The sequence below is a fragment of the Amycolatopsis sp. GM8 genome, assembly GCF_021653975.1.
In the GTDB taxonomy this organism is placed as follows: Bacteria; Actinomycetota; Actinomycetes; order Mycobacteriales; family Pseudonocardiaceae; genus Amycolatopsis_E.
The window spans coordinates 111,676-167,863 of sequence record NZ_JAJKFK010000006.1; the positions used below are offsets into that span (position 1 = coordinate 111,676).

A 56,188-nucleotide genomic window follows, 5' to 3' on the forward strand; every position below is an offset into this window, starting at 1 on the left:
CCCGCAGGTGCTGCAAGCCGCCACGAGGGTGGGCCTGCAGAGCAAGGCGCTGGTGTTCACCTATTCCCAGCCGAACCTGGTCGCCAAGAGCAAGTCGATCTCGGACCTGCCGAAGAACCCGGCGCATATCGACTGGACGGGTGTGACGATCGGTGGCCGGTGAGGTTTTCGTCTCCGCCCGCCCGGTGTTCCTGACCCGGGCGCGCCGCACCGGTGGCCAGGTCCTGGTGACGCTGGCGCGCTCGGTCGCGATCTTCGTGCCGGTGTTCGTCGTGGGCACCTTCGTGACGTTCGCGCTGCGCGGCCTGAGCGGGCTCAGCCCCGCGCGGTTCCAGCTGGGCGAGGACGCGACACCGGAGGCGATCCACCAGCTCGAAAGTTCGTGGGGCCTGGACCGGCCGTTCCTGGCGCAGTACTGGAGCTGGTTCACCGGTGTGCTGCACGGAAACCTCGGCACCAGCTGGTCCAACGGCGCCGACGTCGCCACCCTGATCGGCCTCGGGCTCGGGGTGAGCCTGTCGGTGGCGCTGCTCGCGCTGGTCATCGGCGTGGTGGCGGGCTTCGCGCTCGGCACCCTGGCCGCGCTGCGCCGCACGACGTGGATCGACCGCGCGATCACCGGTTTCGTCACCGTCATCTCCACGATGCCGGCGTTCGTGGTCGGCATCGTGCTGGTGGAGATCTTCGCGGTCGGGCTCGGCTGGTTGCCCTCGGCGGGCTACGTGCCGGTGGCGGACGGGGCCGGCCCGTGGCTGGCCCACATCATCCTGCCGGCGCTGGCGCTGAGCGTCGACATCGTGGCCGATGTGGCGCGGCAGCTGCGTACCGGATTGGTCAGTGCGTACCGGGAGAACTACGTGATCGGCGCTCGAGTGCGCGGCCTGAGCCCTCGCCGGATCTTCTTCCGGCACGTGCTGCGCAACGGTCTCGGACCGGCATTGGCGACGCTCGGGTTCCGGTTCCCGATCCTGATAGGACAGTCAGTGGTCGCGGAGTGGATCTTCGGTCTGCAGGGCTTCGGCCGGTTCGCCAATGACGCCGCGCAGGCCGGCGACGTCCCGGAGGTGCAGGGCGTGCTCGTGGTGTCGGTCGTGATGGTGGTGGTCTTCAACCTGATCGTGAACATCGTCCTCGGCCGGGTCGCGCCGGCCTCGCGCAGGGGAGTGTGAGACGTGCTACGCGGGATCTTCGCGCTCGTTTCGGGGCGGGTGGCGGTCGTCATCCTCACGGTCATCGCGTTGCTGGCGATCTTCGGGCCGCTGCTCGCGCCGCACGATCCGCTGGCCACGAGCACCGACCTGCTGGCCGGGCCGTCGGCGGATCACTTGCTGGGTACGGACAATCTCGGCCGGGACGTGTTCAGCCGGTTGCTGGAGGGCTCCCGGATCAGCATCCTCGGTTCGCTCGAGGTCGCCGCGACGGCGCTGGTGGTGGGCGCGATCCCGGGCATCCTGTCGGTGTATCTGGGCCGGGCGTTCGAATGGCTGACGCTGCGGCTCGCCGACACGCTCGTCGCGCTGCCGTTCCTGCTGTTCGCGGTCGCGGTGACGGCGTTGCTGGGCAACGGGATCACGCAGGCGATGCTCGTGACGGGCGTGCTCGTGTCGCCGCTGTTCTACCGGGTGGGCCGGGCGGCGACGATGTCGGTCGCGCGATCGCAGTACGTGGAGGCGGCGCTGATCTCCGGTGCCTCGCTGGGCTGGATCGTCCGGCGGCACGTGTGGGCCAAGGTGCTGCCGCCCATCACAGTGACACTCGCCTACATCGTCGGGATCGGCTTCATCGTCGTGTCCAGCCTGAGTTTTCTCGGGATCGGGGTGCAGCCACCGGCCCCGACGTGGGGCGGCCTGCTCGCGTCCGATCTCGGTTTCCTCAGCTACCAGCCCTGGGCCCCGTTCGTGCCCGCGTTGCTGATCATGCTCACGGTGTGGGCGTGCAACCTGCTCGCCGACGCCATCCGTGACGTGTCGGGCGAGGCGGGACGGGCCCTGATCAACGCCCGGAAGGTCCGGGCCAACCAGGTCGCCACCGGAGGTGCCGCATGACCAGTCTCGCCGAAAGCCCCACGGTCACCAATGTCGCCGACCCGGTACTCGCCGTGCGCGATATCCATGTCTCCAATCAGGTGGACGGCCGCGAGATCGTGCGGGGGGTGAGTTTCGAGCTCACCCCGGGCAAGGTAGTCGGCATCGTGGGGGAGTCGGGCAGCGGCAAGACCATCACCTGCCGGGCCGCACTGGGCATCCTGCCCGAGCATTTCGCGATCTCCGGTGGCACCGTGCACATCCTCGGCCAGGACATCGCGACCCTCACACCGGCACGGTGGACCGCGCTGCGTGGCTCGTCGATCAGCGCCGTGTTCCAGGATCCCGCGTCCTATCTGAACCCTTCGATCCCAGTGGGACCGCAGATCGCGGAGGTCATCCGGGTGAAGAAGCGGCTCGGGCGCCGCGAGGCCCGCCGCCGCGCGCTCGACCTGCTCGCGGCGGTGCACCTGCGCGACCCCGCGCTGGTCTACACGCAGTACACGTTCGAGCTGTCCGGCGGGATGCTCCAGCGGATCCTGATCGCGGCCGCGATCGCCGCGGACCCGCGGGTGCTCATCGCGGACGAGGCGACGACCGCGCTCGACGTGACGGTGCAGGCGGAGATCCTCGACCTGCTCGCGGACCTGCGAGAGAGCACCGGCCTCGCGCTGGTGGTGGTGTCACACGACCTCGCCGTGGTCGCGCAGTTGTGCGACGAGGTGCTGGTCATGCGGGAGGGCGAGGTGGTCGAACAGGGCCCCACGAGCCAGGTCCTCTACCACGCCGAGCACCCCTATACGCGGCTGCTCATCGGCGAACACGAGCAGTACGGCCTGGACGCCTTCCTCGACCGGACGGAGCCGGGGCGATGATCCTCGAGATCAGTGACCTTGATGTCCACTATGGACGGCGAAGGCGGCGGCGCCGGGCGCTTTCCGGTGCGTCGCTGACGGTTTCGCCGGGCGAGATCGTCGGTCTCATCGGCGAGACCGGTTCTGGCAAGTCCACGCTGGCCCGTGCGGTGCTCGGGCTGGTGCGTGCCTCGTCGGGCCGGATCGTGGTCGACGGCGAGGACGTCACCGGGTACCGCGACCGGCAGTGGCGGGCCCTGCGCCGCCGCGGCGTGGTCCAGTACGTGTTCCAGGATCCCTTGCGCAGCCTCGATCCTGATCTGTCCATCATGGACTCACTCGTCGAACCACTGCTGGTGCGTGGGAGCTCCCGCGCCGACGCCGCCGGACGGGCCCGCGGCTACCTGTCGCGGGTCCGGCTCGACGAGGAACTGCTCGAACGCCTGCCCGGCGAACTGTCCGGCGGGCAACGCCAGCGGGTCGCCGTCGCTCGCGCGCTCGTCACCGAACCGAAACTGGTGATCCTCGACGAGCCGGTCAGTGCCCTGGACTCGGCCAACCGGGTGCAGATCCTCGAGATCGTCAAGGACCTGCGCGCGGCGGGCGTCGCCTTCGTGTTCATCTCGCACGACCTCGGCTCGGTGGCCGGGCTCGCGGATCGCATCGCGGTGCTCTACCAGGGCGAACTGGTCGAGGCCGGACCGGCGCGCGACGTCGTCACCAATCCCCGGCACACCTACACCCGCCTGCTCATCAGCTCCGCGCCGACGCTGCGCACGGCCTCCGCCGGCCGTGCGGAGCGCGCGGCGCTGCGTTCGCATCTGGCCGCCTGAAAGGAAAACGCCATGAGCCGCAAGATCCATCTCGCCCTGCACCCCTACGGTGTGGGCGGCCCGGGCCAGCACGGCCTGTGGAAGGACCCCAGTATCGCGAAGAACGCCAGCATCGACATCACCTACTACATCCAGCAGGCACAGGCGGCCGAACACGCACTGTTCGACGCACTGTTCATTGTGGACAGTCAGTTCATCAACGCCACCTACCCGGCGCACTATCTCAACCGGCTGGAACCGCTGACCCTGCTGTCCGCGGTGGCCACCCACACCCGGCACATCGGGCTGGTCGGGACGGCGAGCTCGACCTACAACTCGCCGTTCAACCTGGCCCGCCGGTTCGGCTCACTGGACCACATCAGCGGTGGCCGGGCCGGGTGGAACGTCGTCACCAGTTTCGACACCGGCACCAGCCGGAACTACGGCCTCGACGAGCACCTCGACTACACCACTCGGTACGGGCGCGCGCTCGAAGCGGTGGAGGTGATCCGCGGTCTGTGGGACTCCTATGAGGACGACGCGTTCCCGGCCGACGTGGCGAGCGGGGTGTTCCTCGACCCGGCGAAGCTGCACGCGCTCAACCACGCCGGCGAGCACTTCCGCGTCGACGGCCCGCTCAACCTCTCCCGTTCGCCGCAGGGCCAGCCGGTGATCTTCCAGGCCGGGGTCTCAGAGGAGGGCCGCAACCTGGCCGCGCAGGTCGCCGAGGGCATCTACGCGCCAGGGGCCACGCTGGAGGACGCCCGCGCCTACTACGCCGACATCAAGCAGCGGACCGCCGCGGCGGGCCGGGACCCCGAGCACATCAAGATCTTCATCCACGGCGGCCCGATCGTCCGCGGCACCGACGAGCAGGCCCAGCGGCGCGCTCGCGAGATCTTCGAGGAGGACAACGACTTCGACCGCAACGTCGCGCTGCTCGGCCGTGCCTTCGGGGCGCACGATTTCAGCCAGTACGACCTCGACGCGCCGTTCCCCGACGTGGCCCACCTCGCGGAGAAGGGCGGTCGCACGGGCGCCGCGAAGATCATCGCGCGGGCACGCACCGAGAACCTCACGCTCCGCCAGGTCGCCGAGAGTTTCGGCGAGCGCAGGCAAACGCCGTTCGTCGGTGCGCCCGGCACGGTCGCCGACACGATCGAGAAGTGGTTCGCCGCGGGTACTTTCGACGGCATCAACCTCGCGTTCCGCAACAACGAGGACCTGGAGCGCTTCGTCGACGGCGTGGTGCCGCTGCTGCAGCAGCGGGGCCTGTTCCGCACCGAGTACGCGGGCACGACACTGCGCGAGAACCTGGGCCTGCCGATCCCGGCCAACCGCCACACCCGCGCCCGCAACCTGGTGGACGCGTGATGAGGCTCGGGTTCCTCACCCACGTCCAGGGGCACGGCGACGACTGGGTCCGGACCTACCGCAACGCGCAGGACTTGTTCGTCGCCGCCGACGAGCTGGGCTTCGACATCGGGTGGGTGGCCCAGCACCACGTCCCGGACGGTGGCGGTGGGCTGTCCTCGCCGTGGCCTTTCCTCGCGCACGCCGCGGCCCGCACCAGCCGGATCAGGCTCGGCACCGCGATCACCATCCTGCCGCTGGAAGACCCGGTCCGGCTGGCCGAAGACGTCTCGGTGGTCGACACGCTCAGCGGTGGCCGGGTCGAGCTCGGCGTCGGCAGCGGCGCCAGCGAGCTCGAGTACGCCGCGTTCGGCCGGGACGTCAGCCGCAAACGCGAGCTGACCACCGAGCATCTCGCGGTGCTGCGCACGGCGCTGGCCAACGAGGAGGCCGGCACCGAGGGCTTCACCATCCAGCCCCCGGCTACGGGATTCACCGACCGGATCTGGCAGGGCGTGTTCAGCGGGCCCGGCGCCGAATACGCGGCGGCCGCCGGCTCGAACCTGTTGCTCAACCGCGCGACCTACGGTTACGACGCGCCGACCGACGAGGTGCAGCGCCCCTGGGCCGACACCTACCTGGCGGCGTGGCAGACACCGCGCGAGCCGCGGATCGGCCTGTCCCGGTTCGTCTTTCCCGCCGCGGACCGCCGCACCGCGCTGGCGCAGATCGGCGACGACGTCCAGCGCGCCGCGCACCGTTTCGGCGAGCGCGGCGCGTTCCCGCCGAACCTGGACCTCGACGGGGCGTTGCGGCGCTTCCACGCCTTCTACGGGCATCCCGACGAGATCATCGCCGAGCTGCGACGGGAACGCGTGCTGCCGGTCGCCACCGACCTGATCACCCAGTTCAACCCCGCCGTGCCGGACCACGACGCCGCGATCCGGGCGCTCGAGCTCATCGCGACCGAGATCGCCCCGGCCCTGGGCTGGCGGCCCGCAACCCAGTCCGCGACCCGGCCCGAGCCACAGCCCGAGCTACGAGGAGCGTGAGATGAGCCGGTACACCGACTTTCCCGGACCCGACGGGCTGCGCGTGCGCGGCACGGTGCTCGTCGTGCCCGGCCGCGGCGAGACCCACGCGACCTACGCCCGGCTCGGCAGGCGGCTGGCGACCGATGCCTACCGCGTCCGGGTCGTCGACGCGCCCCGCATCGACGCCACCGACCTCGCGGGCTCGCTGGAGCGGTTCGCGGGCGAATTGACCGCGGCGGTCTCGCACCCCCAGCTGCCACGCCCACTCGTGCTGGCCGGCGCCGACACCGGTGCCGTCACGATCGCGGCGCTGGGCGCGCGGCGGGACGCGGGCGCCGCCTGGTGGCCGGACGCCGTCGTGCTCGCGGGACTGCCCGGCTACGCGGCCGGTGCGGCGAAGAGCTGGGACGAGGAACTCGACGCCCGGACCTCCTGCCCGGTGCACCGCGGTGTGCTGACCGGCGACACGTCCGTCGAGCGCGGCTCACTCGCCGTGGCGGTGCCCGAGGCGTTGCTCGACGCCGCCTACGCGGGCGCGGCCGAGATCCCGCACCTCGTCCTCGCCGGCGACGCGGATCCGCTCGCCGACCGCGAGACGCTCACCCGGGCCGTGAAGGCCTTGCCCTCGGCCCGCCTCGCGATCGTGCACGGCGCGCACCACGACGTCCTCAACGACCTCCAGCACCGCTCGGTCGCCGCCGAAATCGTCACCTTCCTCGAGACGCTCAAGAACGGGCTCCTCCCGGTGGTCTCGATCGAGTCCAGTGCGTGGTGAGCGCCGCGGTTCACAACAGGCCGCGCTGCCGGGCCACCACGATCGCCTGCCGCCGTGAGCTCGCGCCCAGCTTCCGGTACACGTTCCGCAGATGCGTCTTGACGGTGTTGGCGGACACGTAGAGCGAGGCCGCGATCTCGTCGACCGTGGCCAGCGAAGGAAGTTCGCGCAGCAGCTGGGCTTCCCGGGTGGTCAGCTCCGGTTCCACCGGCTGGCTCGGCGGCAGCGCGGCCAGCACGTCCGCGACGAACTCGTCGAGCCTGCCGAACCGGCCCTGCCGCACGACCAGCAGCTCGCGCACCTCCGCGCCGGTGTCCCAGAACGGGCGGATCATCCGGCGTGGTCCCGCGACCGCCACCGCGGCCCGCAGCGCGGAGTCGGCGTGCGGTTCGTCCCCGGCGCGGTGCGCGAGCACGGCCGCGAGGAGGTACGCCTCGATCCGGGTGGTGACCGCGCGGCAGCCCAGTTCGCCGTCGATGATCTTCTGCAGGTGCGCGCGGACGGCCGTCACCCGGCCCTGGTGCCAGAGCATCCGGGCGCGCATCAGCTCGACGTCGCCGGACTCGCCGAGCCACATCGCGGCGCGGCGTTCCGCCTCGGCCGCCCAGCCGGGGCGGCCGAGACGCAGCGCCATCCGCTGCTCGATCGAGACCAGGTACGCGGCCAGCGCCGGCTGGACCGGTCCGTCCGTGCCGACCTCCGACCACAGCTGCCGCAGCCGCACGTGCGCCGCATAGGGATCGTCGCCGTGCTCGAAGTCGATGATCGCGCCCAGCGCCAGCGCGCCCAGCTCGACGACGCGGTCGTTGGTCGGCCCGAGCAGCTCCCGGGCCCGGCCGATATGGGCCTTGGCGGCTTTCTCGTCCAGCTCCTGATAGGCGACCCAGGCGCCGATCGTGTAGGCGTAACAGCGGGACGGCTGCGGCATGTGCTCGCGATGCCGCGCGAACTGGATCGCCTGCTCGGCGAGCCGTTTCGACCGGGGGAGATCGCCGCGGGCGGCCGCCACCCCGGCGAGATTGCTGAGGCAGTGCATCACCGCGACGTCGAAACCGTGCCGTTCGGACAGTCGCATCGCCTGCTCCAGATCGCGCACCGCCGCGTCGTACCGGGCGAGCCAGAGTGCGGCTGTGCCGCGGTTGATCAGCCCGAGCACGGTCAGGTCCACGGCGTGCATCCGGCCGAGCCGCTCGTCGAGCTCGGTCATGCCGGGGAACAGCTGGCCCGTCAGCCGTGCCCAGTGGGTGCGCACGATGAGCTGCAGATCCCGCAGCGCGGTGTCACCGGAGTCCGGTATGGGCCCGGACAGCCCCGCGAGGCGCAGCTCCGCGGAACCCCGGTCGCCCAAGGCCATTTCGCCGAGTGCGAGTACCAGGCCGATCTCCGGCCGGGCCGCCAGTTCCGGGGACAGCTGCGCGTGCAGCTCGGTCAGGAGCCCGGCCTCGCCACTGAGCACGAAGGACAGTCCGTGTGCGCGCACGATCTTCGCGATCAGCTCCGGGTCACCGCCGCGCACCGAATGCGTCGCGGCCGTGACGGTGTCGCCGACCTTCAGCGACCAGCGTGCGGCGGCCGCGTGCAGTGAGGCCAGCACGACGGGCTGCCGGCTGGACAGGATGGTGTACAGATAGGACCGCAGGAACGGATGCAGCTGATAGGTGACCCCGTCCCGGTTCCGGATCACGAGATCGCCGTCCCGCTCCAGGTTTTCCAGCACCACCAAGGCGTCCGGGCACCCGGTCAGCGTGGCCGCGGCGGGCGCGGTGAACTCCTCGCAGACACAGATCCGTTCGAGAATGGCGCGCTCCCGTGCGGACAGGTCCGCCAGGACCTCACGCTCGAGGTAGTCCCGGACCGCGGGATCGGTCATCACGACCTTCTCGTCCAGGACGGTGCGATCCCCGGTGCGGGTCATCGCGAGCGCGACCAGCCGGACGGTGGACGGCCAGCCCGCGGTCAGTGCCAGCACGCGCGCGATGTCCGGCCCGTCGAGGCTGATTCCCGCGTCCGCAAGGACTTCCGCCACTTCGTCTTCCTGGAGGGCGAGGTCGGCGGCCCGGATCTCGCACAGCAGGCCGGCGACCCGCAACCGGTGCAGCCCCACGGCCGCCTCGCGCCGGCCGGACAGGACCAGTCGCAAGGGGACGGGCAGCCACTGGGTCAGCAGCTCCAGCACGTGCAGCGCCGCCGGCTCGTGCAGCCGGTGGATGTCGTCGACCATCAGGAACACCGGGCTGTCCTGCTGCTCCAGGAGGTCCGCCAGTGCGGAGACCAGCGCGACCTCGCCGGCACGCTGGCGCGGCGGTCCGGGCGGCTCCGGCCGGTCGTCGACGGCGTTGCGGATCGCCGCGAGGACGGTCCGGCAGAAGGTCGCGGGATCGTTGTCCGACTCGTCGACGCGGATCCAGCCCACCCGGGAGCCCAGCCGGTGGGTCCAGGCCGACAGCAGCGCGGTCTTGCCGTAGCCGGCGGGTGCGCACACCGAAGTCACCGCGGGAGCGGACGTCCGCACATCCGGCATCTTGCTCCCGAGGCGTTCGCGGCAACGCGTTCCGCGTGGAATCTCCGGGACCGTGAGTTTTGCGACCGGAACGGTCTGCGTAATGAGCATTCCCTCCCCCGATTGCACAGTGGACAAGGCTACGAGAACTTCCCGTATTTAAGTGCCATTGCTCTACCCAAACGACAGGTTGCCCCTCGAATGGATGACGGTTTCGCGGGTATTCACCCGCTTGGCGGAGTGTCTCGTACTGCTAGTGACCGCCCTTGCGACGCCAAACTGCCCACTTTTGGGTAATGATTCACAGGAATGGGCACTATTAGTGGTGTATTCACCCGCCGCGGGTGAAGCACTCCGGCTCGGCTGCAGTGAGCATCCACGAATTGCCGAGGCCCATTTCGGGCGCATTCGAAACTTTTCACCGAGGAAGCACCGAAATGACCGCAACTCGCAGCCGGTCCGCGCGCCTGCACATCGTCGGGGCCGGCGGGCTGGGCCGGGAGACGCTCGACGCGGCCTTCGCATGTGGACACCGCCCGAGTGGTCTGGTCCTCGTCGACGACCACGTATCCCTCACCGAACTGCACGGTGTTCCCGTGCGGCGGCCGGAAGAATCGGCGGACGGGTGGTACGTGGTGGCGGTCGCGGACCCGGCGGTGCGCAGGTCGCTGTCCGAACGGATGCTGGGCCGCGGTCTGATCCCGTCCGTCGTGGTGCACCCCACCGCGACCGTCGCCCACGACGTCTCCGTGGCCGGCGGCTGCATCGTGCTGGCCAACACCTATGTGGCGACGGGCAGCCATGTCGCGGCCCACACCCAGGTGCAGTACAACGCGACCGTCGGGCACGACAGCGTGCTGCACGACTACGTCACCGTGCTGCCGGGAGCGAACGTGGCGGGCCGTGTGGTGCTGCACGGCGACGTGACGGTCGGCAGCAACGCCTGTGTGCTGCCGGGGCTCGTGATCGGGGCGGGGACCTACATCGGCGCCGGCGCGGTGGTGACCGGGAACCTGCCCGCACGCCGTGTCGCGAAGGGGGTGCCCGCCCGGATGCACCCGCCCGCCGGCGGTAAGGTGTGACTCCCACGCGGCCCGGGACCCCGGCTCGCCGTCGAAAACAGGGTGAAAACGCCCCCTGGTAACCGATCTCGCATCAGGTCATTCTGTGGCCCGCGCGGTCTCAGCGAATTCCCCACCCTTCCGGCCAGGCCCCAGCCGACTCAGATTCTCTTTCGACCGGCCGGAGGTAACTGGTGATCTTGCACGATTTTCCCCGAGTGGCCAGAAAAAGGTGGGCCGCGATCTTGCTCGGGTTCCTGTGCGGCCTCGGCGGGGCCGCTGTTCTCGTCTGGCGAACGCCGCCCGAATACGCCGCGCAGATAACGATCTATGTGCCCGCGCCCGAACAACGTATTGATTCCTACGCCCGCCTGCTCACCAGTGACCGGATAGGACAGGACGTGGCCGGGCGGCTCGGCCTGTCCATTCCCGGCGCGGAGATCGCGCGGAAACTCGACGCGTCCGCGGACCAGCTGTTGCTGACCGTCACCGCGACCGACCGGTCCCCGGTGCAGGCCCAGCGCATCGCGGACGCGTCCGGCGCCGCGTTCACCCAGCTCGTCGAGGACCTGGCACAGCCGGCGCCGGGTGACCGGCTCGTGGCCACCGTCGTGGCACCGGCCGCCCTGCCCGCTTCGCCGGTCAGCCCCGACCTCTCGCTCGATTTCGCGCTCGGCGCCCTCGCCGGGCTCGTCGCCGGGTGCGGGCTGGCCCTGCTGCGCGAAATCCGGCCCAGGATGGTGAAAACGGTGGACGACCTGGAGTCGCTCACCCGCGTGCCGGCCCTGGGCGTACTGGGCGACGACCCGCAGGCGCCACGGCTCCCGCTGACGGTGCGGGAACGTCCACACTCGCCCCAGGCGAACGCTTTCCGGGCGCTGCGGGGAAATCTGCAGTTCGTCGACGTGGACTCCGCGCGGAAGGTGATCACCTTCACCAGTGCGCTGCCGGAGGCCGGCAAGACGACCCTGCTGTGCAATCTCGCGATCGTGCTGGCCGCGGCCGGGCACCAGGTCGTGGTGGTCGAAGCCGATCTCGTCAGGCCGCGCCTGGCCGGCTGTCTCGGGCTCGACAAGGTGCCCGGACTGACCTCGGTGCTGTCCGGCCGGGTCACCCTCGACCGGGCACTGCGCCCGTCCGCCGGTTCGCTGTTCGACGTCCTCGTCGCCGGCGCGGCCCCGCCCGATCCCCGCGGGTTGCTCGCTTCCGGGCGGATGCGCATCCTGCTGGGCGAACTCCGCTGCCGGTACGACATGGTGCTGATCGAGGCACCGCCGCTGCAGCCCGGCACCGGTGCCGCCGTGCTCGTGGCCGAGTGCGACGGCGCGCTGCTCGCCGTGCGGCACGCGAAAACCACGCGGCGCCAGATCAAAGCCGCGCTGGCCGAGCTGGGCACGACCGGTGCGCGGCTCTACGGCACGGTCCTGACCATGACGCCGGAGTCCGCCGAGGACACCGCCGGCGCGGACCCGCAGGCGACCATCCCGCTCGCGGCCGTCGCCCGCGTTCCGGCCGGGCAGGTGAACGGCCGCAAACGCGAACGCCCGGCCGGCGGGCTGCCGCGGAACGGGGCCGGGCACCGCCGCTGACCATGCTGCCGGGGGGGCTTCTCATGTCGGATCGGGAAACTACGGGGGCGTTCCGCATCCTGTTCGTCGGCACGACCAACGTGAGCCGGTCGCCCATCGCCGAACTGCTCGCCCGGCAGTTGCTCCGCACCGCGCTGGGCGCCGTGGTATCGCGGTTCGCCGTGTCGAGTGCGGGCACGGAGGCCGCACCCGGCACGCCCATGGACCACCGGGCGGTGCGAGTACTGGCGTCACGCGGGCTCGACGACGACGCCAGGGCGTTCCAGTCGACCCGCCTTTCCGGACGGCAGATCCGCGGCGCGGATCTCGTGCTGACGGCGACCCGCCGGCAGGGCGCCGCCGTGCTCGCGCTCGAACCGGGCGCGCGCGGGCGGACCTTCTGCATGCTGGAGCTCGTCCGGTTGCTGCCCATGATCGACGCGCTGCGCCTGCCCCGCGATCCGCTGATCCGGGCGAGAGCGGCCGCCGAGTCCGGGCGGGAGCTGCGTGCCGCCGGCGCCCACCGCACCCCCGAGTCCGACGACATTCCCGACCCGGCACGGCTTTCCGACTACGGCTACTCGGTTTCGGTGGCTCTCGTCGAATCCGCCGTCTATCGCTTCGTCAAGTTCCTCAAACCCGCCAGCAACCCGCCGGAGGTACCCGCGTGAGCACCTTCCCCGGTAGAGAAAAGGAAAATCGATGACCGTACTCGCCCTTGACGGTGGCCGGCCCGTGCGCACGGCCGCGTTGCCCGGCTGGCCGGTGTTCGGGCCGGCGGAGATCGCCGCGGCTTCCGACGTGCTCCGCTCGGGGCAGATCAGCTATTGGACGGGCCCCCACGGGCGGGCGTTCGAGCGCGAGTTCGCGGCCAGGGCCGGCACCCTCTACGCCGTCGCGGTCTCGAGCGGGACGGTGGCGCTCGAACTCGCGTTGCGCGGTCTCGGCATCGGGGCCGGCGACGAAGTGGTCGTCCCGGCGGTCACGGTGATGGCGACCGCCTCGGCGGTGGTCCGCTGTGGAGCGAAACCGGTGCTGGCCGATGTGGACGTGCGCAGCCGGTGTCTCAGCCGCGAGACGGTGGAGCCGGTGCTTTCCCGGCGGACCCGGGCCGTCGTGGTGGTCCACCTCGCCGGGCATCCGGCGGAACTCGCCCCGCTGATCCAGTTCGCGGGGGAGCACGACATCCGGCTGGTCGAGGACTGCGCCCAGGCCCACGGTGCCCGCTACTTCGGCCAGCCGGTCGGTGGTTTCGGCGACGTCGCCGCCTGGTCGTTCGGCCACAACAAGATCCTCACCACCGGCGGCGAGGGCGGTGCCGTGACGACGTCGGACCTGGCGTTGTGGCGTTCCTGCTGGGAGTTCAAGGACCAGGGGAAGAACGTCGCCGCCGTGCAACGGTCACAGCTCGGGCGGACGCAGTGGCTGCACGACGGCTTCGGCACCAACGCCAGGATGACGGAGCTGCAGGCGGCGATCGGCCGGATCCAGCTCGGCCGGCTCGACGAATGGGTCAAGCAGCGCCGCGTGAACGCCGCGCTGTTGCTCGACGTGCTGCGCACCCTGCCCGCGGTGCGGGCCGAGGATCCACCGGCCCATGTGGAGCATTCCTATCATCGTTTCTACGCGCACCTGCGGCCCGAACGGCTCGGCAGCGGTTGGGACCGGGACCGCGTGATCGACGCGATCAACGCCGAAGGGATTCCGTGCGGTCCCGGTGGCAACACGGAGATCTACCGCGAACGCGCGTTCGCCGATGTCGAGGGCACGCCGCCGTTCCTGCCCGCCGCGGCGGAACTCGGCCGGACCTCCTTCACGCTCCCGATCCATCCCGGACTGGGTGCCGACGAGATGCGGGACGTGACGACCGCGGTGGTCAAGGTGCTGAAGGCGGCGACGGCGTGAGCGAGTCCAGTTCACCCGTTGCAGGTGAACGCCGCGCCAGCGGTTCTCGCGCGAGCGCCGGTGACGATAGGCATTGCGCATGACCAATGACCATTGCCGGACCCCAAGACCCCGCGCGTCGGATCTCGCCGCCGCGCTGGTCGACCTGTGCGACATCCCCGGCGAGACACGCGACGAGGCGCGCTGTCTCGAACTCCTCGCCGGGCATTCGGCCGCACTGCTCGATGTCGACGCGGCGGGGGTGCTGCTGTCCGGCCCGGACGGTGAACTGTCCGAGGTGGCCGCGTCGTGCGAAACGGTGCGGCTGCTGCAGCTTCTCCAGCTGCGGTTCCACGACGGCCCGGCGGTGATCGGTTTCCGTACCCGCGGCCCGGTGCACGTGCCGGACCTGAACGAGGCGCGGCACTGGGAAACCTTCCGCACGACCGCTTTGCGGGCGGGGTTCTGCGCTGTGCACGTGATTCCGCTGTGCCGGCACACGGACGGGCTCGGCGCGCTGACCCTGTTCCGGAAACGGCCCGGCCCGCTCAGCCGTGAGGACACCACGGTCGCCACCGCACTGTCCACGGTGGTCACCGCGGCCATCCTGGACCGGCGCGCCCTGGGTGCGGCCGAGGTGCGGACCAGCCAGCTGCAGACCGCGCTGACCACGCGAATCGTCATAGAGCAGGCCAAAGGTGTGCTCGCCGAGCGGCACGAACTCAATCCCGAGCAGGCGTTCGAGCTGATGCGCGGGTTCGCCCGCCGGGGCCGCAGCCGGCTCACCGAGGTGGCGCGGGCGGTGATCGCCCATTCTCCCACGGTCGCGCCCCTGCTCGCCGTGGAACCGAAGTCCACCGCGAGGTGACCCGCGAGAATGGCCGAACGGCATGAGCTGATCCGCGCCCACCTGCCGCTGGTGCACGACTGGGTGCGCACGCTGGCCCCCGGGCTCCCCGCGTACGCGGACATCGAGGAGATCACGGCCGCGGGGGTGTACGCACTAGTGGTGTCGGCCGAGCTTTTCCGGGCGAGGCAAGGACGTTCGTTCTCCCGCTTCGCGCAGCCCCGGCTGGAGCGGGCCATCCGGACCGCCGCGGCGCAGGAGAGCAGGCGATTCATGACGGACGCCCGGCCGAAGGCCCCGGCACCGTACGAAGTGGACGTCGAACCGCTGACCTCACAGGACATCGCCGGCTGGCTGTCCGACACCGCGCCCGGCCCGGAGGAGATCGTGCTGAGCCGGGAACGGCTCCGGGTCGTCCGGATGGAGATCGACCGGCTGCCGGACCGGCTGCGGATGATTTTCACCAGCCGGTTCATGCAGCAGCGGCGGATCGCGGAGATCGCCGTGGAGCTGGGCCTCAGCGACTCCCGGGTGTTCCAGCTGTCGGTGCAGGCGGTGGAGCGGCTGCGGGATCGGTTGGAGGCAAGGGAAAGACTGTGATCGCGCGTGCGGGGTTCACGCGAAAGTGCGGTGTTTTCACGGTTCTCCGGTTTTCCGCGCGGTCAGGTTGACAGGAGATCCACACACGGTGAAGGCTTCCGTTGCCCGACGCCGCGAACGTTCTTCCGGCGCTGGTTCCGCTACCTCCTGGTCCCCGTGGTGACTGCCGGTTCCACCTTTCCCGGCCGACGGCTGACCTGTTTCCTTGTGTTTCCAGGAGGTTCTTCGTGTTATCCCATCCCGTCCGTTCGGCCGTCGCAGGCACGCTGGTGATAGCCGGCGTACTCGGCGGCACCGCGGGCATCGCGCAGGCCGACACGCTGCCTGCCACGCCGGGCAAGCCGGTCCTGTGCGCCACAGTGGACGCTCTGCAGGGCGCGCTCTACGACCTTTCGCACGCGACGGACCCCGCGCTGATCGACGTCGAACTGGGTGCGGTGATCGTGCTGCTGCAGGAGTATCCGCCGGTCCTGCCCAGCGCGCTGGAGCCGACCTACGACTGGCTGGTGTCGAGGTTCCAGATCCTGCGGAACATGATCGCCACAATGCCGCGGCCGGAGCTGATCCAGCTGCTGAACGATCTCACGGCGAACCTGGCCAACGCCCTCGAGAACGTGCCCTGCGCGCCGGAAAACGCGTCGCAGAGCTGAGTACCGGCGGGGCACTGGTGTGGCGGCACCAGTGCCCCGTCAGGCTTTCAGTCCAATCGCGACGGTCGTGCCGACGCCGAACACGCTGGAGAGCCGCAGGGTTCCGCCGTGCGCCTTCACGAGTTCCTCCGCGATCGCGAGACCCAGCCCCGCGCCGGGGTAGCCGCCGTTCACCACGTTCGTGCCGCGTTCGAACGGGCGTGCCACCCGGTCGAGTTCGCCGGGCGGGATCCCGATTCCCGAGTCGGCGATCTCGACGGTCCACCACCCGGCGGCGAAGCCGGTGGTCACCCGGATGCTCCTGCTTTCCCCGTACCGCACGGCGTTTTCGAGTACCTCACCGAGAATCTGGCGCAGCAGCGCGGAATCGACATGCGCCGTGGGCCCCGGCGTGGCGACCTGCCGGATGGCACCGCTCGCGGTCGCCGCGACCACTTCCGCCACCAGCGAGGGCACATCCACTTCGGTCCGCCGCACCCGCAGTTCGCCGCGGTCGAGGCGATTGAGCAGCAGCAGATGATCGGCCAGCCGGCGCAACCGCCCGGCGTTGCGGTTGATCACCTCCGCGGTCGAGCGCTGCTCCATGGCTCCCGCGCCCAGGCGGGTGTCGCCGAGCAGCCCGCCGAGGCTCAGCAGGGCGGTGACCGGAGCGCTGACCTCTTGTGCGACAGCGGCGAGCGCCTTGCCGTGGCGGGCATCCGGTTCCTCTGCGGCCGGTCGGTCATCGCGTACTTCGAACGTCCACAACGCACCGGTCTCGGTGCCGGATTCCACGAGGGGCCGGCGTTCGGCGACGAGCGTCCGGCCGGCACCCAGCGTGACGTCGGCCGTGCCCCGGCGCGCAGTCAGCACGGACTGGAACCGCCGGAAGGCGTCCTGCTGGTCCTGGCATCCGGCGGCGACCGTCCACAGTGCCCGATCCTCACCGGTGCCCGGCCAGCCGGGCGTACCCGTCAGCTGCGCGAACCGGCGGTTGGCCAGCACCACCGCGCCGTCGTGCCCGATGAGGAACGCGGCGTGGGGGAGACGCGGCAGCAGTTCCCGTACCGCGGCCCGGTCCGCCCCGGCCTGTGTCACGTCGTGACCGGCGACGATGATCCCGTCGATACCGGGAACCCCGGTCAGGTCGATGAAGAAGGCGTTGACGGTCAGCTCGTCCCCCGCCCGGCGGCTCAGCCGGAGGTGTGCCCGTGCACTGGTTTTGAGTCCACTGTGGACTTTCGCGAACGCCCGGAGCGCGGTGATCCGGTCGCGCGGGTCGACCATCGTCAGCGGGCCGGCGGCCCGGTCCGGGTCCTGGGGCGTCCCGAGTTCCCGCGCCGTGCGGCCGGTGCAGGGAAACCAGCTGTCCCGGGTCAGGCCGAGCAGCAGCAGCGGTGCCGCGGACACGCTGTCGCGCAGCGCCGGCATGGCCAGCGCGTGCGACAGGAAGACCAGCACCGACTCCAGCCGGTCGCGTTGCGCGCGCCCGCTCCAGCGCCGGTCTCCCATCCGTGCCAGCTCGACGAGCAGGGCCTCGCGCGCGCCCGCCCGGCCACGGACAGGTGGCAGCGGTAGCAGGAAAAACCCTTGCCGCGCCTGACTTTCCGGCCGGGGTACCGCGCGTACCGAACGCACCCCGCGGACAGCCCTGAGCAGATCGGCGAACCGCCCGCGATACTGCTCGCCGTCCGCGCCCGACGAGACCAGGTCGGCCGCGGTCAGCAGAAGCGCTGTCACCTGCCCGGTGCCACCGGAACTCGTCACTGCCCCTCCCGGAAACGATCATCGCTTCCGTGAGGTTAGGAAAACGCCGGCCCGGCGGGCAGTAGCGCCGGTGGCCCGCCTGGGCTAGTTCACCCGACCCGGCGATAGGGGGTGATCACCCGTTGGTGGCTGCTCGCAGGTCTGCACCAGGCACCGTTCACAGGGCATCCCGGACGGTACGGACAGCAACTCGATGTCCGCGCACCGCAATACTTTCCCGCACAGGGTCGTGATCAAGGAGGTTCGCCGGGGCGGCAGCAGGAACAGGTGGGCCGCCCGGGATGTCTCTCCGGCCGCGCCTGGTCGCAGCCGGCCGATCAGCAGGATTTCTTCGCCCGTTACCGGCATGGGTTTCACCACCGCCTGTCGGGGGGAGACCGGTGGCCGCGTTGGCCAGTCGCGGCCACCGGTGCGCCTGGGGCTGGCGCGTGCCCAGCATGTCGTGCTCTCCCAGAGGCGGCATCGCTCATCGCGGGTGACCGCACGTCCGCGCCGCGGCGACTACGGATTCACCCGTGCTGCTGTCGCCCAGTGGGCTGACAGGGCCTTTTTCCGGGTCCACCCGGCGTGAACCCGCGGTTAGGGTCCCTGCGTGGCAAGGAAAGTCGCGGCCGTGCTCGGCTGTCTCGCGCTCGTGGCGGTGTTCGGCGCCGGACCGGTGGCGGCTCAGCCCGCCGGCGGCGCGGTGATCGAGGTCGGGGTAGGCGGCGCCCGCGCCGAGGCGGGCAACGTCGGTGGGCTCGCCGGTGTCGTGCTCGGCGTGGTTCCCGACGATGGCGACGGCCGGCTCAGCGCCGCCGAGTTCGCGGCGACACCGGTGGCGAGCTGTGTCTCCGGTGGCGACGGCCAGTGCCTCATCACCGTGACCGAAGTCGGTGTGCGCTACTGGGTCAAGCAGGTCAGTGTCCCCGCCGGCTGGCAGATGAACACCCAGCTGCGCACCGGGCCGGCCAGTGGCGGCCCGGGATCGACCGCGCGCGACTACGCGTTCCTCACGCCCGAAGTCCAAGCAGGACAGACCTACACGAGCGGCAGCAACGACGACAACGGTTTCATGAACGGTGCCGACATCGTGAACGGACCGGAGAACGGGTCGACGGGTACCTGGCAACAATCCCGGGTCAACCCCGAGTTCCCGGCTCGCTGCGGCCTCCGGGTCGCGCTCATCATCGACTGGTCCACCTCGGTCCAGGGCCAGGAGGCCAACCTGCGGGGCGCGGCCGACGCGCTCGTCAACGGGCTCGCCGGCACCCCGTCCAGCGTCGCGGTGATCAACTTCAGCACCACCTCGCCGATCAGCGCGAAGCCGAATTCGCCCGATCTGACCCCGGTTTCCACGCCCGCCGGGGTGGACCAGGTGAAGGCGGCCTACCGGGGTTTCAACGCCAGCGGCAGCACCAACTGGGACCAGGCGCTGCGGGTCGCCTCGGGCTCGGCACCGGACTACGACCTCGCCGTCATGCTCACCGACGGCAACCCGACCTCCCGCGGCGTGCAGGGGCAGGCGAACGGCATCACGAACCGGTTCGCCGAGATGGAGGACGCGATCTTCTCGGCGAACGAGCTGAAGGGCCTGGGCACCCGGCTCATCGCGATGGGGGTGGGCACCGGGGTGAGCGACCCCGCCGCGGCGTTGAACCTGGCCGCGATCTCCGGTGACGTCAAGTACGACGGCACCAACGCGCGGACCGCCGACTACTACCAGAACACCGACTACACCGCGGCGGGCACCGCGCTCCGGCAACTCGCCTTGACCGGCTGCCAGGGCACGCTGAACGTGGTGAAGGCGATCGTGCTGCCCGGCCAGACCATCGCGCAGGCGCTGCCGGCGGGCCCCGGCTGGGAGCTCACCGCCGCGGGCCCCGGTTTCCCCGGCGAGTCACGCACGACCAGCACCGACCGGACCGGCGCGGTGCAGTTCGACCTCACCGGCGCCACCGAGCCCCAGCTGGACCTGGACATCGTCGAGACACAGCATCCGGGCTACACCCAGATCCCGGCCAACGACGCCGGGGATCCGGCCGCCTGCGTGACGAAATCGCCGACCGGGCAAGAGGTTCAGCTCACCGTGACCGCCTCGCCGGGTGACGCCGCCGGGTTCCATGTGCTGGGCGTGCCCGCCGCGGAAGCCACCACGTGCACGCTCTACAACCAGGCCCCGGCGGGCACGACCTCGATCACGGTCGGCAAGCAATGGAACATCGACGGGCGGATCGTCGAGGAGGGCGCGCAACCCGACGGCCTCGAAGCCCAGCTGGGGCTGACCGGGCCGTCCGGCGCCGCGATCACCGATCCGCACTGGGGCCAGGAATATCCCGAGTATCAGGTGGGCAGCCAGGCCACCATCTCCGAGAGCACCCAGATCGGCCTGCCGGGCTGCACCCAGAGCCAGGGGCCCACGGTGACCGGCGCCGACGGGGTCGCGGTCCCGCTCGAACGGGAGCACAACGTCACGCTCGACGCCGACCCGGCGCTCAACGTGTTCACCGTGACCAACTATCTCCACTGCCGATCGCAGCTGACCCTGGTGAAGGAGGTGTCGGGCGGACCGGCGAACCCGGACGACTGGACGCTCACCGCGACCAAACAGGACGGGTCCGCTGTGGACGGACCGTCCGGCCAGACCGGTGTCACGGCCGATGTCACCCCGGACCGGACCTATGTGCTGTCGGAGTCCGGTGGCGATCCGCGGTACGCCCCGGCCGACAGCCGCACCCGTGACGCCAGCGGGAACCTGCAGTACCCGGATTCGAGCGGATCCTGGACCTGCACCGAGTCGACCGGCGCGAACTACATCGACGGCATCGAAGGTGCCGTCCGGGTGCCGCTCGGTCAGCATGTGACCTGCGTGATGACCAACAGCGTCGCCACGCTGGACCTCGTGAAGGCGGTCGCCAACCACAACGGCGGCACCGCCACCCCCGCCGACTGGCAGCTCACGCTCACCCCCACCGGCGACAACGTTCCCGCCGGGCTCGGCCCGGTCACCGTGCAGGGCCCCGGAGCGCCGGTGCTGCTGCGGCCCGGCGTCGTCTACCGGCTGACCGAGTCCGGACCGCCCGGCTATCAGCTCGCGGAGTTCGGGTGTGACCCGTCGTCGGTCACGAGCGGCGCGGACGATGTGCTGCTCAGCGCCGACGACGGTCCGGACGCCGGCGTGACGTGCACGGCCACCAACGACGACACACCGGCCACGCTCACCCTGCGCAAGATCGTCGACCCCGGCGACTCGGGATCCACCGCGGGGCCGGACGACTTCGTGCTCACCGCCCAGGGGCGGGAAGGCGGCGTCTCCGGGCCCGGTGGGGTGCAGGACGTTCCCGTCGAGCCGGGTTCGTACGACCTGTCCGAAACGGGTCCCGCCGGCTTCGACGCGAGCGCCTGGCAGTGCGAAGGTGGTGCCCTGCAAGGCGATATCGTCACCGTTCCACCGAGGTCCGCAGTGATCTGTACCATTACGAACACGGCCCGGACGCCGCACCTGACCCTGGTCAAGCAGCTCGACCCCGCGGGCCCCGGTGCGACGCCGGGGGAGTGGACCCTGCACGCCGACGGCCCGCTGCCGATCGCGGGCCCGACCGGGTCGGCGGACGTCACCGGCATGCCGGTGCGCGTGGGCACCTATCACTTGTCCGAGACCGGCGGTCCGGCCCCGTACGCGGCTTCGCCCTGGCAGTGCGCGGAATCCGGCGGCACCCCGGTCGGCGATGGCGATGCGGTGACCGTCCACGAAGGACAGGACATCACGTGCACGGTGACGAACGCCTTTGCGCCACCGCCCCCGCCCGCGGAGCCGGGTTCGCCCGCGGGCGGACTGGCTTCCACCGGGGAGGACCTGCTGCCCTCGATCTGGCTCGCCGCGACCCTGCTCGGCGTCGGCACCCTGCTGATCGCCCTGACCCGGCGACGCCGAGGCTGAGACGTCAGCTGGTGACCGTGCCCGCCACGAGGTTGATCGTGGTGGCGAGGATCCCGGTGCCGAACACGTAGGACAGCAGCGTGTGCCGCAGCACCACGGAGCGGATCGCCGAGCTGGAGACGGCGGTGTCGGAGACCTGGTACGTCATGCCGAGGTTGTAGCTGAAATACAGGAAGTCCCGGTAGGACGGCGGTTCGTCGGAGTTGAAGTCGATCCCGCCCGCGGTCTCCAGGTAGTACAGGTACGCGTAGCGCGCGGCGTACATCAGATGCAGCGCCGCCCAGGCCATGAACACGCCGGCGAGCGCCACCGCGGACGCGACGGGGCCGCCGCCGGAGTTGCCGAGCAGCAGGAACAACACGATGCCGATCAGCCCGCACAGCGCCGCCCCGACGACGGCCAGTTCCTCGGCGAGCGGCCGGAAGTCCTCGCGCGCCGCGTTCCGGTGCGTCTCGTCGGCGCTCATCGGCCAGAGCACGGTCCAGCCCGAGGCCACGAAGATCGTCTCGGTCGCGGTGACGCCGGCGAGCACGCCGAAGGGCACGGTGGCGACAAACCCCACGACCGCGCCGATCACCGCGCCCACGACTACCGCGCCGGTGAGACGGGTGACCGCGGAGGGCCCCAGCCAGCTCCTCATCGGCGATCACCTTAGCGGCACGCTCAGGCCGGCGCGCCGGTGGTGAGCACGACCTTGCCGCGGGTGGCACGCGATTCCAGCCGCCGGTGCGCGCCCGCGGCGTCCTCCAGCGGGAAGACGGAGTCCACCGGGACGCGCAGTTCGCCGTGCGCCACCTTCGCGATCAGCTGTCCGAGATCACCGCGCGGGTCGTAGCCGTGCTCGATGAGGTTCGTGGACTGGTACCCGTGGATGCTCACGTTCTTCGGGTAGAAGTCGCGGGTGTCGATGGTGCTCGGCGCGAGGGCGACGTTGGCCAGCGCCATCACCCGCCCGCCGTGCGCTGCCGCTTTCAGGCTCAACGCGAAGACGTCGCCGCCGACGGTGTCCAGCACCACCTCGGCGCCGCGACCGTCCGTCAGGTCCGCGACCCGGGCGAGCAGCTCGTCACCGGTGAGGGCCCGTGAGTCGAGTACCTCGTGGGCGCCGAGTGCCGCGACCCATTCGGTCTTGACCGGCGTGCCGGCCGCGGCGATCACGCGCGCGCCCGCGGCGACGGCGATCTGCACGGCGGCGCTGCCGACCCCGCTGGCCGCCGCGTGGATCAGCACCGTCTCCCCGGGCTGGACGCGGCCCAGGTTGTGCAGGCAGTACCAGGCGCTGTGCCAGGCGACCGGGAGCGCGGCGGCCTGTGCCGGGTCGAGTCCATCGGGCAGTGCCACGACGCGCTCGGCCGAGACGGCGGCCTGCTCGGCGTAGAAGCCCGGGGCGCCGGCCGCGCCCATCGCCACGACCTTCTGCCCGACCCGGAACCCGCTCGCGCCCTCGCCCAGCGCGGTCACGGTGCCCGCGGCCTCCAGCCCGAGCACCACCGGCGGCCGGCCGGCGCGGTGGTACTCCCCGGCCCGGGTGAGCACGTCGGCCCGGTTCACCCCGGCCGCCTCGACCTCGATCAGCACCTGGCCCTGGCCCGGTGCCGGGTCGGGCACCTCGACGACGCCCAGAACCTCGGGGCCTCCGAACGATTCCACCACGACAGCACGCACGACGATCCTCCTCGACACCGGTTCAACTGGTGTCAGCATGAAACACCGGTTGAACCGGTGTCAACGGTAGAGTGGGTCCCGTGCCAGCCCGTGGAACCTCGATCGACCCGCCACCGGCGTTCGTTTTCGTCGGCGGGCGGCCATGTCTGGACCTGGTGGACACGGTTGCCAAGCGCGGCAGCCACGACATCGAGCGACTGCCCGACGGCGAACGCCTCGGTCGGTGGCTGGTCGAAGCCGGTCTCGCCACCTCGCCGCCGCAGGCCACGGGGGCCGACGTGCGACGCGCCCGCGAGCTGCGCGAGGCCGTCTATGGCCTGGTGCGCTGCGTCCTGGACCGCCGGCGCCCGAGCGAGCACGACGCGGCCGTGGTCAACCGGCTGGCCCACGACGCGGATCTCGTCCCACGGCTCCAGATCGGCGCCGGCGGTTTGACGGCCGCGTGGCACGGCCCGGCGCCGGTCGCGGCAGCCCTGTCCACGATCGCGCGCGACGCGATCGACCTGCTCAGCGGTCCACTTGCCGGGCGGGTGAAGGAATGCGCGAACCCCGAGTGCACGCTGGTGTTCCTCGACGACTCTCAGGCGCGCCGGCGCCGCTGGTGCGCCATGGAGCGCTGCGGCAACCTCGCCAAGATCGGCCGGTACCGGGGTCGCGCGGCCGGCGAAACGTCGTGAGTCACTCGACGAGCGTCTGGGTGCCGAGCACGACCGCGAGGGCGAGGCGTTCCGCGTCCTGGGTGCCGGGTTCCGCGGTGTAGACCATGATCCGCAGGTCGTCGCCGGCGACGATAAGGGCGTCGCAGTCCAGGGTGATGTGGCCCGCCGCTGGGTGGTCGATCGTCTTGTGGCGGGACGGGTCCGGGAGCGGGGGAGGGGCGTCGGAGTCCCAGAGTTCGGCGAAGCGGGGGCTCGAGTCCGTGAGTTCGGCGATGAGCTGCCGCAGTGCGCGGTCGGCGGGGTAGCGGGACGCGGTCAGGCGCAGATCGGCGACGAGCCGCGCCTCGTGGTCGGCCTGCTCCTGTCCGGTGTGGACGGTGCGGGTGCCGGGGCCGGCGAGGTTGCGCCAGATGGCGTTGCGCTCGATCCCGCGCCACGACGTGGTCTCGCCCATCAGCGCGTCATAGGGCGCGTTCGCGTGTACGAGCGTCCAGGTGGCGTCGTAGACGACGACCGGGGTGTGTGCCAGCCGGTCGAGCAGCCGCTGGACGCTCGGGGGGAGGCGCGACGGGACGACGTCGAGCCCGGGCGCGGCATGGCCGGCCAGCCGGTACAGCAGGTCACGCTCGGCGTCGGACAGCCGGAGCGCCCGCGCGAGCGCCTCCACCACCTGCGCCGACGGCGTGGTCGCCCGCCCCTGTTCGAGCCGGGTCAGGTAGTCGGCGGAAATACCGGCGAGCCCGGCCAGTTCCTCGCGGCGCAGCCCGCTGGCCCGGCGCCGGCGGCCGACCGGCACGCCCACGGTCTCGGGCGCGACCCGGTCCCGCCAGCGGTGCACCGTCCGGCCGAACTCCCACGACTCCACCCGGTCAGTGTGCGCGCCCGTGCCGCCGTTGTCCTGGCCCCGGCAGTCCTATGACAACGGGACGAATGGCCGGCGGTCCGTCATTGCCGGAGGCTGGCGACCATGACAACCACACTGATCACCGGTCCGACCGGGGGTCTCGGCCGCGCCGCCACCCTGGCCATGGCGGACCGCCCGGACGGCGAGCTACTGCTGGTGGGCCGTCCCGGAAAGGGACTGACCGACGTCGCCGCCGAGGCGCGCGCCCGCGGGGCGAAGGTGCACGAGATCGGGTGCGACCTGTCCCGGCTCGCCGACGTGCGTGCCGCGGCCACCGCCGTACGGGACCTGGTCGACGCCGGAACGGTCGGGCCGCTGCGAGCGCTGGTCGCCAATGCCGGTCGCATGTCGGCCGACACCCGCGAAGCGTCCGCCGACGGCTACGAGCTGACCTTCGCCGTCAGCTACCTCGCGCACGCCCAGCTCATCGGCGACCTGCTCGGCACGCTCATCGAGCCCGCCCGCATCGTGCTGGTCGGCTCGAACACCTACTACGCCAACTTCTGGCGGCGGCTGATGGGCGTGCCCGCCGCGGACTGGCGCGATCCCTTAGAGATCGCCCGGCCCGCGACCGGTGACAAGCCGCCGGGCTTCACCGCCGCCGGTGTCGCCTACTCCAATGCCAAGCTGGCGATCCTGTACTACGCCCACGAGTTGCAGCGGCACGTCGGTTCCGGGGTTGGCGTCACGGTGTTCGAACCCGGCTGGATGCCCGGCACCGGACTGAGCCGGGGCACACCGCCGGCGATGCAGGCGATCGGGCGTGGCTTGGCGCGTCTGCCCGGGGTGTCCACTCCGGTGCGTTCCGGCCCGGCGCTGGCCTCGGTCGCGCTCGACGACAAGTGGGCGCACCTGCGCGACGGCGCGTTCGTGCTGATCGACAAGGTGATCGAGGTACAGCCCTTCGCCCACGACCGCGACCGGGAACGCCGGTTGTGGGAGGCCACCGCCCAGCTCCTCGAAACGACCGAACGGCGCTGACGGCCCTTGCTACACCCCGAGTCTGGTGGCGAGCCGGGCCAGGTGGTAGTCGGCGTCGCCGTAGGCGAGGGCGGCGGCGGTGGCGTGGCGGAGATAGCGGTGCAGATCGTGTTCGGCCGTGAAGCCGATCGCGCCGTGCACCTGCTGGCCGAGCGCGCAGACACGCTGGTACGCCTCGCTGACGACCGCTTTCGCGGTGCTCACCTCGGCGCCGGCGTCGGAACCGGTGCCCAGCCGCCACGCCGCCTCGTAGGCGGCGAACCTGGCGCCCAGCACGTCGATCGCCATGTTCGCGCAGTGATGCTGCACCGCCTGGAAAGCGCCGATCGGGCTGTCGAACTGGCGGCGCTGCCCGGCGTACTCGACGGTCACGTCGAGCACGGCCTGGGCGCCGCCAACCATCTCCGCGCACGTGAGTACCGTCGCGTACGCCGTCATGGAGTCCACAGTGGATTCCCCGACGGGGAGAAACCGTTCCAGTGCAAGGGGAACATTGTCCAACGTCACCGTGTACACGGGCTCGTTGCCGACCGTGTCGAGCCGCTTGCCGGTGACGCCCGGCGCGGCGGCGTCGACGAGGGCGGCGGCCAGTCCGTCCGGCGTCGCGGCGACCACCAGCAGGTCGGCTACCTCCAGGGCGAACGGCACGAACAGCGCCGAACCATCCACTGTGTACCCATCGCCGGACGGCGTCGCGGTGAGATCGGATCCGGCGGCGCCCCAATGCCCGCCCGGTTCGGCGCGCGCGTAGCCGATCGCCCGGCCGCCCACCGCCGGCAGCCACGCCTGCTTCTGCTGCGCGGTACCGGATCCGGAGATGGTCAGCGCGCCGGCCACGGTCGGCACGAACGGGGTCGGCACGCCAGCACGGCCCAGCTCCTCGGCGATCAGGCACGCGTCGAGGAAGTCCGCGCCGACACCGCCGTAGGACTCGGGCACGGCCAGCCCGACCCAGCCCAGCTCGACGATCTCCTTCCACAGCCCGGTTCCGTCCACACCGGAGCGCCCGGCCAGGAACTCCCGCGCGGTGGACTGGACCAACTGCTGGTCCTCGGTCAGAGTGAGGTCCACTAGGCGCCCACCGGGATCTTGTCGGACCGGACCCACACGCCCGGTTTCTCCTCCCAGAACAGCTGCACCAGCACCCCGCCGGTCTGCTTCGGGTGCACGAAGGTGTGCTTCCAGGCCGCGCCGTCGGTGACACCCTCTTCGTCGTCGAACGGCTCGATATCGTGCGCGGCCAGCGCGGCGCGGGCCGCGTCCCAGTCGGCGACCTGGAACGTCACGTGGTGCACCGACGTCCCGTTCTTCGCCAGGAACCGGTCGATGAACGAGTCCTCACCACGCGGCATGATGATCTCCCAGCACACCGAGGATCCCGGGATGTTCAGCACCAGGTCGGCCATGTCGGGCAGCTCGTCGATGGGGGTCTTCCAGATCGGCAGGAACCCGGCCAGGTCGGCGTACCACTGGGCGAGGGCCTCGCGGTCGGGGTAGGCCTGGCAGATGTGGTCCATGGTCACGATCCCGACCGCCGGACCATCCACTTCGGACAGATCGTCGGTGGGTGAGGAGTTCTCGTCACCGGCGAGCGCCAGGCTGCCGGGTCCACGCAGCCGGAACCGCACACCGGGCCCGTGCTCGGGCGGGGTCAGCGACGCCTCGATCCAGCCATGCCCCGAGTCCACATAGGACAGGCCGCGCTTGTCCAGCTCGGCGCGTGCCGCGTCCAGGTCGGGCACCTCGGCGCCGACGTGGTGGAACCCCGGCCTGCCCTTCTGCTCATCCAATGTGGACTGCAGCGGCGAGTTGTGGCCGGACGGGGCGAGCACCACCCAGTCCTGGCCCCAGCTGCCGGGCACGGCGAGCCGGACGCCCTTGACACCCTGCTCCGGGTTGTCCCAGCGGCGGGTCGGGCGGAACCCGAAGACGGTGCGTAGCAACGAAACCTGGCCGTCCAGGTCGGGCGTCAGCTGTGCGACGTGGTCGATCCGGTAGATCCGCATCGGGTGGCTCCTCTCTCAGGACGGGTGGGGTTCGATCCAGTCGTAGCCGTTCTGCACGAGTTCCTTGACCAGGCGCAGGTTGTACCGGTTCATCGCGGCGATCCTCGTCGCCAGCTCCTCGACCTTGGCGTCGAACTCGTCCGCGGCGTAGACGTCGTTGACCAGGCCCATCCGCAGCGCGCGCTGGGCGTCCAGCCGGACCCCGGTGAACAGCATCTCCATCGCGAGCGCCTTGCCGATCCGCTGCGGCAGCCGCTTGACCCCGCCCCAGCCCGGCGCGGATCCACCGACCTCCGGCTGGTCCGGGTCTTCCTTGCCGTCCATGAACTTCGGCTGGTACGGCGGGCGCGCCGACAGCGTGATCTCCACCAGCCCCAGCTTCGCGTTCTCGTGCGCCACGATGAAGTCCGCGCCCAGCGCCAGCTCCAGCCCGCCGCCGACGGCGTAACCGTGCACCGCCGCGAAGACCGGGATGGACAGCCGCGCCATCATCGCGAACGTCTTCTCGCCGAGGCGCCCCTGTTCCACCCGTTCCTGTTTGGTCAGTTTTTCGGACCAGTCCACGTCCATCCCGGCGCAGAACGCCCGCTCTCCCGCACCTCTGAGCACAGCCACGCAGACGTTCTCGTCGTCGTCGATCTCGGCGAACACCCGGCGCAGCTCGTGCAGCGTGCCCGGGGTCAGCGCGTTCAGCTTCTCCGGGCGGTCGAGCGTCAGCCAGGCGACTCGATCTTTGATCCGTACGTCAAGCGTCTCGTCCATGCGCTCCTTCTCTTTCTCTATTTCCGGGGGAGTCCGAGCCCGCGGGTGGCGATCACGTTGCGCTGGATCTCCGTCGTCCCACCCAGGAACGTAGCCGCAACGGCGTCCGCGCGCAGATGTGCATATGTGGCGCGCAATGGTGAATCGTGGCGCTGCCACAACTGGGAGAACGGGCCGAACGCGGACGCGCCGGTCCGCGCGAGCCGCTGCAGCAGCTCGGCGCCGAACAGCTGGTTCACCGAGGCCTCGTAGCCCACAACACCGCCGTTCGCCTGCACGGAAACCGTGTACCGGGCGAGGTTGTACGCGATCCTGATCTCGGTGTACCGGCGCGCGATCTCGTGCCGCAGCGCGTCGCGGTCGGCGCGGACGAACCGCCGGCCCTCCTCGGACCGCAGGAAGGTCACCAGGTCAGCGAGCGCCTGCTCCATCTTCACGCACGCCCCGATGCCCGCGCGCTCGAACGACAGCGCGTCCATCGCCACGTACCAGCCCTTGTTCTCCTCGCCGACGCGGTTGGCCACCGGCACCCGCACCTCGTCGAGGAAGATCTCGGCGAACGGGGCCGCGCCGCGGATGTCGGTGATCGGGCGGACGGTCACCCCGGGGGTTTTCGCGTCCAGCAACAGGAACGTGATGCCCTTGTGCCTGGGCGCGTCGGGATCGGTGCGCACGAGCAGGAACAGCCAGTCGGCGTACTGGCCCAGAGAGGTCCAGACCTTCTGGCCGGTCACCACGTAGTCGTCACCGTCGCGCACCGCGCGGGTGCGCAGGCCCGCGAGGTCCGATCCGGCGCCGGGCTCGGAGAACCCCTGCGCCCACGTCGCCTCGCCGCGCGCGATCCTCGGCAGGTGCTCGGCCTTCTGTTCCGCGGTACCGTGCGCGAGCAATGTCGGGCCGAGCAGGAACGCGCCGATGCCGTTCACGGTGGGCACCCGCGCGCGCATCATCTCTTCCTGCAGGACGAACTCCAGCAGCGCGGGCAGCCTGGCGCCGCCGTACTCCACGGGCCAGTGCGGGGTGATCCATCCCTTGTCCGCCAACGCTTCCGCCCACTGACGCGCGCCGTCGCGGCGCGCCGGGTCCGCCGAAACCCGGTCCACCGGCCAGTTGTAGCCCCAGACGTCCTCCGGTTCCATCGAGTGCTCGTCGTCGTGGTCGGGGACGTAGCCGGCGGGGAAGCGGTCGCCGATGAACGCGCGCACCTCGGCCCGGAACGCCGCCTCCTCGGGCGAGTCCTCCCAGTTCACCGCCTCACGCCGTCCTTTCCGTGCGACTGTCCGCCTCGCGATCCCAGGTCGCCTCCGTCAGCCCGTGGTCGCCCTGCTCCTTCAACCGGTACTTGGCGACCTTGTCCGTCGGGGTCCTGGGCAGCGCGTCCACGTACTCGATGTATCTCGGCACCATGAACCGCGGCAACCGGTCCTCGCAGAACGCGACCAGTTCCTCGGGGTCCACTGTGGACCCCGGCCGCAGCACGACGGTCAGCTTGACGTCCTCTTCCTCCAATTCGGACGGTACGCCGGTGGCCGCGCACTCGACCACGTCCGGGTGCAGGTTCACCTCGCACTCGAGATCGAACGCGGAGATGTTCTCGCCGCGGCGGCGGATCGCGTCCTTCATCCGGTCGAGGAAGAAGTAGTAGCCGTCCTCGTCGCGGTAGCCTCGGTCCCCGGTGTGGTACCAGAGGTTCCGGAACGCCTCGGCGGTCGCGTCGGGCGCGCCGTAGTAGCCGGTGGTGATCACGAACGGCTGCTTGGGCCGGACGACCAGCTCACCGGGTTCGCCGGGGCCGAGCAGATGATCGTGGGCGTCCACCACGCCGACGTCGAACCGTCGCTCGTTGGGCGTGCCGCACGAGCCGAGCCGCCACTCGCCGTACGGGCTGCCGGTGACGATCCCGGCCTCGGTGCTGGTGTACGTCTCCGCCGAGCGCACCCCGAACCGCGCCAGCAATGGTTCGTCCAAAATGGACTTTCCCATGTAGAACGTCTCCAGTGGATGGTCCTTGTCCCGCGGCGTCTCCGGTTTGTTCAGCAGGATCGGGATCATCGAGAACACGCTCATGCACACCTTCGCGTCGAACGCGCGCACGTCGTCCCAGAACCGCGAGGCGTGGAACCGGTCGGTCACCGCGATCGCGCCGCCGCCAACCATCGCCGAGAACACGCCGTCCCACAGGCCGGCCGCGTGGAACAGCGGCAGCGGGCAGTAGATCGTCTTGCCCCACCGGTCCAGGTAGTCGAGCGAGTCGATGGCGCAGGTCAGCGCGAGCGCGTGGGAGCACATCGCGCCCTTCGACGGGCCGGTGGTGCCCGAGGTGTACATGATCGCCAGCAGATCGGAAAACGCCACGGCGCGGCTGACCGGCTCAGCGCCGTGCGCCAGCAGTTCGGAGAACGGCAGTACCGCCTTCCCGATCGGCCGCTCCAGTGCGCCCCGGACGATCACCCGGCCCAGCCCCGGGAGGCGGTGCGCCAGCGGCGTGAGCCGGTCGGCGTAAGCGGCGTCGATGATCATCGCCGAGGAGTCGGAGCTGGCCAGCACGTGTCCCAGCAGTTCGCCCTGGTGCGCGGTGTTCACCGGTACCGCCACGGCGCCGAGCCGGGCCAGCGCGAAGATCGTGAACAGGAAGTCGGGGCAGTTCGGCAGCATGACCGCGACGTGCTGGCCGCTGCCGACACCCTGCGCGGCGAGGCCGCCTGCCACCCGGTCGGTCATCGAGTCGACGTCGCCGTAGCTCAGCTCGCCCTCGTGGAACTTGAGGAACGTCTCGGTACGGTGCGTGATCGCCCGGTGCCGGAGCACGTCGCCGACGACCAGGTCATCCAGTTTCTCGCTGCGCATGCACACCCTCCGTATGGCTTCCCGAAGGCCTTCGAAGCGGGTCCCGCGTCACCCATACGACCATGAGCCACCCCTTTGTGGCTACCCCCCGGTCACCGGACGCACCCCGTCGCCGGGCAACATCGAGTGCCCGCCGCGCACGCCAGAACGCGCTTTCCGTTGATGTGATGCGACCCACGGCGGGGTGGCCTACTCAGCGGTAGCCAACGAGAGTCGGTGTGCTCCGCCGTTTGGGGGAGCTGCCCGACGCAGCGCGACGTTCCTGGATCGAGGTGCACGATGCGGCTGAGACGACCGCTTCCCGGTGTGGCATCCGAGAGAGCGGCGTCGTGAACCCGGCCGCGTACGGGCGCATCGCCCAGCTGCGGGCGAACGGTTTCGTGATCCGGCCGCTGCCCAATCCGTTCGGCGAGGTCGATGGCCTGCACGCCACCCGCACCGGGCTGGGGTGGGTCGACTCGGTCGTGATCCGTGGCCCCGAGTACGCGGTGGCGGTGCGGGTGGCGGACACGTTCAGCCTGGCGGATCCCTTCGCGGAGTCGGAAGTCGCGTGGTCCGAGAGCGGCGACGTGATCGAGGTGGTCGACAAGCTGCTCGCGCTGTGCCTCGCCGGCCTGAACGACCAGGCCGAGCTCTACAGCGCGCACCCGGCGTAATCCGGGAGCGGTCCCGGGGCGTGCCTGCGACCATCCGAGCCGGTGTGGGGTTCGGATGCGGAGGTGCCTCGACTTCCTCGGCGCCAGCGGGGCACTGATCAGCGGCCCGATCGTCGCCCTAGTCCGGGAGCTCGGCAACCGCCGTCGCCACCGCCGTCCGGTCCGGCGGTGAGAACGGAGATCGAACCGACGCGCAGCAGCCGAAGCCTGAAAGATCCTGTCCGGTCAATGGATTCGCTGACTTCGTTCAGCGCGCGCCTTTGCGTCCCACGAGGTGGAAGACGCGGCTGAGCCGGCGGTACGGGTCACGCCGGCCGGCTTCGAGTTCGACGGCGGCGATTCGCTCTGCATCGGTGGGGTCCAACTCGACTCCGCCGAACTCGAACCAGTCGGCGAACAGCCAAACTCCGTACCAGCGCGCGGGTTCCACCCCGTAGCCGCGCACGAGTTCGCTGAGTTCCTCCACGGTGTCGGCGCGGCCCCGCACGCCGAGCACCCCGATTTCGGTCCTGGCATCGAACGACGCCAGCGCGTCCTCCCACCGCCGTTCCATGGCGGGGCGCACCGCCGCCGCGTGGGCGTTGCCGGTCATGATCGACACCACCCCGCCGGGAGCGGCGCACCGGCACAGCTGCTCGACCAACGGCTCCGGCTGTTCGAGGTAGCCCAGCACGCCGTGGCACAACACGGCGTCGAAACGCCGGCCCTGCACCGCTTCCTCGGCGCGTTCGCCGTCGGCCGCCAAGAGCGTCACCCGTCGCCTGGCCTCGGCGGGCAGTTGTTCGAGTCGCTGCCGGGCCTTGTCCAGCATCGCCGGCGACGGGTCGAGAACCGTTACGTCGTAACCGATTTGGGCCAGTGGAAAGGATTGATGGCCCGCGCCGCCGCCGACGTCGAGCACCGATGCCGGCGCCGGCGGCAGCTGCTCCATCAGTTGGTGGTGCATCACATAAGTGCGCACGTACCCCTTCACCGACGCATAAGCCCCGTCGACGAACTGGTCTGCCAAACCTGCCCAGGTGTCCTCGCCCACGGCGTCACGGTATACCGCCGCGGTTACTGACTCTTCTTGATCAGCTCGTCGATGATGTCGGCCAGTAGATTGACCCCGCGGGTGGCCGCCATGTGGCCGGACATGCGGCGCGCGGCGTCCCGGTACCGGTGGTCGCCGAGCACGGCGCGGACGGCCCGGCGGATCTCGTCCGCCGACGGACTCTCGGCCTTGATCCGGCGCCCGACACCGGTCCAGGCGACCCGGGCGATGACCTCGGGTTTGTCCTCGGTGGTGCCGGCGGCCACGATCGGTACGCCATACCGCAGCGCGTACTGTACGCCGCCGTAGCCACCGTTCGTGAGGAACACATCGGTCTTGGGCAGGAGATCGTCGTAGGGCAGGAACGTGGCGGCCCGGGCGTTCGCGGGCAGCGGCGGCAGGGTGTCCACCGGGCGCCCGCCGGTCGAGACGGCGACCAGCACGTCATCGTCGGCGAGTGCCTCGAGCGCGGGCTCGATGAGCTGGCCGTAGTCATGGTTGGCGGCGGTGCCCTGGGTGACGTGGACGACGGGCCGCGAGCCGTCGAGGTCCTCCCACCACGGGGGAAGCGGCGCCTGCGAGCCCGACGCCGAGATCGGCCCGGCGAAGTGCAGCGTGCTGGGCGCGTCGGACCGCGGATATTCGAACTCCGGCACGGTGAACTGCACGATCGCGTCGGCATGCCGGGGCCAGTCCAATACCGCGAAGGGAATCGGGCGCCCGTGCAGGTCACGGAACATCTGATCGGCGAGCCGCTGCACCTGACCGAGCACGACTTTGTTGCTGAGCACGGCGAGCACGCCGTTGCGGAGCCGGCCGACCGGGCCGGGGATCGGCGTGAGCCCCATGCCGTACGGCGCGGTGTCGTGGCTGGAAATGGTCAGCGGCAGAACGCCGCACATGACGATCGGTGGCCGCGCGCCCAGTGGATGACCGAGCAGGAACGCGCCGCCCGCGAAGGCCGGGTCGGTCAGGACCACGTCGGCCGGTTCGGCGGCGTGCAGTGCCATGACGGCGTCGTGCTGGGACCGCCCGGGGCGGACGAAGATGTGCTCGATGTCGTGGGCGAGCGCCTTCGTGCCCTTCAAGGCGGTGCGCCCCGGCAGGACTTCGTCCCAGTTCAGCCGGTCGTCGAAATCGGCTTCGGCGGGCAAGGGCACGTGCTCGGCTCCGGCCGCCCCGACTTTCCCGGCGAACCGGGATCCGGTGAGGAACCGGACGCGGTCACCGCGGTCGGCGAAATGCCGGGCGACCGCGAGTAGTGGCGTGACGTGCCCGTGGATGGGCACGGTCGCGATGATGATGGACGCCATGAGGACGCCTCCCCCTACAGGCTGCGATGGATCCAGCGGATTTGAGCCCCCTGCGGCAGTATTCATCTGTATGTGATACAAGTCAATAGTGGCAGGAGACCCGAGTCGCACGTACCGTTCCGAACACCGGCAGCGCCAGGCGGCGGAGACGAGAACGCGGGTCGTCGAGGCTGCCCGGGACATGTTCAGCGAGTACGGGTACCAGGCGACCACGCTGGCGCAGATCGCGAAACGGGCCGGTGTCTCGGTCGAGACGGTGCAGAAGCACGGTCCGAAGGCGGCGCTGGTGTGGGCCGCGGTCGAGGTCGCGTCGTTCGGTGTCGAGGGCGCCGAGGTCGACTTCATGGCCACACCACAAGGCGCCGAGTTGTCGCAGGTACGCGATCCTGAGCGGTTCGCGACGTTCGCGGGCGAGGTGCTGCTGGGGATCAACCAGCTGGCGGCGGGTGTCTGGACCGCGGTCACCGAAGCCGCCCGCGCGGACCGCGAGTTGCGCGGCCACCTCGTGCAACGGCTCGCCTGGATCAGGCAGCAGTTCGAGACGGTGCTCCGCCTGGCCGCCGAACGAGGCTGGCTGCGCACGGACCTCCCGTTCGAAGACCTCGTCGAGGCGTTCGGCGTCATCGGCAGCGTCGAAGGCTATGTTCGGTTCGTGCATTACGAGGGCAAGTCGGCCGAGGAATACCAGGCCTTCATCGCACGCCTGGTCCGCCACACGATTCTCGCTCGCTGACATGGATCTTCATGATCTCGGTCCGGCGCCGCGCGACGAGACCGACGCGATCCGGATTCAGAATGAGCTCCGTCCGTTGGTGCGCCTCGAAGACGACGTCAGTGATCGGCCCGGAGTCGTCATGGGGGTCGATGTCGCCTACCGATCGGTGCCCCCGCGGAGCGTCGCCGCGGCGGTGGTACTCACCGCGCCGGATCTTTCGCTCGTGCAGCGTGCGACCGCCGAGGAGGTCCCGAAGTTTCCTTACGTCCCAGGGCTTTTCGCGTTCCGTGAGTTGCCGGCCCTGGTGACCGCACTGCGGCGGATCTCGGTCATCCCGGATCTCGTGCTCTGCGATGGGCATGGCATCGCCCACCCACGGTTCTTCGGCCTTGCCTGTCACCTCGGGCTGTTGACCGGCCTGCCGACGATCGGCGTCGCGAAGAACCCGATGGTCGGCAACTACGCGGAACCCGACCAGGCCCGGGGATCCCGGACGCCCATCCGCTTGGAGGACAAGGTCGTCGGCTACGCCCTGCGCACCCAAGCCGGCGTCAAACCCGTTTTCGTTTCACCGGGCCACAAAGTGACCCTGGAGACTGCCGTCGAACTCGTCCTGGAACTCGCGCCGCGCTACCGGCTGCCCGAACCCATCCGAGCGGCCGACCACGAGTCGCGCACCGCGTACCGGTGACTCACGCGCTGAGCCGGAGCAACTCCTTCCCCGCGCGGATCACGGTTTCCCTGACCTGCCGCGGGTCGTCGAGTTCCGCCGCCGACAGCGCGCCGTCGTGCAGGAGGACCAGGACGCGGCCGGCATAGCCGGGATCCGGGTGTCCCGTCCGGGCGGCGAGGTGCGTCACCGTTTCCTGGAACCAGGCGCGATGCTCGGCCACGGCAACCCGGATCGGGTCCGTGGGATCGGGGTACTCGGCGGAGGCGTTGATGAAGTGGCAGCCACGGAATCCCGCCGAGCAGGTGATCTGGCCGATCAACTCGAGCAGCGCGGCGGCGGCCTGCCGCGGGTTCGGCTGGTCCAGCCGGTCGGCGACGGCCGCGCGCAGGTCCGCGTCCGTGGCGCGCAGGTAGGCCTCGACCAGGTCTTCCTTGGCGGCGAAGTGCCGGTAGAAGGTCGCCCTGGTCGCGCCGGCCTCGGTGATCAGGCGATCCACCGACACGGTGTGGATGCCCTCGGCGTAGAACAGCCGGCGCGCTGACGCCAGCAGCCGGTCCCGCGGACTCGAATCGGTGCTCACCATGAGCCCAGCATAGAGACCGAACGTTCTATCTGCACCGTTGGCCTCATCACGGGCAAAAAAAGGGGCAAGGAGAATTCTCCCTGCCATGTTCAACGTATAACGCACCTGGGGACTTGCCGCAAGACCCGGGTCGTGCCGCACAATCTGCGGCCGAGTATCGAAACGCGATTTCGTGACGGGGGATTTCATGATCGACGTGATCATTGCCGGGGGCGGCCCGACCGGGGTGATGCTCGCCGGCGAGTTGCGGCTGCACGGCGTCCGGGTGGTGGTGCTGGAGCGGGACGCGGAGCCGACCCTCGTCGTGCGCGCGCTGGGACTGCACGCGCGCAGCATCGAGGTGATGGACCAGCGCGGCCTGCTGGACCGGTTCCTGGAGCTCGGCAAGCAGTACCCGCTCGCCGGTTTCTTCGCCGCCATCCCGAAACCGCAGCCGGAACGGCTCGACACCAGCCACGCCTACACACTCGGCATTCCGCAGCCCATCGTCAACCGCCTGCTGACCGAGCACGCCATCGAGCTCGGCGCGGAGATCCGGCGCGGCACCGAGCTGACCGGGCTGAGCCAGGACGACGACGGGGTGACCGTCGCGCTGGCCGACGGCACGGAGTTGCGGGCGCGCTACCTCGTCGGCTGCGACGGGGGCCGCAGCACCGTGCGCAAGCTGCTCGGCATCGGTTTCCCCGGCGAGCCCAGCAGGGTCGAGACGTTGCTCGGCGAGATGGAGGTGGGGGTGCCTGCGGAGACGGTCACCGCCGTGGTGGCGAAGGTCCGCGAGACCGAGAAGCGGTTCGGCCTCGGGTCGTTCGGGGGAGACGTGTACCGCGTGGTCGTACCCGCCGCGGGGGTGGCCGAGGACCGCGCGGTTCCGCCGACCCTCGAGGACTTCAAGCAGCAGTTGCGGGCGGTCGCCGGCACCGACTTCGGCGTGCACTCACCGCGGTGGCTGTCCCGCTTCGGCGACGCCACCCGGCTGGCCGACCACTACCGCGCCGGCCGGGTGCTGCTGGCCGGCGACGCGGTGCACGTCCACCCGCCGACCGGCGGGCAGGGGCTCAACCTCGGCATCCAGGACGCGTTCAACCTCGGCTGGAAACTGGCCGCCGAGATCGAGGGCTGGGCGCCGGAGGGGCTGCTGGACAGCTACGAGACCGAACGCCACCCGGTCGCCGCCGATGTTCTGAACAACACCCGCGCGCAGATGGAGATGCTGTCCACCGAGCCGGGTCCCCAGGCGGTCCGCCGGCTGGTGTCGGAGCTGATGGACTTCGAGGAGGTGAACCGGTACCTCATCGAGAAGATCATCGCGGTCGGTGTCCGCTACGACTTCGGCGAGGGACCGGACCTGCTCGGCCGGCGGCTGCGGGACGTGGCGCTGAAGGGCGGCCGCCTCTACGACCTGATGCACGACGGGCGCGGGCTGCTGCTCGACCAGACCGGCCGGCTTTCGGTGGCGGGCTGGGCGGACCGGGTCGACCACGTCGTCGAGGTCAGCGAGGAACTCGACGCGCCCGCGGCGCTGCTGCGGCCGGACGGCCACGTGGCGTGGGTCGGCGAGGATCAGCAGGAGCTGGAGAGCCGGCTGGCGCGGTGGTTCGGCGCCGGCTGAGTGCCCGGAAACCGGCGTTGACCTGCGGAAGTCCGGCTTCCGCAGGTCAACGCGGGGTCATGCGGCCTGCGCGCGCAGTTCCTTCAGCGAGTCCGCGGTGAGCCGGTACGGTTCCTCGTCGGGCTCGATGAGGACGACCGGGCAGCCGGCGTGGTGGGTGAGCGCGGAAGCGAAGCTCTCGTCGGCGAACTGCGCGGCCGGGCCGCGTGGTGACCGGCCGACGGCGACCGCCCGTGCGGAGACCTCCGTCGCGTGCTCGGCGAGCACGCGGCCCGCGGCGGCGAGGTCGCCGACACTGACGAGCACCTGCCCGGTGGCGTCGATACCGCGGCGGGCGAGCCGGTCGAGGTGGGCCAGCACGGCGGCCCGCGCCTGGTCGGCGTCTTCCACCTCGACGATCTGCTCCTCGACGACCACGGTTTCGCGCACGTGCACGATTTCCAGTGGCCGCCCGGCCTGCTGCGCCAGCGCCGCGGCGGTGTCCACAGTGGACGCCGCGGCGGCGCTGCCGGACACGCCGACGATGACGGGCCGTTGCCCGGGAGCGGCCACCGGCCCGACGGGCTCGAGGCGGACCGGCTCGCCCTCGGCTTCGCCGTGTTCGGCCGCGCTGATCAGTTTGTGGCCGGTCGCCAGGACGCCGATCGCGAGCACGAACGCCCCGGCGGCGACGTAGAACGGGACGCTCAGGTTGGTGGCGTCGGCGATCTTGCCCGCGGCGAGCGGTGCGAGCCCGCCACCGATGAACCGCACGAAACCGTACGACGACGAGGCGACCGAGCGTTCGACCGGCGCGACGAGCATGACCGCCTGCGTGGTCAGCGTGTTGTTGATCCCGAGGAACGCGCCGCTGGCGATGACCGCGACGATCACGGTGGCCGGGCTGTTCACGCCGATGGCGATGACGGCCATCACGATCCCGAGCCCGAGCAGGTTGACATAGAGGACCGGCGCCGTGCCGAACCGGTTTTGCAGCCGTGGCGCGAAGAACACGCTGAACGCGGCCACCAGCAGGCCCCAGCCGGTGAACACCAGGCCGAGCTGCTGGGCGCCGAGCTTCATCGGGTACGGGGCGTAGCCGAGCATGGTGAAGAAGCCCCAGTTGTACAGCAGCGCCATCACGCCCATCGTCGCCAAACCCCGGTGCCGCAAGGCTTTCAGCGGCGCGGCGAGCGAGGTCCGCTGCCGGGGTTTCGGCATCGACGGCACGAACACGACGGTGGCGACCAGTGCGATGGCCATCAGCACGGCGACCCCGAAGAACGGCCCGCGCCAGCTGATCGAGCCCAGTTCGCCGCCGACCAGCGGGCCGACCGCGATGCCGAGCCCGAGCGCGGTCTCGTACAGGATGATGGCGCCGCCGAAGCCGCCGCTGGCCGACCCGACGATGACGGCGAGGCTGGTCGCGATGAACAGCGCGTTGCCCAGACCCCAGCCCGCGCGGAACCCGACGATCCCGCCGATCGAGTCGGACATGCCGGCCAGCGCGGCGAACACCACGATCAGCGCGAGGCCGATGACGAGCGTGCGTTTGGCGCCGAAGCGGCCGGAGAACCAGCCGACGACCAGCATCGCCACCGCGGTCACGACCAGGTAGCTGGTGAACAGGAGGGAGACCTGGCTCGGCGTCGCGTGCAGGCTCGAGGACAGCGCGGGCAGGATCGGGTCGACCAGGCCGATGCCCATGAACGAGATGACACAGGCGAAGGCGACCGCCCAGACGGCGCGGGGCTGCTTGAACGGGCTGGCAGGTTTTGCGTGGATTGTGGACACTTCCGCGGACCCTCCGGGACTTCTGGGGATGGTTATTCGCCGGCGTTGACGAGCCGGGTCAGTGCGGGGAGCGCGGCGGCGAGCGCGGCCTGGTCGGCCGGATCGAGCTGGTCGATCATGTGCTGCAGCGCCTGCGCCCGTTCGAACCGGCGGCGCTCGAACAGTTCGAGTCCCTCGCCGGTCGCCTCGACCACGACGCCCCGCCGGTCGCCGGCGCTGGCGGTGCGGCGGACCAGGCTGTCCCGTTCCATCCGGGTGACCAGCTGCGTCATGCCCGGCTGCGAAACGCCTTCGGCCCGCGCGAGCTCCGTGAGCCGTTGCGGCCCTTCGCGGCTGAGCCGGCTGAGCATCGACGACGCCGCGGGGCTCAGGTCCCCGGACGCCGCCGACCGGCGCATGAACCGGACCAGCGGTTCGAGCACCAGCATGAGACTCCGGCCCGTGTCGGCCGGGTCCATAACCCGCTTATGCATAAGGTCATTATCGAACCTGGTGGGGAGGCGTGGCAACGTGAGCCGCCGCACTGGGGGTTTCTTGTGTGGCCGCTTGGATCTGCGTGCTCTAGCTGCGCTTCCGGGTGGCAGGCAGGTGTGGGATGTCGAGCTGGGTGGATCAGCTCTGGACTTGTGTGGCCGCTTGGGTCCGGCGGACGAAGCGTGCGCTCTGGCGGCGGCTGGTCAGGGTGACGAGGCGGGCGTGGCCGCCGTGCTCGGCGATGAGTCGTGTGACCTTCGGTCGCATGGTCCGCCGGTAGCCCCAGATGTAGCGGACGAACGACATGGTGATCCGGTCGAAGACGCCGTCGTTCGGGTGCTGTCCGCCGCGGGTCACCGGGAGGTCGAGCACCGCCGCGATCTGCTTTGCCAGGTGGGTCTTACCTGAGTCGCCGCAACCGATGACGGCGATTCGCTAGCAGCGGCCGCCGGGGATTGACGCATTCCGATATGGGCATATGATGGGCGCCATGGCACGAGCGGCGACGACCTCGGATGCGTTCAACGCGATCGCCGAGCCGCGGCGGCGGGAGATCCTGGTGCTGCTGCGGGGCGGCGACCGGCCGGTGACCGATCTGGCGCGGGACCTGGGGATGACACAGCCACAGGCGTCCAAGCACCTGCGCGTGCTCCGCGAGGTCGGGCTGGTGCGCGTCCGCGAGGCGGGCAAGCAGCGGCTGTACGGCCTGGACGCCGGCGGGTTGCGGCCGGTCCACGAGTGGGTGGGCGGCTTCGAGCGGTTCTGGAGCGAGAGCTTCGAGCGGCTGGACGAGTACATGCGAAACCTGAAACAGGACGAAGCAGGAGGAACCATCGGATGATGACGACGACCAGTGGCGGCCAGGCCGGCCACCCGATCGCGGACCGCGAGATCGTGATCTCCCGGGCCATCGGCGCCCCACGGGAGCTGGTGTTCGAGGCGTTCACGCAGGTCCGGCACCTGTCGCGGTGGTGGGGGCCGGAAGGGTTCACGACCACGACGCGGTCCTTCGAGTTCCAGGCCGGCGGGATCTGGGACTTCGTGATGCACGGGCCGGACGGGACGGACTACCAGGAGTGGATCACCTGGCGGGAGATCGTCCCGCCGGAGCGGATCGCGATGCTGCACGGCGAGTTCCGCGACGACCCGAACGCCTTCGAGTCGGTCCTGACGTTCGAGCCGGCCGGCGAGCAGACCCGGATCACGATGCGCACGGTGTTCCCCACCAAGGAACTCCGCGCGGAGGCCGTGGAGAAATACCACGCGATCGAGGGCGGCGAGCAGACGCTGCGGAACCTGGCGGCCTACGTCGCCGAACTCACCCCGAAGGGAGCGGAGGACTGATGGCCGGGAAGGTGTTCTTCAGCGTGACGATGTCGCTCGACGGCTTCATGGCGCCCGACCCCGAGCCCGTCGAGCTTGTCTTCTCGCCCGAAGGCCAGAGCGACCCGAGGGTCCAGCGCTGGCAGTCGAAGTGGTCGGAACTGCAGGCATGGGCGTTCCCACTGAGGTTTTTCCGGCAGAACCTCAAGTTCGGCGACGACGGCGAGGAAGGGCTCGACAACGACATCGCGCGCGCGACGTACGAGCGCACCGGCGTGAGCGTCATGGGCAAGCGGATGTTCGACGCCGGCGAGCCGTCCTGGCCGGAGGAAGCACCGTTCCACACCCCGGTGTTCGTCCTCACCCACACCCGGCGCGAGCCGTGGGAGCGGCCGGGCGGCACCACGTTCCACTTCGTCAACGACGGTATCGAGAGCGCCCTCGACCAGGCCCGCGAGGTCGCCGGCGACCGCGACGTGCGCATCGCCGGCGGGGCCGAGACGATCCAGGAGTACCTGGACAGCGGCCTGATCGACGAGTTCTCGGTCACGCTCGCGCCCGTGCTGTTCGGCACCGGCATCCGCCTGTTCGACCACGTGGACCCGGACCGTATCGCCCTCGAGCAGGTCCGTGCGGACGCCTCGTCCCGGGTGACCCACCTGACCTACACCGCCGGGAAGCGGTAGCCCGCTACATCGTCTGGGTCATGCCGCCGTCGATGACGATATCGGTGCCGGTCAGGTTGCCGGCCCGGTCGCTGGCCAGGAAGACCACCAGGTCGGCCACCTCCTCGGGCCGGGTGAACCGGCCGGTCACCGATTCCGCGGCCGCGCCCGCCGCGACCTTGCCCGGCTCGTTTCCGGACGCGCCGGCGACGGTCTCCGCGACGCCGCCCTTGCCGAGCCAGAGATCCGTCGCGACCGGGCCCGGGCTGACCGTGTTCACCCGGACACCACGGCCGCCGACCTCCTTCGACAGCGACTTGAAGAAGCTCAGGCAGGCCGCCTTCGCCGCGCTGTAGTCGATCACCAGCGGATCGGGCAGGGTCGCGTTCACCGAGCACACGGTCACGATCGTGCCGGTCCGTTCCAGCAGCGACGGCAACGCCGCCCGGGTGGTGCGGACCGCCGACATCAGGTCCAGGTTGAGCGTCCGGAGCCAGTCGTCGTCCGTCACGGACACGAACCCGCCGGGCCGCGGCCGGACCCCGCCGACGTTGTTGACCAGGATGTCGATCCCGCCGGCCCGGGACACCGCCTCGTCGACCAGCCGGGCGGGACCGTCCGCCGCGGCGAGGTCGACCGCGACGGCCTCGGCGGGCAGCGACTTCAGGTCCCCGTCGACATTGCGGGCCGCGGCGACCACCGTGACCCCTTCGTCGATCAGGGATCGCGTGATCGCCAGCCCGATCCCGCGACTGGCGCCGGTGACGAGCGCCGTTTTGCCCTGCAGCCGAAGGTCCATCACGAACTCCTGTCGTCGGAAAGCTCAGCGCCGGTGCAGGATCCCTGAAGCCAGTGCCGAGGCGGTCAGGTGTTTGTACCCGACACTGTCGAAGTGGACCAGCAGTTCGTGGTCATCGCGGCTCAGCAGTTGTCCCTCGCCCCACAACCGGTGGCGCACGGGAACCCCGCCGGTGATCGACGGGCGGTCCGGGGACTCGGCCTTCGCCTGCTGGTCGTTGTCGCAGTTGCCGCACGGCGGCGGGTAGGTCTCGCCGAAATAGGCGAGCAGTTCCGCCCGGCGGCATCGCGTGCTTTCCGCGTACTCACGGGCCGCGTCGATCCGGCTGGCGAGCACCGCCTGCCGCCGCTGGTCCAAGTCTTCCAGCTGCCCGGTCAGGTCGGCGGGCGGTGGCAGCCGGCGCCGCGGCTCGACGACGCGGTGGCGACCGGACCCGGTGAGATCGGCGAAACCCAGTTCGGCGAGCTCGTTGACCACGCGGTCGACCGACTGCGCGGGCACGGCGGCCGCCGACACCAGTTCGTCGACGGTGATCCGCCCGGACGCGTTCTGGATGGCGTCGACGATCATGTGCAGGGTCGCGTCGCCGAGGTGGGTGCGCACCGGTCGTCGACGGCCTGGTCCTCGCGTTTGCGGGGCTGCGTCTGCCGCATGGCGAGCGAGATGTTCGGCCGGTCGAAGTCGGAGACCACGACTTCGGGCGAGCGCATCCCCAGCCGGCGGGTGATGTCCGTCTGCACGGGCGGCGCGGCCGTGGCGGTCAGGGCGAGGACCGGCGGCCGGCCGAGTTCGGTGATCGCGTCGCCCAGCCGCAGGTACGCGGGCCGGAACTCCTGGCCCCACTCGCTGACGAGATGCGCCTCGTCGATGGCGAACAACCCGACGTCACCGGCGCCGGCGCGGATCGCGTCCCGCGTCTCGGAGTTCGTCAGCTGCTCGGGTCCGACGAACAGAAAGTCGAGTTCGCCACGGTCCAGCCGGGCGAGGGTGTCCCGGCCGGCGACGACCGCGCTGACGGCCTGGTTCTGCGACGGCCGCAGCGTGAAGTCGAACAACGTGCTCGCGACCGCGGCGGGCGTGAGCGGGGAGCCGGGCACACCGCCGACGCTACCCAGCCGGCGGCACCGTGGACAGCCCGAACATCCGGAGCGGTCAGAGATCGAGCACGAGATCGCTCGCCGGTCGCGAGCAGCAGATGAGCGCCTCGCCCGGTTCCGGCGATTCCAGCGGGTCCGGCCGGTACCGGACCGTGCCGGACAGGACCGGGGTCACGCAGGTGTGGCAGACGCCGGTGCGGCAGGACCAGCGCGTCGGGACGTCGCAAGCTTCGGCCAGTTCGAGCACGGCGGGGTAGTTGTCGTTCCATGCCACGGTGAGCCCGCTGCGGGTGAACGTCACCCGTGGACCGGTGCCGCCCGGGCCTGGCGGCTGGTGGGGCGGGGTGTGGATCGCGTCGGTGAGTCCCGGGTTGATCGCCGGGAGCGCGCCGAACAGTTCGGAGTGGATGTTCCCGGCGTCCAGGCCGAGCCCGACCAGCGCGTCGTGCATGTCCGCCATGAACGTGCTGGGGCCGCACAGGTACACGCATGCGTTGGCAGGCAAGGAAAGCGCGGCGAGGGTTTCGCGGTTGAGGCGGTGTCCGGTGCTCGTGTGGAAGATGTGCTCGTGTCCGTGGTCCAGGCCGGCGACCAGCTGGTGGGCTTCGGCCGCGAAGGCCTGTTCGGCGGCCGAGCGCGCGGTGTGCAACCACCAGACATCGCGCCCGCTCCCGGCGAGCGCGTGCAACATCGCCAGCACCGGGGTCGCGCCGACCCCGGCCGACAGCAGCAGCACCGGCCGACTGTCCTCTTCGGACAGTACAAAATCGCCTCGTGGCGCGGCGACATCGATGGTGTCGCCGACTTTCAGCCGGGTGTGCAGATAGGTGCTGACGACGCCGTCGCGTTTGACGCTGATCCGGTACTCGCGGTCCGACGGGGTGGCCGACAGCGAGTAGTTCCGTACCGGCGCCGGATCGCCGGCACCGGCGACGCGCAGGGTGAGGTACTGGCCGGGTCTGGGCCGGGGGAGCGGACCGTCCGGCGTGGTCAGGTGGATGGACGTGACGGAAGCGCTTTCCGGCATGATCCGGGACACCCGCAGCGGCCGGAATCCTGGCCAGCCAACGGGTTCCGTCCCCGCGACCGCCGGTGTCTCGTACTCCTCGGCGTCGAGCAGTTCGCGGAACGACGCCTGCCAGCCCGGGCTGAGCGCGGGGAGGTCGAGGGCCTTGCGCAGCAGCTCGGGATCGCGTTCGGGCAGGTACAGCAGCCCGTCGATGGCGGCGACGCTCATCCGGTGCCGGCCGACGCGGGTGCGCACGATCTCGTCCCCGGCCTCGACTTCGCCTTCGGTGACGACCCGCAGGTAGAAGCCCGGCCGGTGGTGCGCGACCAAAAGCGACGGCATCTCCGGCGTGCGGAGGCGCATCCCGACCCGGAAGCAGGTGACGCGCGGCTGGGTCACCTCGAACTCGGCCTCGCCGATGCGGTACCGGTCGCCGATGTGCACCTCGTCGTCGGGCAGGCTCTCGACGGTGAAGTTCTCGCCGAACTGGCCGTATTCGAGGTCGTCGCGGCCGAGTTCCCGTCGCCAGTGCTCGTAGGACTCACGCTGGTAGACGAGCACGGCGCGGATTTCCCCGCCGTGGCCGCCCAGATCGCCCTGCCCGTCGCCATCGATGTTCAGCCTGCGGGCCATTCTCGGCCCGTGCACGGGATATTTGAAGATTCCGGTGTGGACGGTCCGGCCTTGCCACGGCACGTCCTTGGGCATTCCGACGTTCAGGGACAGCAGGTGTGCCATCGGCTCAGTCCTCGCGTGCGGGCCGGGTGCGTTGATAGTGCCGGCGGGCCTTCAGCCGGTTGCCGCAGACCGCCATCGAGCACCAGCGGGCGCTGTTCGGTTTGCTGTGGTCGATCAGGAAGAGCCGGCACTCCGGGTTGGCGCACGGCCGCAGCCGCCCGGGGTGGGACACCCGCAGCGCGTCCCACGCGAGCACCGCCCTCGCCGCCGCGGACCGGCCCTTCGGCAGTTCGACGGTCCACGCTACGCCGTTTTCGCCGAAGGACGCACGGCTGAACACACCCTCGACGAACGGCGCGAGCGACGCCGGAGTCCCGTCGCCGCGGACGATGTCCTGCAGCGCGGCGCGCACGCCGAGGGCGGTGCGCCACTCCGCTTCGGACGACGGCTGGCCGTGCGCGGTGAGCCACCGCCGGCCCGCACCCGCGTCGGACAGGAGGTCCTGCCGCGTCCCGTCGACCACGGGGGTCGTGTTGAGCAGGTCGAGCAGCAGCGTCTCGTCGGCCTCGGTCACCGTCTAACCTCCAAAGTTCTACTTGACAGGTTATAGCATGCGATGCTCTGCTCTAACCACCAACTACTGATGTAAGGGGTTAGGTATGGTTCACTACCGCTACGCGACGGTGCGCGGACAGCGGCTCTTCTACCGCGAGGCCGGCCCGGCCGGCGCCGCGACGATCGTGCTCCTGCACGGCTTTCCGACCAGCTCGTTCATGTTCCGCGACCTGATTCCCGCGCTGGCCGATCGCTACCACGTGATCGCGCCGGACCACCTGGGCTTCGGGCTGTCGGACGCCCCGCCGGTGGACGAGTTCGCCTACACCTTCGACGCGCTCGCGGCGCTGACCGCGGGGCTGCTCGACCAGTTGGGCGTCTCGCGCTATGCGATCTACGTCCAGGACTACGGCGCCCCGATCGGCTGGCGGCTGGCCGTGGCGAACCCGGACGCGATCACCGCGATCGTCACCCAGAACGGCAACGGTTACGACGCCGGTTTCATCGACGGATTCTGGAAAACCGTGTGGGACTACCAGCGGGCCCAGACTCCCGAGACCGAGGCGGGCATCCGGACCGCGCTGACGATCGACGCCATCAAATGGCAGTACCTGACCGGCGTCCCCGACGACAGCCTGGTCAGCCCGGACACCTGGGAGCACGATTTCGCGCTCGTATCGCGGCCGGGCAACGACGAGATCCAGCTCGCGCTGTTCCGCGACTACGCGACGAATCCGCCATTGTACCCGGCGTTGCACGAATACCTGCGCCGCCACCAGCCGCCGGTGCTGGCCGTGTGGGGCCGGGGCGACGAGATCTTCGGCCCGGACGGCGCCCGCGCGTTCGCCGGGGACGTGCCGGACGCCGAGATCCACCTGCTCGACGGCGGGCATTTCCTACTGGAGAGCGCCGGTGACGAGGTCGCCGCGCTGATCCGGGAGTTCCTCGGCCGCAAGATCGCCTGACCGCCGAAACTGTCCACTGGATAGGCTTTGTGCTCCGGAAAGGAGCGCGATGAGCTACACGGCCCCCGGGCCCGAGGACCCGTTCTTCAGGATGCGGCGCAAGAAAGAGGACAACCTGGTCGCCCAGGCCAGGCAGGCCGCCGACGAGCTGGCCGCGAAGCAGGACGTCCCGGACACGGCGACCGTCAGCTCGTACCCGGCGCGATCCGAGGAGCACGTGGCCGCCGCCGGACCGCCGGTGCTGGACCGCCTGCGCGAGCACGAGGACGCGCGAACGGCGGCGCGCACGGCGGGGGACACCGAGCTGGCCGATCGGGCGCTCCGCCAGGTCGTCGGTGATCTCGACGAACTGCTGGACACCGCCGCGGACCACCTGCGCCAGAGCGGGAAAGGCCTGTCGCGGCAGCGGGTACGGACAGCCGCGCCCCAGCTCCTCGCGATGTCCGGGGTGGCCGCGCTGCCGCTCGGCGAGGTCGCCGGGTTCCTCGACCTGCCCCGGGAACAGGTCGAGGACGTGCTGGCAGCGCTCCGCCGGCACGGCGGGATCACCCCGGCCGACCGTCATCAGGCGCTCCAGCAGGTGGAGTGGCTGCGCGGGCAGTTGCGGCAGGTCGAGCTCACCCGCGACCAGTCTCTGCTGGACCGGCTCCTCGCGTTCGTCTCGAAGTTCACGGTGCTGGTGGTCGTGGCCGTCGCCTCGGCCGCGGCGGGCGCCGTCGCGGCGGGGGAGTCCGTGCTCAAGGAGATCATCAAGGCCGGCGTGGTCATGCTGGTCGCCGCCGCTCTGCAGGGGGCCGCCGATCGCGTGCGCGAGGGCCGTCCGGGCACCGATGCCCGCGAGGCGCATGCCGCGCTGCTCGCCGACCTGCCGCAGGCGCACGCGCTCTGGGAGCGGCCGAGCTACCAGGGTGAGCACACCGTGCTCCGGATCAGGCTGGGAATCCGCTGCTGCGCCGCGCGGATCGCCACGATCTCGTTGGAATGGCAGGACAAGCAGGCGTACTGGGCGCTGCTGGACGCGACGGTCGAGGCCCTCCGCGCCGATTCACCCGCGGAGCTGGCGCCGCTGCCCAGCCGGCTCAGCGCGCTGCGCCCACCCGCCTGACCACGGCGGGGGACAATGAGGACATGAGCGCCGACGAGGGTGTGCCAGTGTCCGCGAAGGAGTACGGGATCTTCCTCCCCATCGGCAGCGGCGGCTGGCTGCTGTCGACCACCGCGCCGCGTCCCGAAGCCAGTTACGCCGACAACAAGCGCGCCGCGCTGCACGCGGAGGCGATCGGGCTCGACTTCGTCATGTCGATGGCGAAATGGCGCGGTTTCGGCGGCACCACGGACCATTGGGGCGAGAGCCTCGAGTCGATGACCATGATGGCCGGGCTCGCCGAGGCCACCGAGCGGGTCAAGATCTGGGCCACCACGCACGCCAACATCCACCACCCCGGCGTCGTCGCGAAGATGTACACCACGCTGCAGCAGATCTCGGCCGGCCGCGCCGGGATCAACATCGTCAACGGCGCCTATGCCGACGAATTCCAGCAGTTCGGGCTGTGGGAGGAGATGTCCACCGAGGACCGTTACCGGATGACGGCCGACTGGACCGAAGCGCTCATCCGGTTGTGGACCGAGGACTCCGTCACGATGAAGAGCGACTTCTTCACGTTGCAGGACTGCGAATCCCGGCCACATCCGGAGACCAGGCCGACGATCATCAGCGCCGGCCGCTCGCCCGCGGGCCGCGAGTTCCAGGCCACCTACGCCGACGGCGCCTTCCTTTCGGCGAACACCCTCGACGAGATGAAAGCGCTTTCCCGGGACGTGCACGAACGGGCCGCCGCGCGCGGGCGAAGGGTGAAGACGTACTCGATGCTGACGGTCGTGCAAGCCGAAACCGACGCCGCCGCAAGGGAAAAGGTCGAGCGCTGGGGTGCGGGCGTCGACCGCGAGGCGCTCGCCGCGATGCGGCGGTCGTGGGGTGTCCCGGACGAACGGGCGCGGGTCTGGGCCGAAGGCGCGACCGGCGAGGAAGCGTTCCAGACGCCGTATGTCAGCGGTTCGGCCGAGACTGTCGTCGAACACATCGCGAGGATCACCCGCGGCGGCGAGCTGGACGGGCTGATGCTGATCTTCCCCGAGTACGACCAGGACATGCTGCTGTTCGGCGAGACCGTGCTGCCCGCGCTGCGCGCGCTCGACGAGGAGCCCGCGTGACGGACCTGCGCGCCCGGCAACTGGACCACCTCCGCGGGCGTCGCCCGGCGCTGCTCGTGGTCGACGTGCAACGCTCGTTCGCCGGCCCAGGTTTCGAGGACGCCATCTCGGTCATGGCCCGGCTCGTGGACACCGCGCGTGACCGGGACGTGCCCGTCGTCTGGATCGAGCTGGCGAGCGACCCGGCCAACCCGTGGCGGGCCAGCGCCTGGTTCCGCGGCGGCGATGCCGATGCCCCGTTCGGCCCGGACGAGCCGTGCGTGCTCGGCACCCCGGGCGCCGAGTGGTACCGGCTCGCGCCGGCGGCCGGGGAGCCGCGCGTGGCCAAGCGCGGCTACAGCGGGTTCCTCGGAACCGACCTGGAAAACCTTTTGCGGGCAAGGGAAATCGAGTGGGTCGCGGTCGCCGGGCTGACCACCGAATGCTGTGTGACCGCCACCGCGACGGACGCCTTCCAACTCGGCTGGCCGGTGCTGGTCCCGGCGGACGCCGTCGCCGCGCACGACCCGGCCGTGCACGAAAACGCGCTCGGCCAGCTGGCGCTCAACGTGGCGGTGCTGAGCAGCGCCGAGGAGCTCGCCGGCATCTGGCCGGTCCCTTAGGCTGCTGGCTGTCGTAACGAGGAAAGGCGGATGGTGGAGATCCTGGGCAGCGCGACCGGTCCGGTGGTGCACGGTGAGGGGCGGGGCAAGGAGCTGGGCTTCCCGACCGCGAACATCGACTTCGATCCGGCGGCCACGATCCCGGCGGACGGCGTCTACGCCGGGCACGTCCGGATCCTGTCCTCGCCCGACGGGCGCGAGTTCCCCGAGCCGCTGCCCGTGCTGGTGTCCGTCGGCTCGAACGTCACCTTCGGCGCCACGACCCGGACGATCGAGGCGTACGTCCTCGACTTCGAGGAGGACCTCTACGGCTGCGTCGCCGAGGTCACGGTCGAGTTGTTCATCCGCGCGCAGGTCAAGTTCTCGTCCGTCGGCGAGCTGATCGACCAGATGCGCCGCGACGAGAAGCGCGGCCGCGAGTTCTTCAAGTCGAGGTAGGCAGCACGCGCCGAGCGGTTCGCGGCAGTTGCCGGCGGCACGACCTTTGCGGGGTTTTCCGCGTCGCACCGCGGCGGTACCATCTGAAACGCTCACTCTGCCTACTGAAACGAGGTGTGAGTCTTGGCTGCCGACCGGATTCCCGATCCCGAGGAGGGCGACGGGCCTCTGACGGAGGACCGGGACTATTCCCTGCGCGCGGTGGACCGGGTCTGCGCGATCCTCGACCTGCTGCAGCAATCCGTGGACGGTATCAGTCTCAACACCGTCGTGGAGGCCACCGGCATGCCGAAATCCTCGGCGTACCGGTACCTGTGGACGCTCGAACAGCACCGTTACGTCGAGCGGGACGAGGAGACCGGTCTGTGCCGGCTGGGCCTGGGGTTCCTGGGGATGCAGTCCCGCCACCTCGAACTGCTGCGCGAGGTGGCGCGGCCGTGGCTGGAGAAGCTGCGCGACGAGTTCGGTGAGACCTCGAACCTCGGGGTGCTCGACAGCGACCGCATCATCTATGTCGACATCATCGAGAGCCGCCGCGGGGTCCGGCTGGCCGCGGCGCGCGGCGACCGGGATCCGCTGCACTCCACCGCGCTCGGCAAGGCCATCGCCGCGCACCTGCCGGAGGAGCGGGTCCGCGACATGCTGACGCGTTCGGGCCTGCCGCGCCGCACCGCCACCACGATCACCACGATCGACGAGTACCTCGTCGCGCTGGACACCGTGCGCACTCTCGGCTACGCGGTGGACAACCTGGAGAACGAGGCCGACGGCCGGTGTGTCGCCGTGCCGTTGCTCGGCACCAGCGTGCCGGCCGCGATCAGCCTGAGCGCGCCCGCCGCGCGGTTCCCGGTGAAGGACGTCGGCCGCGCCGCGAAGGCGCTGCTCGACGTGGCCGCCCGGATCGTCTCGCGGCCGAGGGCCGGCAACAACGACGACGCCGCCTGAACCACGGGTTACCGATCCGATGGCCGCCGTCGGATCGGTAACGAACCGTACGGTGAGAAACGCCGCCGGCGCGGCCGATTCCCGGCCCGCCGGGTCCGGTGCTGTCGTGAGCCACTCGTTCGGAGCCGCGCAAGTCATTGCCTGACAACGGAAATGAGTGGAACCCCGGCACGTGGGGAGGGCGGATCTCGTGCCGGGGTTCCGACGGCCGGCCGCGGTCGTCAATGGCCTAAGGGGCTCACACGCGACCGGCTGTCCTGACGGCGTGATGGCGACCGCCGACATGTCTCATCGTGGTATCTGGCGGCCTGCCACACAATGCTCCATCCGAGCTAATTCGAAACTGACGTTTCATTCACCGGCACGCCATGTGTGGTGGTGAATTTACCGGCTACATTCCGTGATTGTTGGCCGTCCGGTAACGGTAGCCGCGCCGTGATCTCCGCGTGCCCGAACCGTGCCCACCGCATGGCGGCGGGCCAGGCATCCGGCCTGTAACACCGGCACGAGACTCACCGATTCCCCGGCAGGTATGGCACGAATGAGGTAGGCACCGCTCAGTCGAACGGTCACTTACCGTAATCGTTTGTGGCGCGGAGAGGTCGCGCCGGTCCCCACTGCCAGCCGATGGACGGAGGTCGGATGGACGAGACATTTCCCGCTACCGATGCGGTTACCGGGTTCGAGCGCCACCGGACGCGGCCGGGTGCGGTCCGGATTCCGGCGCGGGCTTCGTCGACCCGATGGGAGCGGCGTTACCGCGCCTGGGTGATCGGCTGCGACACCTTCGCGACACTCTTGGTGATCGCGACGACCGCGTTCGTCATCCTCGACCTCACCGGCCGACCGTACTTCCTGCACGCCTCCGGTACCGCGGTGGCGATCCTCTGCTCGCTGCCGCTCAACCGCGCGTGGAGCCAGCACGTGTTCGGCGAGGGCGCGGAAGAGTACCGCCGGCTCGGCCGGGCGCTGATCATGGCGGCGGTCGTGGTGGCGCTCGCCGGGCTGCTGTTCGGCGCGCTCGACGTGCAGCCCTGGGTGTTCCTCGTGGTGCCGGCGGTCGGCCTGATCGCGCTGCCGCAGCGGTACGTGCTGCGCAAGGTCCTGCACCACGCGCGCAACAAGGCCGGCACCTGCATGCTGCCGGTGATGGCCGCCGGGGCGACGGACACGGTGCTCGCGCTGATCGAGCGCACCCGCGAGGACTCGCACGTCGGCTGGCGGGTCGAGGCGGTCTGCACCGACAGCGGGACCGGCGAGGTCGGCGGGATCGCGGTGGCCGGCCGGCTCGACGACGTCGCCGACCAGGTGCGCCGCGGCGGCTACCGGCTCGTCGCCGTCACCGCCGATCCACATTGGACACCCGCCCGGCTGCAGCAGCTCGCGTGGGACCTCGAAGGCACGGGCGCGGAGCTCGTCGTGGCGCCGGTGCTGATGGAGATCGCCGGGCCGCGGCTCAACGTGTCCGGTGTGCTGGGCATGCCGTTGCTGCGGGTGAGCGCGCCGGCGTTCTCCGGCGGGCGGCGGATCGTCAAGGAGGTCTTCGACCGCGCCATGGCGGGGCTCGGCGTGCTCGCGATCTCCCCGCTGCTGCTGCTGATCGCGGTGCTGATCAAGCTGAACGACCACGGTCCGGTGTTCTACCGCCAGCGCCGCGTCGGGCGGGACGGCGACACGTTCATGATGATCAAGTTCCGCACGATGGTCGTGAACGCCGACCAGATCCGCAACGAGCTGCTCGACTCGAACGACGGCGCCGGCCCGCTGTTCAAGATGCGCCGCGACCCGCGGGTCACGCGGGTCGGCGCGGTGCTGCGCCGGTACTCGCTCGACGAGCTGCCGCAGCTGTTCAACGTGCTCAGCGGCCGGATGTCGCTGGTCGGGCCGCGGCCGCCGCTGCCGAAGGAGACCGAGAGCTACCACCGCGCCGCCCGCCGACGGCTGCTGGTCAAGCCGGGGCTGACCGGGTTGTGGCAGGTCAGCGGGCGCAGTGATCTGAGCTGGGACCAGAGCGTCCGGCTGGACCTGCGTTACGTCGAGGACTGGTCGCTGGCGCTGGACATGGTGATCCTGTGGAAGACGGCCCGCGCCGTCCTGGGCGGGAAGGGCGCGTACTAAGTTCGCGACGTGGTTGATCTCCCTGACAGACCCGTGCGGCCCTCGCACCGCCCGCTGATCGTGTTCCTGGCCGTCGCCGTCGTGGTGATCGCCGGTGCCGTGGCGACCGTCGTGCTGTGGCCGCGCACCGAGCACGCGACCGGTCCCGCGCCGGTGATCTCCCTGACGGGGCACCAGGTCTGCGCCGACGACATCGTGATCCGCGTGGAAACCGACGAGACGATGCGCCAGATCGCCGAAGTGGTCCGCAACGACCATCGGGCGCAGCGGCTCTACTCCGAGACCAAACAGGAAGCGCTGGTGCGTTTCCGGGAGATCTTCAAGGACTCTCCCGACCTGGTGCGTAGTGCTCGCGTGGAGGCGCTGCCCGCGTCGATCACCGTCCTGCCCGTCGAGGGGGCCGACCTGCACGCCTGGGTCACGCAGCTGTCCGCCGCGTTCCCGGCGGCGACTTCGATCGAGGCCCTCGTCCGCGACGAGATCGCGGCCAAGCTCGGGCACAAGTACGGCGCCCCGTCGCCGTGCCCGCCGAGTGGGGAGTTCTGATGCTTTCCTTGCGGCTGCCGGAAGTCCGGCGGGTGGCGCTGCTCGGCGCGCACTGTGACGACCTCGCGATCGGGGCGGGCGGCAGCCTGCTCACGATGTGCGTGCAGCGGCCCGATCTCGAAGTGCACGCCCTCGTGCTCGGCGGCGGGGGCACCGCCCGCGAGGACGAAGAACGCGCCGCGCTCATCGAGTTCTGTGCCCCCGCCCGGCTCGAGTTGACCGTGCTCGACCTCCCGGACGGCCGGATGCCCGCGCACTGGCTCCGGGCGAAGGAAGCCGTCGCCGCGCTGCGCGGCCGGGTCGACCCGGACCTGGTGCTCGCCCCGCACCGCGACGACCGGCACCAGGACCACCGGCTGCTGGCGGAGATCGTGCCGCAGGTGTTCCGCGACCACCTCGTGCTGGGCTACGAGATCCTCAAGTGGGACGGCGACCTGAGCCAGCCCGGCGGGTACCAGCCACTGACCGAGGACACCGCGCGGCGCAAGGCCGAGTTGCTCGCCAAGCACTACCCGTCCCAGCACGGCAAGGACTGGTACGACGAGGAAACGTTCCTCGCCCTCGCCCGCCTCCGCGGCGTCGAGCAGCACACCCGCTACGCCGAGGCCTTCCACGTCGAAAAGCTCAGGCTCGACCTAGGCTGACCAGCAACTCCCGCCACGAGGGGGCTCGGGCGTCGCGGGCGCTGACGACGGTCACCGGCAGTGGCCAGGTGATCGCGAGGTCCGGATCGTCGTACCGCACGGCGAGATCCTCCGCCGGGTCGTGCGGCCGGTCGATCCGGTAGCACACGTCCGCGACGTCGGTCAGCGCCTGGAACCCGTGCAGCATCCCCGGCGGCACGTACAGGTGCGCGAACTCCGTGTCGTCGAGCCGGAACTCCAGCCGCGTCCCGAACGTCGGCGAGGCCGGCCGGATGTCGATCACCGTGTCCAGCACCGCGCCGTGGGCACAGCGCACGAGTTTCGCCTCGCCGTCGCCGGAACGCCCGTGCATCCCGCGCACCACACCCAGCCGCGAGCGGGACTGCGAATCCTGGGCGAGCGCGCCCAGTTCGATCCCGTGCTCGCGGGCGATCGCGGCATCGAACGTCCGCGTGAAGAACCCGCGGTCGTCGTGGTGCGGCTGCGGGGCGAACACGACGACGCCCTCGATCTCGGTCTCGGTCACCTGCACGGCTAAGTTGCTCCTGTCTCCGGTCACCTGATCTTCGGGAGTTCCCGTGCCATCTTGCCGGTCCTGTGGCGCGGCCGCGGGCGCGCTGGTCCTCGATCTCGGCGAGCAGGCGCCGTGCGACCTGTTCCCGCTCGTCACCGACCCCGGTCCAGATCCGGTGTTCCCGCTTCGCATGTGGCTGTGCGGAAGTTGCGGGCTCGCGCAGCTCGTCGAAGATCCCGGCACCGCCGAGGAACCGGCAGGCATCGAGCCGCGCGCGCTGACCGAGCAGGCCGCCGACGCCGTCCGCGCGCTCACCGAGGCGGGCATCGTGCGGCCGGGCGCGACGGTCGCCGAGTACGGCAGCCCGCACGGAGGTTCGTGGCTTCCGTTGCTGCGCGCCGAAGGGATGCGCGAAACGGGGGAGCGGGCCGATCTCGTGCTCGACTGCTTCGGGTTGATGCACGAACCCGATCAGCGAGCGGCGATGGCGGCGCGTGCCGAGCGCGTGGCCCCTGGCGGCGCGCTGCTGATGCAGTTCCACTCGCTCGCCTCGATCCTCGCCCAGGAACAGTGGAATGCGTTGCGGCACGGGCATTTCGCCTACTACTCGGCGCCCGCCGCGGTCGCCCTCGCCGCGCCGGCCGGGCTGCGCCCCGGCCGTAGCTGGACGTTCCCGCTCTACGGCGGCACGGTGCTGCTCGAACTGCGCCGCGACGCCACCCCCGACGCCGCCACGGACGAACTCCTGCGCCGCGAACATGCGGCGGGCGTGACCGACCCCGTCCGGGTCGCCGGGCTC

57 protein-coding genes (2 of these 57 running past the window's edge) are annotated in these 56,188 nt (G+C 70.6%); 35 read left to right on the forward strand and 22 right to left on the reverse strand.

The genetic code is table 11. The annotated features are described in order from the left end of the window. The 8 genes in view from LOZ83_RS26880 to LOZ83_RS26915 are tightly spaced (at most 12 nt apart) and all read left to right on the forward strand, a layout consistent with a single transcriptional unit that may run on beyond the window. Positions 1 to 163, forward strand: partial view of an ABC transporter substrate-binding protein gene (locus LOZ83_RS26880; RefSeq protein WP_236794475.1) — the 3' end only. 1,358 nt of this gene lie to the left of the window's left edge; the window shows 163 of its 1,521 coding nt (coding positions 1,359–1,521); the start codon falls outside the window, past its left edge; the stop codon is at positions 161 to 163. Further along, positions 153 to 1,169: an ABC transporter permease gene (locus LOZ83_RS26885; protein ID WP_236794476.1), complete on the forward strand. Its 1,017-nt coding sequence runs from the start codon at positions 153 to 155 to the stop codon at positions 1,167 to 1,169. The genes LOZ83_RS26880 and LOZ83_RS26885 overlap by 11 nt, the downstream gene beginning before the upstream one ends. Positions 1,170 to 1,172: 3 nt before the next feature. After that, positions 1,173 to 2,045, forward strand: a complete 873-nt coding sequence (locus LOZ83_RS26890) for an ABC transporter permease (protein ID WP_236794477.1) — start codon at positions 1,173 to 1,175, stop codon at positions 2,043 to 2,045. After that, positions 2,042 to 2,899, forward strand: coding sequence for an ABC transporter ATP-binding protein (locus LOZ83_RS26895; protein WP_236794478.1), 858 nt, complete (start codon positions 2,042 to 2,044; stop codon positions 2,897 to 2,899). Before LOZ83_RS26890 ends, LOZ83_RS26895 begins: the two co-directional genes overlap by 4 nt. Continuing rightward, positions 2,896 to 3,711 (forward strand): ABC transporter ATP-binding protein, encoded by an 816-nt coding sequence (locus tag LOZ83_RS26900; RefSeq protein WP_236794479.1) that lies wholly within the window; start codon positions 2,896 to 2,898, stop codon positions 3,709 to 3,711. Before LOZ83_RS26895 ends, LOZ83_RS26900 begins: the two co-directional genes overlap by 4 nt. A gap of 12 nt (positions 3,712 to 3,723) precedes the next feature. Next, a complete protein-coding gene (locus tag LOZ83_RS26905) occupies positions 3,724 to 5,064 on the forward strand; it encodes an LLM class flavin-dependent oxidoreductase (protein WP_236794480.1) in 1,341 nt (446 codons plus the stop codon). Beyond that, positions 5,064 to 6,095 carry an LLM class flavin-dependent oxidoreductase gene (locus LOZ83_RS26910; RefSeq protein ID WP_236794481.1) on the forward strand — a complete coding sequence of 344 codons (1,032 nt, stop codon included), beginning with the start codon at positions 5,064 to 5,066 and terminating at the stop codon, positions 6,093 to 6,095. The genes LOZ83_RS26905 and LOZ83_RS26910 overlap by 1 nt, the downstream gene beginning before the upstream one ends. A gap of 1 nt (position 6,096) precedes the next feature. Next, complete coding sequence (locus LOZ83_RS26915) at positions 6,097 to 6,852, forward strand: alpha/beta hydrolase (RefSeq protein WP_236794482.1); 756 nt, start codon at positions 6,097 to 6,099, stop codon at positions 6,850 to 6,852. Positions 6,853 to 6,862: 10 nt separating this feature from the next. Here the strand turns inward: LOZ83_RS26915 and LOZ83_RS26920 are convergent, their stop codons facing one another. Further along, positions 6,863 to 9,373, reverse strand: a complete 2,511-nt coding sequence (locus LOZ83_RS26920) for a LuxR C-terminal-related transcriptional regulator (protein ID WP_236794483.1) — start codon at positions 9,371 to 9,373, stop codon at positions 6,863 to 6,865. Positions 9,374 to 9,789: 416 nt separating this feature from the next. Between LOZ83_RS26920 and LOZ83_RS26925 the strand changes: the two genes are divergently transcribed. From LOZ83_RS26925 to LOZ83_RS26955, 7 genes are all read left to right on the forward strand, one after another. Next, positions 9,790 to 10,434, forward strand: a complete 645-nt coding sequence (locus LOZ83_RS26925; protein ID WP_236794484.1) for a hypothetical protein — start codon at positions 9,790 to 9,792, stop codon at positions 10,432 to 10,434. 197 nt (positions 10,435 to 10,631) lie between these two features. Beyond that, positions 10,632 to 12,002 (forward strand): polysaccharide biosynthesis tyrosine autokinase, encoded by a 1,371-nt coding sequence (locus LOZ83_RS40525; protein ID WP_236794485.1) that lies wholly within the window; start codon positions 10,632 to 10,634, stop codon positions 12,000 to 12,002. A 23-nt stretch (positions 12,003 to 12,025) separates the two neighbouring features. Then, a complete protein-coding gene (locus LOZ83_RS26935; RefSeq protein ID WP_236794486.1) occupies positions 12,026 to 12,652 on the forward strand; it encodes a hypothetical protein in 627 nt (208 codons plus the stop codon). Between the two features lie 31 nt (positions 12,653 to 12,683). Further along, a complete protein-coding gene (locus LOZ83_RS26940) occupies positions 12,684 to 13,886 on the forward strand; it encodes a DegT/DnrJ/EryC1/StrS aminotransferase family protein (RefSeq protein ID WP_236794487.1) in 1,203 nt (400 codons plus the stop codon). 79 nt (positions 13,887 to 13,965) lie between these two features. Next, on the forward strand, positions 13,966 to 14,733 hold the full coding sequence (locus LOZ83_RS26945) for a GAF and ANTAR domain-containing protein (protein WP_236794488.1): 768 nt from the start codon (positions 13,966 to 13,968) through the stop codon (positions 14,731 to 14,733). 9 nt (positions 14,734 to 14,742) lie between these two features. Further along, complete coding sequence (locus LOZ83_RS26950; protein ID WP_236794489.1) at positions 14,743 to 15,312, forward strand: sigma-70 family RNA polymerase sigma factor; 570 nt, start codon at positions 14,743 to 14,745, stop codon at positions 15,310 to 15,312. Positions 15,313 to 15,539: 227 nt separating this feature from the next. Further along, positions 15,540 to 15,962 carry a hypothetical protein gene (locus LOZ83_RS26955; RefSeq protein ID WP_236794490.1) on the forward strand — a complete coding sequence of 141 codons (423 nt, stop codon included), beginning with the start codon at positions 15,540 to 15,542 and terminating at the stop codon, positions 15,960 to 15,962. A gap of 39 nt (positions 15,963 to 16,001) precedes the next feature. Here LOZ83_RS26955 and LOZ83_RS40530 read toward each other — a convergent pair whose 3' ends face one another. Continuing rightward, positions 16,002 to 17,708: a HAMP domain-containing sensor histidine kinase gene (locus tag LOZ83_RS40530; RefSeq protein ID WP_236794491.1), complete on the reverse strand. Its 1,707-nt coding sequence runs from the start codon at positions 17,706 to 17,708 to the stop codon at positions 16,002 to 16,004. 592 nt (positions 17,709 to 18,300) lie between these two features. Between LOZ83_RS40530 and LOZ83_RS26965 the strand changes: the two genes are divergently transcribed. Continuing rightward, complete coding sequence (locus LOZ83_RS26965) at positions 18,301 to 21,627, forward strand: VWA domain-containing protein (protein ID WP_236794492.1); 3,327 nt, start codon at positions 18,301 to 18,303, stop codon at positions 21,625 to 21,627. A gap of 4 nt (positions 21,628 to 21,631) precedes the next feature. Here the strand turns inward: LOZ83_RS26965 and LOZ83_RS26970 are convergent, their stop codons facing one another. Both LOZ83_RS26970 and LOZ83_RS26975 read right to left on the reverse strand, forming a co-directional pair. Next, the gene (locus LOZ83_RS26970; RefSeq protein ID WP_236794493.1) at positions 21,632 to 22,267 is read right to left on the reverse strand and encodes a DUF1345 domain-containing protein; all 636 of its coding nucleotides are present in this window, start codon (positions 22,265 to 22,267) and stop codon (positions 21,632 to 21,634) included. Between the two features lie 23 nt (positions 22,268 to 22,290). After that, complete coding sequence (locus LOZ83_RS26975) at positions 22,291 to 23,292, reverse strand: zinc-binding dehydrogenase (RefSeq protein WP_236794494.1); 1,002 nt, start codon at positions 23,290 to 23,292, stop codon at positions 22,291 to 22,293. 80 nt (positions 23,293 to 23,372) lie between these two features. Between LOZ83_RS26975 and LOZ83_RS26980 the strand changes: the two genes are divergently transcribed. Beyond that, positions 23,373 to 23,969 (forward strand): ABATE domain-containing protein, encoded by a 597-nt coding sequence (locus LOZ83_RS26980; protein ID WP_236794495.1) that lies wholly within the window; start codon positions 23,373 to 23,375, stop codon positions 23,967 to 23,969. A 1-nt stretch (position 23,970) separates the two neighbouring features. Here the strand turns inward: LOZ83_RS26980 and LOZ83_RS26985 are convergent, their stop codons facing one another. Further along, positions 23,971 to 24,816 (reverse strand): helix-turn-helix transcriptional regulator, encoded by an 846-nt coding sequence (locus LOZ83_RS26985; protein WP_236794496.1) that lies wholly within the window; start codon positions 24,814 to 24,816, stop codon positions 23,971 to 23,973. A gap of 102 nt (positions 24,817 to 24,918) precedes the next feature. Here LOZ83_RS26985 and LOZ83_RS26990 point away from each other — a divergent pair, with 102 nt between their 5' ends. Continuing rightward, positions 24,919 to 25,836 (forward strand): SDR family NAD(P)-dependent oxidoreductase, encoded by a 918-nt coding sequence (locus tag LOZ83_RS26990; RefSeq protein WP_236794497.1) that lies wholly within the window; start codon positions 24,919 to 24,921, stop codon positions 25,834 to 25,836. 9 nt (positions 25,837 to 25,845) lie between these two features. Here LOZ83_RS26990 and LOZ83_RS26995 read toward each other — a convergent pair whose 3' ends face one another. Genes LOZ83_RS26995 through LOZ83_RS27015 form a run of 5 tightly spaced genes read right to left on the reverse strand, consistent with a single transcriptional unit; the run spans position 25,846 to position 31,451 of the window. Next, complete coding sequence (locus tag LOZ83_RS26995) at positions 25,846 to 26,907, reverse strand: acyl-CoA dehydrogenase family protein (protein WP_236794498.1); 1,062 nt, start codon at positions 26,905 to 26,907, stop codon at positions 25,846 to 25,848. Beyond that, positions 26,907 to 27,842 carry a VOC family protein gene (locus tag LOZ83_RS27000; protein ID WP_236794499.1) on the reverse strand — a complete coding sequence of 312 codons (936 nt, stop codon included), beginning with the start codon at positions 27,840 to 27,842 and terminating at the stop codon, positions 26,907 to 26,909. The genes LOZ83_RS26995 and LOZ83_RS27000 overlap by 1 nt, the downstream gene beginning before the upstream one ends. A 15-nt stretch (positions 27,843 to 27,857) precedes the next feature. After that, complete coding sequence (locus LOZ83_RS27005; protein WP_236794500.1) at positions 27,858 to 28,604, reverse strand: enoyl-CoA hydratase/isomerase family protein; 747 nt, start codon at positions 28,602 to 28,604, stop codon at positions 27,858 to 27,860. A gap of 17 nt (positions 28,605 to 28,621) precedes the next feature. After that, positions 28,622 to 29,854, reverse strand: coding sequence for an acyl-CoA dehydrogenase family protein (locus LOZ83_RS27010; protein WP_236794501.1), 1,233 nt, complete (start codon positions 29,852 to 29,854; stop codon positions 28,622 to 28,624). Positions 29,855 to 29,858: 4 nt separating this feature from the next. Further along, entirely contained in the window at positions 29,859 to 31,451 is a 1,593-nt protein-coding gene (locus LOZ83_RS27015) for an AMP-binding protein (RefSeq protein ID WP_236794502.1), read from the reverse strand. Positions 31,452 to 31,780: 329 nt separating this feature from the next. On the opposite strand from LOZ83_RS27015, the gene LOZ83_RS27020 reads away from it, so the two are divergent. Then, positions 31,781 to 32,107, forward strand: coding sequence for a hypothetical protein (locus LOZ83_RS27020; protein WP_236794503.1), 327 nt, complete (start codon positions 31,781 to 31,783; stop codon positions 32,105 to 32,107). Between the two features lie 247 nt (positions 32,108 to 32,354). Here the strand turns inward: LOZ83_RS27020 and LOZ83_RS27025 are convergent, their stop codons facing one another. Beyond that, entirely contained in the window at positions 32,355 to 33,140 is a 786-nt protein-coding gene (locus LOZ83_RS27025; protein WP_236794504.1) for a methyltransferase, read from the reverse strand. Positions 33,141 to 33,163: 23 nt separating this feature from the next. Further along, positions 33,164 to 34,453 carry a glycosyltransferase gene (locus LOZ83_RS27030; protein WP_236794505.1) on the reverse strand — a complete coding sequence of 430 codons (1,290 nt, stop codon included), beginning with the start codon at positions 34,451 to 34,453 and terminating at the stop codon, positions 33,164 to 33,166. A gap of 88 nt (positions 34,454 to 34,541) precedes the next feature. Between LOZ83_RS27030 and LOZ83_RS27035 the strand changes: the two genes are divergently transcribed. Together LOZ83_RS27035 and nfi are read left to right on the forward strand one after the other, a co-directional pair. Next, positions 34,542 to 35,186 carry a TetR/AcrR family transcriptional regulator gene (locus tag LOZ83_RS27035; protein ID WP_236794506.1) on the forward strand — a complete coding sequence of 215 codons (645 nt, stop codon included), beginning with the start codon at positions 34,542 to 34,544 and terminating at the stop codon, positions 35,184 to 35,186. 1 nt (position 35,187) lies between these two features. Beyond that, the gene (nfi, locus tag LOZ83_RS27040; RefSeq protein WP_236794507.1) at positions 35,188 to 35,859 is read left to right on the forward strand and encodes a deoxyribonuclease V; all 672 of its coding nucleotides are present in this window, start codon (positions 35,188 to 35,190) and stop codon (positions 35,857 to 35,859) included. A gap of 1 nt (position 35,860) precedes the next feature. Here the strand turns inward: nfi and LOZ83_RS27045 are convergent, their stop codons facing one another. Further along, positions 35,861 to 36,424 (reverse strand): TetR/AcrR family transcriptional regulator, encoded by a 564-nt coding sequence (locus LOZ83_RS27045; RefSeq protein ID WP_236794508.1) that lies wholly within the window; start codon positions 36,422 to 36,424, stop codon positions 35,861 to 35,863. Positions 36,425 to 36,611: 187 nt separating this feature from the next. On the opposite strand from LOZ83_RS27045, the gene rox reads away from it, so the two are divergent. Next, positions 36,612 to 38,033 carry a rifampin monooxygenase gene (gene rox / locus LOZ83_RS27050; protein ID WP_236794509.1) on the forward strand — a complete coding sequence of 474 codons (1,422 nt, stop codon included), beginning with the start codon at positions 36,612 to 36,614 and terminating at the stop codon, positions 38,031 to 38,033. 57 nt (positions 38,034 to 38,090) lie between these two features. On the opposite strand, the gene LOZ83_RS40535 is transcribed toward rox, so the two are convergent. The 3 genes from LOZ83_RS40535 to LOZ83_RS27065 all read right to left on the reverse strand — a co-directional run bounded on the left by LOZ83_RS40535 (position 38,091) and on the right by LOZ83_RS27065 (position 40,652). After that, positions 38,091 to 39,806 carry an MFS transporter gene (locus LOZ83_RS40535; RefSeq protein ID WP_236794510.1) on the reverse strand — a complete coding sequence of 572 codons (1,716 nt, stop codon included), beginning with the start codon at positions 39,804 to 39,806 and terminating at the stop codon, positions 38,091 to 38,093. A gap of 32 nt (positions 39,807 to 39,838) precedes the next feature. Continuing rightward, positions 39,839 to 40,279, reverse strand: coding sequence for a MarR family winged helix-turn-helix transcriptional regulator (locus tag LOZ83_RS27060; RefSeq protein ID WP_236794511.1), 441 nt, complete (start codon positions 40,277 to 40,279; stop codon positions 39,839 to 39,841). A gap of 139 nt (positions 40,280 to 40,418) precedes the next feature. Then, a complete protein-coding gene (locus LOZ83_RS27065) occupies positions 40,419 to 40,652 on the reverse strand; it encodes a hypothetical protein (protein ID WP_236794512.1) in 234 nt (77 codons plus the stop codon). A 118-nt stretch (positions 40,653 to 40,770) separates the two neighbouring features. Here LOZ83_RS27065 and LOZ83_RS27070 point away from each other — a divergent pair, with 118 nt between their 5' ends. The 3 genes from LOZ83_RS27070 to LOZ83_RS27080 are packed head-to-tail and all read left to right on the forward strand — an operon-like array spanning position 40,771 to position 42,289. Next, positions 40,771 to 41,121 (forward strand): helix-turn-helix transcriptional regulator, encoded by a 351-nt coding sequence (locus LOZ83_RS27070; protein ID WP_236794513.1) that lies wholly within the window; start codon positions 40,771 to 40,773, stop codon positions 41,119 to 41,121. Next, positions 41,121 to 41,624 (forward strand): SRPBCC family protein, encoded by a 504-nt coding sequence (locus LOZ83_RS27075; RefSeq protein ID WP_236794514.1) that lies wholly within the window; start codon positions 41,121 to 41,123, stop codon positions 41,622 to 41,624. The genes LOZ83_RS27070 and LOZ83_RS27075 overlap by 1 nt, the downstream gene beginning before the upstream one ends. Further along, complete coding sequence (locus LOZ83_RS27080) at positions 41,624 to 42,289, forward strand: dihydrofolate reductase family protein (protein ID WP_236794515.1); 666 nt, start codon at positions 41,624 to 41,626, stop codon at positions 42,287 to 42,289. Before LOZ83_RS27075 ends, LOZ83_RS27080 begins: the two co-directional genes overlap by 1 nt. A 4-nt stretch (positions 42,290 to 42,293) precedes the next feature. On the opposite strand, the gene LOZ83_RS27085 is transcribed toward LOZ83_RS27080, so the two are convergent. Genes LOZ83_RS27085 through LOZ83_RS27105 form a run of 5 tightly spaced genes read right to left on the reverse strand, consistent with a single transcriptional unit; the run spans position 42,294 to position 46,425 of the window. After that, complete coding sequence (locus LOZ83_RS27085) at positions 42,294 to 43,067, reverse strand: oxidoreductase (RefSeq protein WP_236794516.1); 774 nt, start codon at positions 43,065 to 43,067, stop codon at positions 42,294 to 42,296. A gap of 24 nt (positions 43,068 to 43,091) precedes the next feature. Then, positions 43,092 to 43,670, reverse strand: coding sequence for a RecQ family zinc-binding domain-containing protein (locus LOZ83_RS27090; RefSeq protein WP_236794517.1), 579 nt, complete (start codon positions 43,668 to 43,670; stop codon positions 43,092 to 43,094). After that, entirely contained in the window at positions 43,634 to 44,164 is a 531-nt protein-coding gene (locus tag LOZ83_RS27095; protein WP_236794518.1) for a DEAD/DEAH box helicase, read from the reverse strand. Before LOZ83_RS27095 ends, LOZ83_RS27090 begins: the two co-directional genes overlap by 37 nt. A gap of 55 nt (positions 44,165 to 44,219) precedes the next feature. Continuing rightward, entirely contained in the window at positions 44,220 to 45,911 is a 1,692-nt protein-coding gene (locus LOZ83_RS27100) for an MOSC and FAD-binding oxidoreductase domain-containing protein (protein WP_236794519.1), read from the reverse strand. Between the two features lie 4 nt (positions 45,912 to 45,915). Further along, entirely contained in the window at positions 45,916 to 46,425 is a 510-nt protein-coding gene (locus LOZ83_RS27105; protein ID WP_236794520.1) for a CGNR zinc finger domain-containing protein, read from the reverse strand. Between the two features lie 85 nt (positions 46,426 to 46,510). Between LOZ83_RS27105 and LOZ83_RS27110 the strand changes: the two genes are divergently transcribed. The 9 genes from LOZ83_RS27110 to LOZ83_RS27150 all read left to right on the forward strand — a co-directional run bounded on the left by LOZ83_RS27110 (position 46,511) and on the right by LOZ83_RS27150 (position 54,875). After that, on the forward strand, positions 46,511 to 47,371 hold the full coding sequence (locus tag LOZ83_RS27110) for an alpha/beta fold hydrolase (RefSeq protein ID WP_236794521.1): 861 nt from the start codon (positions 46,511 to 46,513) through the stop codon (positions 47,369 to 47,371). Between the two features lie 49 nt (positions 47,372 to 47,420). Next, positions 47,421 to 48,476, forward strand: a complete 1,056-nt coding sequence (locus LOZ83_RS27115) for a hypothetical protein (RefSeq protein WP_236794522.1) — start codon at positions 47,421 to 47,423, stop codon at positions 48,474 to 48,476. Between the two features lie 23 nt (positions 48,477 to 48,499). After that, positions 48,500 to 49,582, forward strand: a complete 1,083-nt coding sequence (locus LOZ83_RS27120; RefSeq protein ID WP_236794523.1) for an LLM class flavin-dependent oxidoreductase — start codon at positions 48,500 to 48,502, stop codon at positions 49,580 to 49,582. Continuing rightward, entirely contained in the window at positions 49,579 to 50,184 is a 606-nt protein-coding gene (locus LOZ83_RS27125; protein ID WP_236794524.1) for a cysteine hydrolase family protein, read from the forward strand. Before LOZ83_RS27120 ends, LOZ83_RS27125 begins: the two co-directional genes overlap by 4 nt. Before the next feature lie 30 nt (positions 50,185 to 50,214). Then, positions 50,215 to 50,622, forward strand: coding sequence for a riboflavin kinase (locus tag LOZ83_RS27130; RefSeq protein ID WP_236794525.1), 408 nt, complete (start codon positions 50,215 to 50,217; stop codon positions 50,620 to 50,622). Between the two features lie 123 nt (positions 50,623 to 50,745). Further along, a complete protein-coding gene (locus LOZ83_RS27135; protein WP_236794526.1) occupies positions 50,746 to 51,567 on the forward strand; it encodes an IclR family transcriptional regulator in 822 nt (273 codons plus the stop codon). 642 nt (positions 51,568 to 52,209) lie between these two features. After that, a complete protein-coding gene (locus tag LOZ83_RS27140; RefSeq protein ID WP_236794527.1) occupies positions 52,210 to 53,685 on the forward strand; it encodes a sugar transferase in 1,476 nt (491 codons plus the stop codon). A 9-nt stretch (positions 53,686 to 53,694) separates the two neighbouring features. After that, on the forward strand, positions 53,695 to 54,231 hold the full coding sequence (locus tag LOZ83_RS40540) for a permease-like cell division protein FtsX (RefSeq protein ID WP_236794528.1): 537 nt from the start codon (positions 53,695 to 53,697) through the stop codon (positions 54,229 to 54,231). Continuing rightward, the gene (locus LOZ83_RS27150) at positions 54,231 to 54,875 is read left to right on the forward strand and encodes a PIG-L deacetylase family protein (protein WP_236794529.1); all 645 of its coding nucleotides are present in this window, start codon (positions 54,231 to 54,233) and stop codon (positions 54,873 to 54,875) included. Before LOZ83_RS40540 ends, LOZ83_RS27150 begins: the two co-directional genes overlap by 1 nt. Here the strand turns inward: LOZ83_RS27150 and LOZ83_RS27155 are convergent. Then, complete coding sequence (locus LOZ83_RS27155) at positions 54,856 to 55,407, reverse strand: dTDP-4-dehydrorhamnose 3,5-epimerase family protein (protein ID WP_236794530.1); 552 nt, start codon at positions 55,405 to 55,407, stop codon at positions 54,856 to 54,858. The two genes, LOZ83_RS27150 and LOZ83_RS27155, sit on opposite strands and share 20 nt — an antisense overlap. Positions 55,408 to 55,453: 46 nt before the next feature. Here LOZ83_RS27155 and LOZ83_RS40545 point away from each other — a divergent pair, with 46 nt between their 5' ends. Further along, a protein-coding gene (locus LOZ83_RS40545; RefSeq protein WP_236794531.1) for a methyltransferase domain-containing protein crosses the window boundary here: on the forward strand, positions 55,454 to 56,188 show its 5' portion. It continues 336 nt past the right edge of the window; the window shows 735 of its 1,071 coding nt (coding positions 1–735); the start codon lies at positions 55,454 to 55,456; its stop codon lies off the right edge, out of view.

Coding starts and splice junctions, on each gene's coding strand:
- LOZ83_RS26895 (WP_236794478.1), top strand. CDS start 2,042: ATGACCAGTCTCGCCGAAAGCCCCACGGTCACCAATGTCGCCGACCCG.
- LOZ83_RS26900 (WP_236794479.1), top strand. CDS start 2,896: ATGATCCTCGAGATCAGTGACCTTGATGTCCACTATGGACGGCGAAGG.
- LOZ83_RS26905 (WP_236794480.1), top strand. CDS start 3,724: ATGAGCCGCAAGATCCATCTCGCCCTGCACCCCTACGGTGTGGGCGGC.
- LOZ83_RS26910 (WP_236794481.1), top strand. CDS start 5,064: ATGAGGCTCGGGTTCCTCACCCACGTCCAGGGGCACGGCGACGACTGG.
- LOZ83_RS26915 (WP_236794482.1), top strand. CDS start 6,097: ATGAGCCGGTACACCGACTTTCCCGGACCCGACGGGCTGCGCGTGCGC.
- LOZ83_RS26920 (WP_236794483.1), bottom strand. CDS start 9,373: ATGCCGGATGTGCGGACGTCCGCTCCCGCGGTGACTTCGGTGTGCGCA.
- LOZ83_RS26925 (WP_236794484.1), top strand. CDS start 9,790: ATGACCGCAACTCGCAGCCGGTCCGCGCGCCTGCACATCGTCGGGGCC.
- LOZ83_RS26935 (WP_236794486.1), top strand. CDS start 12,026: ATGTCGGATCGGGAAACTACGGGGGCGTTCCGCATCCTGTTCGTCGGC.
- LOZ83_RS26940 (WP_236794487.1), top strand. CDS start 12,684: ATGACCGTACTCGCCCTTGACGGTGGCCGGCCCGTGCGCACGGCCGCG.
- LOZ83_RS26945 (WP_236794488.1), top strand. CDS start 13,966: ATGACCAATGACCATTGCCGGACCCCAAGACCCCGCGCGTCGGATCTC.
- LOZ83_RS26950 (WP_236794489.1), top strand. CDS start 14,743: ATGGCCGAACGGCATGAGCTGATCCGCGCCCACCTGCCGCTGGTGCAC.
- LOZ83_RS26970 (WP_236794493.1), bottom strand. CDS start 22,267: ATGAGGAGCTGGCTGGGGCCCTCCGCGGTCACCCGTCTCACCGGCGCG.
- LOZ83_RS26990 (WP_236794497.1), top strand. CDS start 24,919: ATGACAACCACACTGATCACCGGTCCGACCGGGGGTCTCGGCCGCGCC.
- LOZ83_RS27000 (WP_236794499.1), bottom strand. CDS start 27,842: ATGCGGATCTACCGGATCGACCACGTCGCACAGCTGACGCCCGACCTG.
- LOZ83_RS27005 (WP_236794500.1), bottom strand. CDS start 28,604: ATGGACGAGACGCTTGACGTACGGATCAAAGATCGAGTCGCCTGGCTG.
- LOZ83_RS27015 (WP_236794502.1), bottom strand. CDS start 31,451: ATGCGCAGCGAGAAACTGGATGACCTGGTCGTCGGCGACGTGCTCCGG.
- LOZ83_RS27030 (WP_236794505.1), bottom strand. CDS start 34,453: ATGGCGTCCATCATCATCGCGACCGTGCCCATCCACGGGCACGTCACG.
- nfi (WP_236794507.1), top strand. CDS start 35,188: ATGGATCTTCATGATCTCGGTCCGGCGCCGCGCGACGAGACCGACGCG.
- LOZ83_RS27045 (WP_236794508.1), bottom strand. CDS start 36,424: ATGGTGAGCACCGATTCGAGTCCGCGGGACCGGCTGCTGGCGTCAGCG.
- rox (WP_236794509.1), top strand. CDS start 36,612: ATGATCGACGTGATCATTGCCGGGGGCGGCCCGACCGGGGTGATGCTC.
- LOZ83_RS27060 (WP_236794511.1), bottom strand. CDS start 40,279: ATGCATAAGCGGGTTATGGACCCGGCCGACACGGGCCGGAGTCTCATG.
- LOZ83_RS27070 (WP_236794513.1), top strand. CDS start 40,771: ATGGCACGAGCGGCGACGACCTCGGATGCGTTCAACGCGATCGCCGAG.
- LOZ83_RS27075 (WP_236794514.1), top strand. CDS start 41,121: ATGACGACGACCAGTGGCGGCCAGGCCGGCCACCCGATCGCGGACCGC.
- LOZ83_RS27080 (WP_236794515.1), top strand. CDS start 41,624: ATGGCCGGGAAGGTGTTCTTCAGCGTGACGATGTCGCTCGACGGCTTC.
- LOZ83_RS27085 (WP_236794516.1), bottom strand. CDS start 43,067: ATGGACCTTCGGCTGCAGGGCAAAACGGCGCTCGTCACCGGCGCCAGT.
- LOZ83_RS27100 (WP_236794519.1), bottom strand. CDS start 45,911: ATGGCACACCTGCTGTCCCTGAACGTCGGAATGCCCAAGGACGTGCCG.
- LOZ83_RS27110 (WP_236794521.1), top strand. CDS start 46,511: ATGGTTCACTACCGCTACGCGACGGTGCGCGGACAGCGGCTCTTCTAC.
- LOZ83_RS27115 (WP_236794522.1), top strand. CDS start 47,421: ATGAGCTACACGGCCCCCGGGCCCGAGGACCCGTTCTTCAGGATGCGG.
- LOZ83_RS27120 (WP_236794523.1), top strand. CDS start 48,500: ATGAGCGCCGACGAGGGTGTGCCAGTGTCCGCGAAGGAGTACGGGATC.
- LOZ83_RS27130 (WP_236794525.1), top strand. CDS start 50,215: ATGGTGGAGATCCTGGGCAGCGCGACCGGTCCGGTGGTGCACGGTGAG.
- LOZ83_RS27140 (WP_236794527.1), top strand. CDS start 52,210: ATGGACGAGACATTTCCCGCTACCGATGCGGTTACCGGGTTCGAGCGC.
- LOZ83_RS27150 (WP_236794529.1), top strand. CDS start 54,231: ATGCTTTCCTTGCGGCTGCCGGAAGTCCGGCGGGTGGCGCTGCTCGGC.